The organism is Pararhizobium polonicum (assembly GCF_001687365.1).
In the GTDB taxonomy this organism is placed as follows: domain Bacteria; phylum Pseudomonadota; class Alphaproteobacteria; order Rhizobiales; family Rhizobiaceae; genus Pararhizobium; species Pararhizobium polonicum.
Genome location: NZ_LGLV01000004.1, coordinates 1 through 56,352, shown reverse-complemented (window position 1 = coordinate 56,352; position 56,352 = coordinate 1). Strand labels below are relative to the sequence as shown.

Genomic DNA, 56,352 nt, shown 5'->3' with positions numbered 1-56,352 from the left:
GCGAGCAGCCCCAGCACCGGCCAGGCATAGGCCCATTGTGGCCCGAAGAGAACGCGCATGGACGGTTCGGCGAGCGCCCACAGGCCGAACATCATCGGCGCCAGAAGCACCGTGGTCACCTGCGTGCTGAACATCAGCGCCTGCGAACGGCGCTCCTTGTCGTCCATCATACCGCTGAAAGCCGGAAACAGCACACCCATGACGGCGGACAGAACGACCTGGTTGGGAATGCTGGCAAACCGGTTGGCGGCCGAATAGGCGCCGGCATCGGCAAGGCCGAGATAGCGTGAGATGATCACCATCGGCGACTGGAAGGTGATGAAGTTGGCGACTTCCGAACCCATCATGCCCAGGCTGAAACGGCTCAGGCCCAGAACGCGCCTGGGGTGGAAGACGAAGCGGGGCATATAATGCGAAACGGCATAAAGGCCGCAGAGCCGCACCAGCGCGGAGACGAAGAGCTGTGCCATCAGGGCCCAGACGCCCCATCCGAAAATCGCCAGAACGACGGCGACGATGGCGCCGAGCGATTCGGAAATCATGCTCCAGACGGCGTCCTTGCTGAAGTTCATACGCCGGGCGAGCAGCGAATAGGCAACGTCGCCGCCGAGCTGGAGCGGAATGAGAAAGCTCATGATCTTCAAGAGGTAAGCCGCTTCCGGCGCGCCCAGAAGCGTGGCGAAAAAGTCCGCCCAGATGAAAAGTCCAAGGGCCATGAGGCAGGAAATCGCCAGATTTGCCCAGAAGACGGAATGAACCGTTTCCATCTCCTCCTCGCGCTGGATAACCAGGGCCGAGGTCAAGCCCGCCCCGCCGATCATGGCGAGAAACTGCACCACGGTGAGCGCCACGGCGACGGCGCCGAACTCCTCCGGCGTGAGGATGCGGGCCAGAATTGGCACCGTGACAAATTTAAGCCCGAATGTACTTGTCTTGGATAAAATGCTCCAACCGACATTGCTCGTGACGGATTTGACGTTAACTGTAGGGGGCATGGCGTAAATCCTGTGTGGCGATGGGGAGGATCAAGGACAGAGGAGAAGCGCTAGACACGCAGCCGCAACCTGATGGGAGGAACCAGGAAGCACCTTCTAGGAAAACCGCAGGGGCGAAAAGATGGCGAAGTTTACAGTTATTATTCCGTACTATCAGAAACAGGCTGGAATTCTGCAGCGGGCCTTGGAGTCCGTCTTCGCGCAGACCTATCAGAGTTTCGATATCATCATCGTCGATGATCAATCTCCTTTTCCGATCGAAGGCGATCTTGACCGTCTGCCGCAAGAGCAGCGGGCGCGCATCAATGTCATCAAGCAACCCAATGCCGGTCCCGGCGGCGCGCGCAACACCGGTCTCAACAATGTTCCGGCGACAACCGATTTTGTCGCCTTTCTCGATTCCGACGATCTGTGGACGAGCGATCACCTGCAGCACGCGCAGGAGACGATGACCCGCTTCGGGGCCGATTGCTATTGGGCATCGATCACCGGCGGCGATGCCTTCTACTATCATTTCGACATGGCCGAGCTGGAAAAAACCGAGAAGGTCACGCGGCTTTCCGAAAAGCCGCTGGTGCTGGAAGTGCCGGAATTCTCGCAGGTCATGCTGCGCAACTGGAGCTTCCTGCACCTGTCCTGCATGGTGATCGGACGCAAGCTGTTCGAGACCGTGCGTTTCGAGGCCGAGCTTCGGCTGGCGGCGGAGGACGTGCTTTTCTTCTGCGATTGCGCCATTGCGGCCGGCCGCATCATCCTGTGCAACGAGCCGGGCGCGGTGCGCGGCGAGGGCGTCAATATCTTCCACAGCATCGATAGCGATTCTCCGCAGTTTCTGTCGCAGCAGTTCAACACCTGGGTTGCCCTCGACACCCTGGAAGGGCGCTTTTCACGCAAGCCGGCGGAAATCGCCTCGATCCATTCCTACAAGCATACCGCCCGGCGGCAGGCTCTGTGGAGCCAGGCCCGGCTGATCAAACGGCGGAAAATGCCGCAGTTCAATCTGCTTGCCCGATGGATCTGGCGCGATCCCAAGCTGTTGCAGAGTGCGCTCCAGCTTGCGGTCGGCAAACTATCACGCTAGCCTTCGCAGGTGCAGCATTTTTTTGCTGCACCCATTGACGCCCGTGATTGCCATTGCATGTCACGGCCTTGCAGTTCCTTGCGCAACGCATACAGGAGACGGTCATGGACCCTTACTACTGGGAATCCGAGCACGGAAACTTCGGCGACGATCTCAATCTGTGGCTATGGGATTTTCTCATTCCGGGATTTAGAGACGTTCGCCCGGACACGCTTCTTGTCGGGGTCGGTACGGTGCTCAACCGTGCGCTTTTGCCGGAGGGACGGCACAAGCTGGTGCTCGGCAGCGGCTTCGGCTACGGTTCTCTGCCGGATATGCGCGACAGCCAGGAATGGGATGTCCGCTGCGTTCGCGGCCCGTTGACGGCGCAGAAGGTCGGTGTCGATCCCAAGCTCGGCATCATCGATCCGGCCGTGATGGTCGCCGAAATGCCCGAGTTCAAGGGCCTGCCGAAGAAGCACAAGAAGAGCTTCGTTCCCCATTGGGAATCGGCCATTGCCGGCATGTGGCCGGTGATCTGCCAAACGGTCGGCCTGCATTACATCGATCCGCGGGGCGACGCCAAGGATGTCATTCGCGAGATCGCCCAGTCGGAGATGATCGTCGCGGAATCGATGCATGGTGCGATCCTGGCGGACGCTTTCCGCGTGCCGTGGGTGGCGGTGACCACCTCCAGCAGCATCAACAGCTTCAAGTGGAACGATTGGGCCCAGACCGTCGGCGTCACCTATCGTCCGCGCCATGTTCCTGTCTCGAGCCGGGCGGAAGCCATCATCAAGGGCGCCCGTTTCTGGGGTGTCGATTTTGATGCGCACCAGCCGGCTCTGGAAGATCCGAACAAGCGGCAGATCGACGAAAGCGTGATGGTTGCCGCGCGTGCGCCCAAACAGACCTCATTGCGGGTCGCCGCCAAGCAGCTGCTGGCGGCACCCTCGACCCTGTCTCTCTGGCAGGCGGCGCGAGCTGCCCCGCAGCTGAGCGCCGATCACGTTCTGGCCGAACGGAAAGAGCGCTTTCTCGAGGTTATCGCCGGGGTGCGGCGCGACTATTTCTAGGTCTCTATCAATCCTTGCCGTCCGTCAACTGTCTCACACGGCAGGCGACGGCGGCTGCAGGAGATAACGCAAGCCTCCCGATCCACCCAGAGCCACCGGTGCCGCACCCGACTGACGGCGAAAGCGCTCTGTCTTGTCGGAGAAGATCCCGCAGGCGATCGCGGGGATCGCGGTGGGCCTGCCAAGCGCATGCAACAAGGCGGCCTTTGCGCCGGATTGATTCTTGACGTCGAGGAATTCCCGAAGCTCGTAGCGTCCGCGAATATGGCGCTCATGCCGGGCGATCAGCGCTCTTGCCTGGGGCGCAAGGTCCGTCTGCGTCAGAATGGCCCGGTCGGCTTCGTAAAGCCGCTTGAGATCGATCGTGCGGTGGCTGCTGCTCAGCGAATCGCCGCGAACGACGGCGCCATAACCGCAGCTGTGGATGATCTTGTAGCGCGCGCCCTTGGTCAGCGCGCGGGCATAGAGGTCGTAATCCTCTCCCAGACGCAGGCTTTCCTGATAGCGAAGCTGATGTGCATCCAGAAAAGCACGCCGCATCAGCGGTTTCAGAAATCCGATCTCCCCGCGCCGGACGCCGCGCTTGGAGATATTGCCCTCGATGAATTCGCTGAGGTCGAGAATGCGCGGCGCGGCCGGAAAGGCTTCAAGGGCAAGATGCGCAGCCGATGCCTTTTGCTCATCGACGAAGGCGATGTTGTCGGCGATGAAATCCCACTCCGTCTGCGACAGGAGATTGCCCAGCCGGCCCGGAAAAAAGAAATCGTCGGCATCGAGGATCGCCAGCACCGGTGCCTTCGATATGGAGATGGCGTGATTTCGGGCTGCGGCCGGCCCCTTGTTGATCTCGAAGCTGACGACGGTCAGCCGGCCGGTGCCGTCATCCACCTGGCGCGAAACCTCCGCGGTGCCGTCGCTCGATCCGTCGTCAACGACGACGACCTCGGCTGTTTCAGGCTCTTGCAGCGCTGATGTGATGGCACGGCCAATCGTCTCGGCCGCATTTTTCGCGGCGATGATGACGCAGACGTCAGCATTCGGTCTCATGATCGCATTCCTCTATCGCTGTCGTGCCGAACCTAGGTCGGCTTTGGACGGGCGGCAAGGCGCGATATTGCACATGCGAGGAATTGCCGCCGACCGGGTGCGATGATGAAGGCAAAACAGATCGGCGAAAATCAGGCGCGCGGGACCAGCATGGCCGCGTGTTCAGGAATTGAAGTGGCCGGGATTATTCGGGACATGGAGGGCTTTCGGCTCCTTGTCGTCACCGGCCGATGCGCTCACCACAGGCTGGCCCTGCGCCACGCTGCGGCGGCTCCTGCCTTCTCGCGCCACCAGCACCAGAACAGCAATGAAGTATCCTGCCTGCACGAGTACGGCGCAGACCAGTGTCTGCCAGGCTGTCGTCCAGGCCGAGCCAGTCAGGAAGAAGGTCGCGACGGCAAAGACGCCCAGCGCCCCGATCATGCTGATGAAAACACGCGGAGCAAACATCAGAACGCCCTCAAGGCTATGTCTTGATTTGCAGACAACATGGAAAAAGCCACCTTCTCCTCTTAGGCTATTATTAACATATCGAACATGCTTTGTGGTTTCAACCTGCGTTGCAGCGGGAATGTTCCATTATGATGAAGTCGTTTACCGCATGAATTCTTAGCCCACATTTAAATTCATCTATCGATTGCGCGACAATCGGCAACATTTTTGGTGCGGTCGTCACGACACCGTTGCCGCCGCGTTTCAGGAGTGTCACGCCATGTCGAATTGGGAGACGCGTGCAGCGCACAATGACGCCTCGGATTCGGCCACATTCCGCAGGTGCATCGCCTTATAGCGCGCAACTTGCGCGTATATTTTCGGTTGTTCTAATCCTCAGGTCGCAACAAACGCGTATTTAAGATCAACTTTTGTTACAAAATTAGCGGTTATTAATAAAAAAATGTGCAGTGCGAAAAAATGGTGCGGTGCAAAACTTTCACCGCTGTAAAAGCATCTTATGTATTAATCTGCGATTATAAGAGGTGTTAAATATACAATCCGACCTAATCCGATTTAAAAAACGATTATATCTACGGTTGGCCATCCTGAATCTAGGTGAAATCAGGATATCTCCGATTTGCATTTTGATAATATCCCGGCCTTCGACCGTATCCTTAATTAATAATTATGTTTCCGATTTTCAGCTTGGCCGCAAACCCCCTTATGCCGAGGGGAGGGGCTATAACTTGCCTTTAAAAATCAAAATCACCCTCTAAACTCTCACATGCAATTGATACCCATGTGCCCTCAGGGGACCCGACCAATCGCCAACCCAAATGGAGTTATCTCCCATGAAGTCTGCGACTCGATCGGCAAGCTCGCCGTATTTTACGACCATCGAATCCGGGGGACACCGGCCGATAGGGGGAATATCCAAAAGGGGTTTTGACATCCTGGCCGCGTCATTGGCACTCATCGTCTTCAGCCCGCTCTTTCTGCTTCTGATGGCGCTGGTGAAGTTTTCCGATGGCGGCAAGGTGTTTTATGGACATCGTCGCGTCGGCCATAATGGCCGCTTCTTCCATTGCCTCAAGTTCCGGACGATGGCGCCGGACGCCGACAGGATCCTGCAGGATCATCTGCAGAAGAACCCCAAGGCATACGAGGAATGGCAGGCGAACCGCAAGTTGCAGGACGATCCGCGCGTCACGGTCGTTGGAAGCGTTCTGCGCAAACTGAGCCTGGATGAACTGCCACAGCTCATCAACATCATCCGTGGTGAAATGAGTGTCGTCGGTCCGCGTCCCGTCGTGGAAGACGAACTCGAACTGTATGAACATTCGGCGATCTTTTACCTGCAGTCGCGCCCCGGCCTGACCGGGCTGTGGCAGGTCAGTGGCCGCAACGATGTTTCCTACGCCGCGCGTATCGCCTTCGATACGCATTACGTGACCAACTGGTCGCTCATCAACGATGTGGTCATCGTTGCCAAGACAATTCCTGCTGTCTGCCTGTCCCGGGGCAGTTACTGATCACAGTCTCCAGCTCGAATATGCCGCTTCCGTCATAACGCCGGGATCGGCTTTGTTGTTAAGTGAGGAATTTTCATGAAAAGAAGTCTTTACACGGGACTTCCCGCCCTTGGCAGCAAAGCCTGGGGTGCAGCGCGTCTTTCCGCACTGGCCATCGCCATCAGCGTCTCGGGCATTCACGCGGCTTTCGCTGCTGATTATACGCTCGGCGCCATGGACAAATTGAGAATCCGCGTCGCGGAATGGCAGACCGCCGAGGGGTCCGTCAGGGATTGGTCTGCCATCAGCGGTGATTATACGGTCGGCGCATCCGGCGGCATTTCCCTGCCGTTTCTCGGCACCGTACCGGCGTCCGGAAAAACGACATCCGAGATCGCCGATGAAGTTGGACTGCAGCTCCAAAAGCTGTTCGGTTTGCCCGATCGCCCGTCTGCGTCCGTCGAGCTTGCCCAGTACCGGCCGATCTATCTGGCCGGTGACGTTCAGACGCCCGGCGAATATCCTTTCGCGCCCGACATGACGGTTCTGAAAGCCGTCAGCCTGGGTGGCGGTCTGCGACGGGCCGAAAACGGTCAGCGCTTTGCCCGCGATTTCATCAATGCGCAGGGGGATTCCTCCGTGCAGATCGCCGAAAGAAACCGGCTGCTCGTCCGGCGCGCGCGGCTGCAGGCGGAAATTGCCGAGAAAACCGACATTGCCGTTCCTGCCGAATTGAAAGGCGTTGCGGATGCCGCCGGCCTCCTCGAAAGCGAGAAAGCGCTGATGGTCTCCCGTGACAAGCGGCTGAAGCTCCAGCTGACAGCGCTTGCGGAGCTGAAGGCACTCCTGCAGAGCGAAATCGATTCACTCGGCAAGAAATCTGTGACGCAGAACCGGCAGCTGGCGCTGGTGATGGAAGACAAGGAGCGCGTCGACGTGCTGGCGGAAAAGGGCCTGGCTCTCAGCGCCCGCAAGCTCTCCACCGAACAGCGGGTCGCCGATCTGCAGGCGGCACTGCTCGACATCGACACCGCCTCGCTCAAGGCCAAACAGGACGTCAGCAAGGCGAGCCAGGATGAGACCAACCTGCGCAACGATTGGGATGCCCAGCTTGCCCAGGAGCTGCAGAATACCGAAGCCGAGCTGGATACGCTTTCCCTGAAGCTGGTCACCAGCCGCGACCTGATGACGGAAGCGCTGTTTCAATCGGCAGACGCGTCACGCACGCCGAAGGCCGGCGTTGCGGCGGAGATCAGCTATTCGATCATTCGTCAGAAAGACGGGAAATCGACGACAATCGCCGCGGACGAGGGGACACCTGTGCAGCCGGGCGATGTCGTGAAGGTCGAACCCACGCTCAATACGCAGTAAGGCGGTCGGTATGAAGATCGCAAAGGCCAGTCTGGTAACGCCGGGCGAAAACCTCGTCTATGGGATTTTCGCCCTGGCGGTTTCCTACTTCGTCTTCGCCTATTCCGGACGTTTCGGTCAGGTCTCGATCCTGCTTTATTATGCGGTCTGGCTGCCGCTGGTCCTGATCGACTACCGGCGGGTGCTGGGCAATTACGTCAAATATATCTGGATCTTCGCCTTTGTGATCTTCGCCTGCCTTTCCGTGTTCTGGTCGGCTGCGCCGGGCACCACGGCGCGCGCCGGCGTCCAGTATCTCACCCATGTCATCTGCGCGCTGATCGCCATGCGGACGCTGGATACCCGAATCCTGGCGCTCGGCTCTGTCGCGGGGGCAGCCGTTGTGCTGGTCTATTCATTGCTGTTCGGGGTCTATCACTTCGATCCGCTGGATGGGACCGTCAGCTTCGTCGGCGCCTTTGCCTCCAAGAACCAGCTCGGCTTTTATGCTTCGCTGGCCATCTTCTTCAGTTTTTCGGCGGTTTTCCTGCTCGGGGAGCGCGGTATCTGGCTGGGCATCTGCGGCGTGGCCGGGCTGCTGGCGGCCTATTGCCTGTTTGCCTCCCAGTCCGCCACCTCTGTCTTGACCACCGCGGCCGTCGTCGGCCTGTGTATCGGCCTGCGGGTATTTTCCCTGCTTCCGCCACGAAACCGCAAATTGCTGTTCATTGCCGCTGCGGTCTTCGGCGTCCTGGCTGTGATCGGAGGCGTCTACGGTGGCGCGATCGATAGCGTTCTGGGCGTTTTCGGCAAGGATTCGACACTCACCGGGCGAACCTATCTCTGGCAGCAGGGGATCGAGGCTGCGATGGCGTCACCGGTGATCGGTGTCGGTTATCAGGCCTACTGGGTACAGGGTTTTTCCGAGCCGGAACGGCTGTGGACGGAGTTCTATATCGCCTCGCGCAGCGGCTTTCATTTCCACAACACGTTCATCGAAACGATGGTGGAAACCGGCGGGGTCGGCCTGTTTCTATTGACCGGCCTTCTGCTTGCCGGTCTGTTCGGTCATCTGAAGAGAGTGCTAACCCAGATAGAGGGTTCCGATCCTCTTGTTCTGTTTGGCATGTCCGCTTTGTTGTTCGTTCGCGCGTTTGCTGAAATCGACGTCATCTTCCCCTATCAGATCGGCTCGTTCCTGCTTTATATCGCAGCCGGGAAGCTGACCATGCCTGCGTCACAGGGAGCCCCGTTTCAGGCAATGAGTCCGAGCGGTGAAACGATGCGGTCCATGGTTCCTCCGCTTGGGGCAGGGCCCGCCTTCCCGAACAGGTAGGCGATACACGTCCTCAAAAGGCAAAGACGTCGATTGGCTCGCTGAGCCCCCTCAACAGGTGGGATCCGAGATTTTCCAGCTTTGTCTCGCATCCGGCCATTTCGACGAACGCGCGCGACAGCAGCACCGGGCGTCCGATCTCCTTGGTCAGGCTTTCAAGCCGCGAGGCAATGTTGACGGTCGGACCGATGACGGTGAAGTCGAGCCGGCTGCGGGAGCCGATATTGCCATACATGACATCGCCCACATGGACGCCGATGCCGTAGCCGAGGGCCTCATGCCCTTTTTTCAGGTTTTCCTCGTTGAGCGCTGCCATGGCGGTCTGTGCTTCGCGGATGGCAGCAAGAAGATCCCGGCAGGCATTGGTATTGCCCAGCGGAAAGATTGCCAGAAGCCCATCGCCCATGAATTTCAGGATCTCGCCGCCATGCCGCTCGATCGGTTCCGCCATGGCGTCAAAATAGCCGTTCAGCAGTTCAATGACGTCGTCGCGCGGCCACATGTCCGAGATGCCGGTAAAGTCGCGCAGATCGCAGATGAGAATGGCAGCACCCACCGTCACGCCGCTGCCGCGCGTCGTGGCGCCTGCCAGGATCTGTTCGCTGGCATGCGGCCCGACATAGGTTTCGAGGAGCGTTCGGGCCAGACGGTTTTTCAGGCGGATTTCGCTGACCAGCGCAAAGGCCGGTAGAAGATCGGCCAGGAACGCGATGTCGCCATCGCTGAAACCACCCGGCCTGTCGCTGGAAAAGGTGATGATGTGATGCTTGCCCAACGTATGTTTCAGCTGCCAGGCGATATAGTCGGTATGCCCTTCGGCGCGCAGATCGTCATAGAGCGGATAGGGTGGGGCATCCCCGGAGGCAGCCTCGAGGCGCTGCCGAATCATCCCGCTTGCGCCGCTGTTGAGTTCGTTGATCGGGCTGTTGCGGTACTGGGCCGTATCTTCGACGCCATAATCGAACGTCTGGATTTCCGCTTCTTTCATGCCTTTCAGCCACAAAATCCGTGCGCCGAGCCACTGCGGGTGCAGGATGCGGAAATGCAGCGTGCCGCGCGAAACCGGCAAACCGGCTTCATTGAGCCTGTCGCACATCTCCACGAAGATATGGTCGATGAAACGTTCGTCGCGCGTCTCGGTCATCAGCCATTCGATGATATCGCGGCTCTCGGATAGGTACGTTCCCGCATCGTCGCGATGCAGGCTTTCGGCCGGGCTGGATTGAGATTGCATGGTGGCATCCCGTCTGGTGTTCGGTGCTGTCGACTGTGAAGTTAGTCACGGCGGAACCGGAATACCAGTGCAGGAAATTGCCTAGCGGCTTGGGGAGTCGGCGATGCCGGTCTGGATGAGAGAGGCAATCCACCGGAGCCTTGGTTTGCCGATGCAGCGACCGTCAACCGGACAGAATCATGGCGCCGACCGGTGAGCCGACGCCATGAAAGACGCTTTAATGATTTACGCCGCTGCCGAAACGCTGCCTGCGGTCGGAACTTCGGCAATCGTCTTCAGGATCTGGGAAGCGATCTGGTAGGGGCAGCCCTGCGAATTCGGGCGGCGGTCTTCCAGGTAACCCTTGTAACCGTTGTTGACGAAGGAATGCGGAACGCGGATCGATGCGCCGCGATCGGCAACGCCGTAGCTGAACTTGTTCCACGGAGCCGTTTCGTGCTTGCCGGTCAGGCGCTTGTCATTGTCCGGTCCATAGACGGCGATGTGGTCCAGCAGGTTCTTTTCAAAGGCTGCCATCAGCGCTTCGAAATATTCCTTGCCGCCGACTTCGCGCATGTACTTGGTCGAGAAGTTGGCATGCATGCCCGAGCCGTTCCAGTCGGTGTCGCCGAGCGGCTTGCAATGGAACTCGATGTCGATGCCGTATTTTTCCGTTAGGCGCTGCAGCAGGTAGCGGGCCATCCAGATTTCGTCGGCGGCGCGCTTGGAGCCCTTGCCGAAAATCTGGAATTCCCACTGGCCCTTGGCCACTTCGGCATTGATGCCTTCATGGTTGATGCCGGCAGCAAGGCAAAGGTCGAGATGCTCTTCGACGATCTTGCGGGCGATATCGCCAACGCTCGAATAGCCGACGCCGGTGTAGTACGGACCCTGCGGAGCCGGGTAGCCGGTTTCCGGGAAGCCGAGCGGGCGGCCGTTCTTGTAGAAGAAATATTCCTGCTCGAAACCGAACCAGGTGCCTTCGTCGTCCAGGATGGTCGCGCGGCTGTTGGAGGCATGCGGCGTAACACCGTCCGGCATCATGACTTCGCACATGACGAGCGCGCCGTTGGTGCGGGCCGGATCCGGATAGATCGCCACGGGCTTGAGAACGCAATCGGAGCTGCGGCCTTCGGCCTGCAGGGTCGACGAACCATCAAAGCCCCACAGCGGCAGCTGCTCGAGCGACGGAAATGCGTCGAATTCCTTGATCTGCGTCTTGCCGCGAAGGTTCGGTACCGGGGTATATCCGTCGAGCCAGATATACTCGAGCTTAAATTTCGTCATTTCTAACCTCTCATGGGTTGATGATGCACAGCGTCGGGAACGCCCCGCTCGCGCTGTGCCGCCAACGGCTGCCGTCTTATATGCACAGGGCATGCCAGTTTGGGACGGCAGTGACCCTTTCCCCGATTTTTGCCAAAATGGCGGCAAAACAGGGTTCCGGTCGACTGGTGAACGCGGGTCCGGGCAGAAAATGTGAAATCACTGATGAAACTGGACTTTTTGCCATCGTTTTCCATCTTTTCCGTGTGTTTTCTCTGCCGTTTTCAAGAAAAATAGAGCCTCATGCGCAAATTTTACGCAAAACTTGCGACAATTTGACTTGCGTGCATCCGCACAAAATTTATCGCAAAAAACGCATCCGAAACACGATGCCTAAAAAATAGCCTATTTTTTAGGCTGAATGATTTTTTTTTAATCAATCCGCGCAATTCGCGCGCAAGTCTGCTATAGTGTTCCCAAGCTGACCCGCTGAGGTCCGTGAGAAAAGGAAAAGCGACACTATGGCAATGATGTCTCCGGCCGGTACGGCCAAGATCTACGAGTTCCCCGCTGGTGGGCGGAAGCTGGGCAGCCGCCGCTTCGATCAGGCCGCCACGGTTGCAGACTTCCGGCCGAAGCATGTCCTCACGGTCGATTACAGCAGCTGGTATCATGACGAAGCCGTCCGCGAGGAGCAGACGCCGAAGTCCTGAACGCGCCGCCAGGCAAAAATTCCGGTTGCCGCGCATGGTGCGGAAGGCCGCCGCGCTTGTGAGCGCCAGGTTTGCGTGTCGACTGTAGTTCCGCGCATAACCCAGTGAGCGATTGAAAAATCAACGCTCGGACATGATTTCAAAATCAGATCATTTTTCTGCGTACCGCCGCGTTCGGAATGGACGCCGTGTAGTTGCATCGCATCGCGTTGTCGCGACGCTATTCGATCTCCGCGGTGTCCCTTGCTTCACCCAGGGCGCTTACGCGCCGGGATGGAAGAAATCACGGTTAACAATTGCTCTCTATGGCTCGGGCGAATGTGACGCTATTTTAACCAATAAGGTGCAAATTGGAGCAGAGTCGCCTTCGTGTGGACCAGAGCATTTTTCTGATCCGGTGCGCGATAGGGGATTGGACGCAATCGGCAACGATGTTGTGCCGATTGCGGGCGAAGATCACCGCAGGCTGCGAGCTATTCCGTCTCACGGGTCCTGCGGAGCAAAAGGATGCTCGGCATGACGGACCATATCATGAAGACGCTCTTGAACATCCTGGCCGCGCTTTCTTTCGGCGCCGTCATGGTCCTGTTCATCGTTCTGTAACGGCAAGCCCAAGCGGTTTACGGATAAAGATAGTGCGCGTTCCACTCGTCATGCGGGATGAGGTCGCCGATCTTGTAGTTGAACGACAGCATCTCGATATGGTCGGGTCCGGTAGTGCAATTGTATTTCAGCCTGTACCATTCACCCTTGCTGCGAAAGACCGCGCCTGGCGCTTTCATCGTGCCGTTTTCGACGATCGGATCGGCAAACGTATAGGCGATCACCTTGTCGGGTTTGAACGTTGCCTGGTCCGCATTGATTTTCCACATCGCTTCGGTATCGCAACGCTGTTCCAGGCGGGTCTGCGGGTCGAGCTTCTCGAATTGCTTGACCAGTGACTGATCCATGGCTGCTGCGGGCGCGGCAATGGCAGCTCCCAGCAAGAGCGGGCAAACAAGCCTGTTCATTGCGTCGTCAACTCCTTACGTCATGTCAGAAAATGCAAACGGCAAAAGGCACCTCCGGACGAAGCACCGTTGCGTTGGGCGTTAACTTGAAGGAAACCTTTGTGGTCATTCAAAGGCAGACTGACCTAAACGTCCGAAACGTCGATCCATTCGGCAGACGCGAGTTCCGCCATGCGCTCGGGATTGATCCGCACTGCCGCGTGCGGCGCACCGGCTGCCGGCACGACCTCGTTAAAGGCTTTCAGCGAGATGTCACAATAAACCTTGTGCGGTCGCGCGAGCCCGAACGGGCAGACGCCGCCAACGGGATGCCCGGTTTCTTCCTCGACCTCGTCGAACCCCAACATGCGTGCCTTCGTCGAAAACAGGGCCTTGTACTTCTTGTTGTCGAGGCGGGCATCGCCACGCGTGACGATCAGAATGACCTTGTCAGCCACCCGCAGGGCAAGCGTCTTGGCGATCTGTGCCGGCGCGACACCATGCCCTTCCGCTGCCAGCGCCACGGTCGCGGTGCTTTGCTGGAGTTCGATGACGGCGATATCGGGAGCATTTTCGGCAAAGAAGGTCTTGACGGAGGAAAGGCTCATCGGCTGCACATGACTTTTCTGATCGGCATCACGCCCGCATGGGTCCGCGCAGGCAATCCAGCGATCTTTTCAGTCATCGTTCGACGCGTCAAGATTTTCCGGGCGCGTGCCTTCCTGGTCGTGCGGCAGGTAGCCGTGGCTGGTGAACCAGTTGATCAGGATGGCGGCGATTGCCTGATCGCGCGTGTGCATCCCGGGATGATCGGAAATGAACGATTGGAGCGCTTGTTCGATCCGGGGATCGTAGAGGTCGGACATGATATCTCCCGAAGACAGGACAGATGGGGCCCGGTTCACCTTCCGGCAAACCGGGATCCGTTGGAGGCGTCAGGCGCTTTTGACGATGCGGATCAGCACCAGAAGGATGACGGCGCCGATCGTTGAATGGATGATGGCGGCAAGGATGCCGCTGCCGATGCTGATGCCGAGATAGGGGAAGAGTGCGCCCGCAATGAAAGCGCCGACGATGCCGACCACGATATTGCCGATGAGGCCGAAGCCGAAACCCGAGACGATCAATCCTGCAAGCCAGCCGGCAATGGCGCCGACAATCAGAAATACGACGATGCTTTCGATACCCATGGATGGTTCCTTTCCGTTGTATCCGCACAAGACAAGATAGAGCGAGAAGGGGTTTCCGTTAGAGGGGGAACGCGATCTTTGACGCTTTTTTGTGGTCAATGAACTGAAAATTGCGCGGGGAAGCGATGGTTTCCGTGCGAAAGTCACGAAATTCGCATCCGAGAGGCAAAAAAAGGCCCGGAGGTGTCCCGCCGGGCCGATTCGAAAAAGGTGTCGTGGCTTAGACGATACCGCCGCTGCCGCCCTTCGTGGCTGGCCGTTCGCCCGATACTTTGGCGCGGTAGCCGCTGGCGCGATATGCCGCGACCGGTGCGATTGCGCCGCCAGCTTCGTAGCGCGCCATGGCGAGAATGGGTTCCACATGGGTGCGGAACGCGCTTTTCAGCGTTTCCGTCGCCATCAGTGCGTCATTACCGTCCTGATAGCCCGCGAGTGCCTTGCGGTCGACGAGCAGCGCCTGCGCATAGGCGCGGCTGACTTCGGTGGCGCTGTTCATCAGGCTCTCGATCGGGTCGGTGACGTTGTGGCTCTGGTCGAGCATATGCATCGGCGAGAAGCCTTCGGCCTTGCGGGTCTCGGCATCGACCAGTTCGTTGAAGACGAGGAACAGGCGGTAGGGATCGATCGAGCCCGTATCCAGGTCGTCGTCGCCATACTTCGAATCGTTGAAGTGGAAGCCGCCGAGTTTCTTGAACTGGATCAGCCGGGCGACGATCATTTCGATATTGACGTTGGGCGCATGATGGCCGAGATCGACCAGGCAATGGGCCTTGGGGCCGAGTTCCTGTGCGATCAGATAGTTGGTGCCCCAGTCCTGCACCACCGTGGAGTAGAAGGCCGGTTCGAACATCTTGTGTTCGGAAAAGATCTTCCAGTCGTCCGGCAGGCCCTTGTAGACAGCCTTCATCGCATCGAGATAGCGCTCGAAACTCTTGGTGAAATTCACCTGGCCCGGGAAATTCGAGCCGTCGCCGACCCAGACCGTCAGGGCGTTCGAGCCTAGCACCTTGCCGATCTCGATGCATTCCAGATTGTGATCGACGGCCTGCTGGCGCGTGGCAGGGTCCGCATGGGAGAGCGAGCCGAACTTGTAGGAATGGGTCTGGTCCGCGGCGTCGGAGAAGGTGTTGGAGTTCATCGCGTCGAAGCCAAGGCCCAGTGCGTTGCCTTTTTCTCGCAATCCCCTCAGGTCGTCGACCTTGTCCCAGGGGATATGCAGCGAGACTGTCGGCGTCGCCCTGGTCAGCTGCTGGATGACCGCGCAATCCTCGATCTTGTCGTAGATGTTGCGTGGTTCGCCGGTGCCGGGGAAGCGCGCAAAGCGTGTGCCGCCGGTACCGACGCCCCAGGACGGGACCGCCACTCCGTAAGCTGTGACTTGCGCTTTGATTGCCGCGATGTCGATGCCCCGGCGTGCAAGCTGCGCACCGAGATGGTCGTAATCGGTTTGCAGATCGGCAATACGCGCGGCATTGTCGGCGTCGATGACGTCTTTTCTGATCATCAGTGTCATGTCGTCCTCCGGATCAGCGTGTGAACGACTGGGCATTGCCCGCGTCGACATTGATGATGTTGCCGGTCGACTTGGCCGACATGTCGGAGGCGAGGAAATAGATCGCTTCGGCAATGTCTTCCGGGAAGACGCTGAGCTTCAGCATGGAACGTTCGCGGTACATCGCTTCCAGCCCGTCCATATCCGTCTTGTAGATGGCAGCGCGCTGTTCCTTCCACTCGCCGGACCAGATCTTCGAGCCGCGCAGCACGGCATCCGGATTGACGACGTTGACGCGGATCTGGGCGGATGCACCTTCCAGGGCCAGGCATCGGGCCAGATGGATTTCGGCAGCCTTGGCGGTGCAATAGGCGGATGCGCCGGGGGAGGCGGCAAGACCATTCTTGGAGGCGACGAAGACGACGTTGCCGCCGGCTTTCTGATTGCGGAAGATGCGGAATGCTTCGCGCGAAACGAGGAAATAGCCTGTCGCGAGGATATCCATGTTCTTGTTCCACAGCGCCAGCGTCGTGTCTTCGATCGGCGCGGAGGAGGCGAGGCCGGCATTGGACACGAGAATGTCGAGGCCGCCGAATTCGAGCAGCGCATCGGCAAAGCTCTTTTCGACAGCGGCTTCGACCGTGACGTTCATGTTGACGGCGCGGACGAAATCCTTGCCGTAACGCCCACCGAGTTCAGCCTGCGCTGAAGCCAGGGCCTCCTCGTCGATATCGGCGAGCACGACGCAAGCGCCTTCGGCCATCAACCGGTTGGCTGTTGCCTTGCCGATGCCGCCGGCGCCGCCGGTGACCAGTGCGATCTTGCCGGCCAGCATCTTCGGTTTCGGCATGCGCTGCAGCTTGGCTTCTTCCAGCAGCCAGTATTCGATGTCGAAGGCTTCCTGTTCCGGCAGGCCGACATAGGTCGAGACGCCGGATGCGCCGCGCATGACATTGATGGCGTTGACGTAGAATTCGCCGGAAATCCGGGCAGTCGCCTTGTCCTTGGCAAAGGTGATCATGCCGACGCCGGGGATGAGGTAGACGACGGCGTTCGGATCGCGCATCGCCGGGCTGTTGTCGCGCTTGCAACGCTCGTAATAGGCGGCGTAGCCGGCGCGATATTCGGCGATGGCCGCTTCAAGGCCGGCCAGCGTCTTGTCGATGTCGGGATTGGCCGGATCGAAATCGATCACCAGCGGGCAGATCTTGGTGCGCAGGAAATGGTCGGGGCAGGAGGTGCCAAGCGCTGCCAGCGGCGCGAGGTTCTTCGAGGTGACGAAGTCGAGTACGGCCTGGCTGTCGTCGAAATGGCCGAGCTTGCGCTCGTCGGCACTGATCATGCCACGGATGACCGGCATCAGTTTCTGCGCGACCGCGCGGCGTTGCTCGGCTGGAAGCACGGGCTTGACCGCGCCGCCGAAGGCAGGGGCCGTGTTGGTCGTCTCGAACCAGGCGATTGCCTTGTTGATGATCTCGATCGTGGTTTCGTAGGCTTCCTTGGCCGTGTCGCCCCAGGTGAAGAGGCCGTGGCTTTCAAGGATCAACCCGCGTGCATTCGGATTTTCCGCGCAGAATTTTCCAAGCCACAGGCCAAGTTCGAAGCCCGGCCGCTTCCAGGGCAGCCAGCCGATATCATCGCCAAAGATCTGTTGCGTCAACTCGCGGCTGTTCTTCGAGGCGGCAATCGCGATAATCGCGTCCGGGTGCATGTGGTCGACATGCTTCCTCGGCACATAGGCATGCAGCGGCGTGTCGATGGAAGCCGCGCGCGGGTTGAGATTGAAGGTGCAATGCGGCAGGTAGCCGACCATTTCGTCTTCATGCTCGAGGCCGCGGTAAAGCCCCTTCAGCGCTTCCAGCTTTTCCATGTAGAGTGTCGAAAAGCCGTCCATCTTGATGGTGCCGACATCGCCGCCGGAGCCCTTGACCCACAGAACCTCGACGGTTCCGCCACCAAGCGGATCCTTTTCCAGGACCTTGGCAGAGGTGTTGCCGCCGCCATAATTGGTGATGCGCTTGTCGGAGCCGAGCAGGTTCGAGCGATAGAGCAGCCGCTCTGCTTCACTCATCCCGGCTGCCTTGCCGTCATCCCAAAGATTGGCAAGGCGCGAGCCTTGTTGCTTGTCGAGCATCGATCATTCCTCCCGGTCAATTCTGCGCCGGCCGACGGGCGGGGAAGCGCATTCGTTGCGATCAGATCACACAAACTCCGCGCCGATGTCAATCATAAACGATCAAAATCAGTCATATTGCACTGCACAATGAAAAAATATGACTGAATGTGATTGACAATGCGCGGTCGTGATGGAAGCATAGGTGGTATTGGAGGAGTGGAATGCACGAGAAAGAGCGACATAGGATCATTCTGTCAGCGATCCAGGACAAGCCGGTCATTACCGTGCCTGAGCTGGTCGATCTGACCGATAGTTCCGAAGCGACGATCCGCAGGGATATCGCGGCGCTGCACGTGCAGAAGCGGCTGCGCCGGGTGCGTGGCGGCGCCGAAGCGATCAATCCACCGCAATTTGTCGGTCTTGCCGGCCGCCCTTTCAGTGTCAACGAAGGTCTGCACGCCCGTCAGAAGCAGGCAATCGCCAAGGAGGCCGTTGCGCTCTGTCAGGACGGCGAGCCGATCATCATCAATGGCGGTACGACGACCTTCCAGATGGTGCATTTTCTGGCCAACCGCCGGATGCAGGTGTTCACCAATTCCTTTCCGATTGCCGAGCATTTGCTCAAGCATTCGAAGAACACGGTGATGCTGTCGGGCGGCACGATCTACCGCGAACAGAACATCATTCTCAGCCCTTTCGATAATGACGTGACGCGCAATTTCTATGCGCGCCGCATGTTCATGGGCGCGCAGGGACTTGGCCCCCTGGGGCTGATGGAGGGCGATCCGCTGCTTATCCAGGCCGAACAGAAGCTGATCGATCAGGCCGACGAACTCGTCGTGCTGATCGACTCGTCGAAATTTCACAAGCGTTCCAGCCTCATTCTGTGCGGGCTGAAGCGCATCACCACGGTGATCACGGATTCGGGCATCGAGGACAGGCATGTCCAGATGCTCGAAGATGCAGGCGTTGGTTTGGTCATTGCCAATACGAGGCCGGGCATTGTCGAGGAGAATGCTTCATCGTCGGCGTAAAGCCGGTGGGAAGTGGGGAGTGCGTCAACCGCCACATGGTCAGGGCATTCGAGCCTGAAAGCATGTGGCATGCATCGACAGAAAAAGCCGGATGAAAGCGGTCATCGTGACCGTATGCGGCTGAAACGGGAGGAGAACGTCATGAAGATTTTGAAGGCATTGATGGTCACGACGGCGGTATCGCTGGCGCTGATGGCCAACGCCGCGCATGCGGAAAACAAGAAGATCGCGCTTGTCGTCAAGGCGCTCGGCATCGGCTTCTTCGAAGCGGCCAACAAGGGCGCGCAGGAAGCCGCCAAGGAACTCGGCGACGTCGAAGTGATTTATACCGGCCCGACGACGACGACGGCCGAAGGCCAGATCGAAGTCATCAACTCGCTGATCGCCCAGAAGGTCGACGCGATTGCCGTTTCGGCCAACGACACGGACGCGCTCGTTCCGGCGCTGAAGAAGGCCCAGGAACGCGGCATCAAGGTGATTTCCTGGGATTCGGGCGTCGCCAAGGAAGGTCGCGCTATGCATCTGAACCCGTCGTCCAGCCCGCTGATCGGCAACATGATCATCAAGCTTGCTGCAGACCAGCTGCCTGAAGGCGGCGACGTAGCCGTTCTCTCGGCAACGGCCACCTCGACCAACCAGAACACCTGGATCGAGGAAATGAAGAAGGTTCAGGGTAACTATAAGGGCATCAACGTCGTCACCACCGTTTACGGCGACGACCTTGCCGACAAGTCCTACCGCGAGACGCAGGGCTTGATCCAGTCCTATCCGAACCTCAAGGCGATCATCGCTCCGACCTCCGTCGGCATCGTTGCCGCAGCCCAGGCTGTCGAAGACGCCGGCAAGGTCGGCCAGATCAACGTCACGGGTCTCGGCCTTCCCTCGGAAATGGCTGGCCACGTCAAGGCCGGTTCGTCCAAGTCCTTCGCCATCTGGAACCCGATCGACCTCGGCTATTCCGCTACCATGATCGCCTATGACTTGATTGGCGGCGCGGAAGCCAAGCCGGGGGCCGAACTGAAGATGGGCCGCATGGGCACCGTCAAGCTCGACGACAACAACGAAGGTGCGATGGCCGATCCGTTCGTCTATGACGCATCGAACGTCGAGGAATTCGCCAAGATCTTCTGATCTAGCGCTCTGCCCTCATCCGCCCTGTCGGGCACCTTCTCCCCGTCATGACGGGGAGAAGGACCAGGCGGCAAACTCTATGATCCCCCTCTCCTCGTATGCGGGGAGAGGGCTAGGGTGAGGGGCAATCGCGCAAGCGATAGCCTGTCGACAGTTTTTCAAATTCAACCACACCGATGGATTGCCTCTTGCTGCAGGAAACGACCAAATCGCGGATGAAACCCGCCGTCGCTCTCGAGGGCATCTCCAAGTCCTTTCCGGGCGTGCGGGCGCTGTCCGACGTCTCGCTCGCTTTATATCCGGGCTCCGTCACCGCGCTGATCGGCGAGAACGGCGCCGGCAAGTCGACGCTCGTGAAGATCTTGACCGGCATCTATCAGCCGGATGGCGGCACGATCCGGGTCGGTGGCGAAGAAACGCATTTTCCGACCGCGCTCTCCGCCGCTCATGCCGGCGTCACGGCGATCCACCAGGAAACCGTGCTGTTCGATGAATTGTCCGTCGCCGAAAATATCTTTCTCGGCCACGCGCCGCGGGGTCGCTTCGGTCTGATCGACTGGAAGACGCTGAACGGCAATGCCCGCGACCTGCTGGCCCGCGTCGGTGCCGAAATTGATCCAACCATCCGGCTGCGCGATCTCGGCATTGCCAACAAGCATATGGTGGCGATTGCCCGTGCTTTGTCGATCGACGCCAGTGTCGTCATCATGGATGAGCCGACGGCCGCTTTGTCGCACAAGGAAATCCACGAACTCTATGAGCTGATCGACCGGCTGAAGGCCGATGGCAAGGCGATCCTGTTTATCAGCCACAAGTTCGATGAAATCTTCCGCATTGCCGACCGCTACACCGTGTTTCGCGATGGCGGCATGGTTGGCGAGGGGCTGATTGCCGACGTCACGCAGGATCAGCTGGTCAAGATGATGGTCGGCCGCGATGTCGGCCAGGTCTTCCCGAAGGTGGATGTTGATATCGGCGAGCCGGTACTCACCGTCTCCGGCTATCGCCACCCGACCGAATTCGAGGACATCAATTTCGAGCTGCGCCGTGGTGAAATTCTCGGCTTCTACGGCCTGATCGGTGCCGGACGTTCGGAATTCATGCAGTCGTTGATCGGCATTACCCGTCCGTCTGCCGGTGCCGTCAAGCTGAATGGCGATGTGCTGGTCATCCGTTCGCCTGCCGAGGCGATCGAGGCCGGCATTGTCTATGTGCCGGAAGAGCGCGGCCGTCAGGGGGCTATCATCGGCCTGCCGATCTTCCAGAACGTGACGCTGCCCTCCTTGCAGAAAACGTCGCGGGCGGGCTTCCTCAAGCTTGCCAATGAATTTGCTCTGGCGCGCGAATATACGCAGCGGCTGGACCTGCGCGCGGCGTCGCTCGATCAGGATGTCGGCACGCTGTCCGGCGGCAACCAGCAAAAGGTCGTCATCGCCAAGTGGCTGGCGACACAGCCAAAGGTGATCATTCTCGATGAGCCGACCAAGGGTATCGATATCGGCTCCAAGGCTGCCGTGCACGCCTTCATGAGCGAACTGGCAGGGCAGGGGTTGAGCGTTATCATGGTCTCCTCGGAAATCCCCGAAATCATGGGCATGGCCGACCGGGTCATCGTCATGCGCGAAGGCCGTATCGCCGGGCGTTTCGAGCGGTCCGACCTGACAGCCGAAAAACTGGTGCGTTCCGCCGCCGGCATCCCAGCGCAAGCGCATGGGGAGGCGGCGTGATGGCAAAGCTTCTCAAGAACCGCGAAATCCTGCTGGTCGTCGCCATTGTTGCACTCGTCGCCCTGATCGCGCTGCGCTTCCCCGGCTTCGTCGCGCCGGCCAATCTGGCGCGCGTCTATAATGACACGTCGATCCTGATCATTCTGGCGCTCGGCCAGATGGCGGTCATCCTGACACGCTGCATCGACCTGTCGATGGCCGCCAATCTGGCGCTCTGCGGCATGGTGGCGGCGATGATCAATGCCGCCTTTCCGGGCGTGCCGATCCCGCTGGTCATCATCGCTGTCGTCGCCCTCGGCGCCGCTCTCGGCTCGATCAACGGCCTGCTCGTCTGGAAACTCGATATTCCGCCGATCGTCGTGACGCTCGGCACGCTGACCATCTTTCGCGGCATGATCTTCCTGCTGACGAAAGGCGCCTGGATCAATGCCCACCAGATGAGCGACGCTTTCAAGGCGCTGCCGCGCGCACCGCTTGCCGGCTTTCCGGTCCTGTCGTGGCTGTCCGTTGTGGCCATCGCCGCCGTCTATATCCTGATGACGCGCACGCCCATCGGCCGGGCCTTCTTCGCGGTCGGTGGCAATCCGCATGCGGCTGTCTATACCGGCATCGATGTCGGCCGCACGCGCTTCCTTGCCTATTGCCTCTCCGGTGGTCTTGCCGGTTTGGCCGGTTATCTCTGGGTGTCCCGTTATGCGGTGGCCTATGTCGATATCGCTGCCGGTTTCGAACTCGATATCATCGCGGCCTGCGTCATTGGCGGTATCTCGATTGCCGGTGGCATCGGTTCTGTCGGTGGTGCTGTGCTTGGCAGCCTGTTCCTCGGTGTCATCAAGAATGCCTTGCCGGTCATCAATATTTCGCCCTTCGCGCAGCTGGCGATTTCCGGAACGGTGATCATCATCGCCGTCGCCGTCAACGCTCGCACCGAAAAGCGCAAGGGCCGTGTCATTCTCAAGAAAGCGGAGGCGGTCTGATGGCGGAGGCGCAACTTTCACCCCGGGTCATTCCCGATCGGCTGCAGAGCCGCGGCAGCCGTGCACTGAAAAGCTGGGAGAGCCTGCTTCTCGTCGTGGCCGTTCTGATCTTTGCAATCAACTCCTTCGCCTCGCCCTATTTCCTCGATCCGTGGAACCTGTCGGACGCAACGTTCAATTTCACGGAAAAGGCCCTGATTGCCTTTGCGATGGCGCTGGTGATCATTTCCGGCGAGATCGACCTTTCTGTCGCGTCGATCATTGCCCTGTCCTCGACGGCCATGGGGCTGGCGGTTACCATGGGCGCGGATACGCCGATGCTGGTCGTCGTCGGCCTCGGTACCGGGCTTCTCTGCGGCGCGGTCAACGGGCTCCTGATCACCGGCCTTGGCCTGCCGTCGATCGTCGTCACCATCGGCACCATGAGCCTGTTTCGCGGCCTCTCCTTCATTATACTCGGTGACAAGGCCTATACCGGCTATCCCGCGAGCTTTGCCTATTTTGGCCAGGGCTATGTCTGGTGGGTCTTCTCGTTCGAATTCGCTCTCTTCGTCGTCTGCGCGATCATCTATAGTGTGCTGTTGCACAAAACGAATTTCGGCCGCGCGGTTTATGCCATCGGCAACAACCAGACGGCGGCGCTGTTTTCCGGCGTGCGCGTCGGCCGCGTCAAGTTCATCCTGTTCCTGCTGACGGGCCTGATGGCCGGGATCGCCTCGATCTGCCTGACCTCGCGGCTCGGTTCCACCCGCCCGTCGATTGCGCTCGGCGTCGAACTGGAAGTGGTGACCATGGTGGTTCTTGGTGGCGTCAGCATCCTCGGCGGCTCCGGCACCATTCCCGGCGTCGTGCTTGCTGCCTTCATCATGGGCATGGTCACCTTCGGCTTTGGACTTCTTAACGTGCCGGGCATTGTCATGTCGATCTTCATCGGTGTGCTGTTGATTTCGGTGATCGCCCTTCCGATCCTGTGGGCCCGCGCCCGCCGCCGCATGGCTCACTGAGGGGGCGGTCATGGAGAAATATGCGTTTCGCATGCGGCTCAATCCCGGAATGGCGGGGGAGTACAAGGCCCGTCATGATACGATCTGGCCGGAATTGTCACAGCTTCTGGCGTCTGCCGGCGTGTCCGATTATTCCATTCACCTGGATGAAGAGACAAACCTGCTGTTCGGCGTTCTCTGGCGGCGCGACGGTCACACCATGGCCGATCTGCCGGAACATCCGGTGATGCAGAAATGGTGGGCCTATATGGCTGATATCATGGAGACGAAGGCGAACAACGAGCCGGTCGCCGTGCCGCTGACCACCGTCTTTCATATGAAGTGATCCCATGAAAACCATCGCCGTCATCGATATCGGCAAGACGAATGCCAAGGTTGCCCTTGTCGATCTCGACCGTTTCGAGGAAACGGCGGTGCGCAAGACCGCCAACGGCGTGACCACCGAGGGGCTCTATCCGCATTTCGACGTGGAGCGGCTCTGGGGCTTCATCGCCGGGAGCCTTGCCGCGCTGAATGCGGAAACGCCTGTCGATGCGATCTCCGTGACCACCCATGGCGCAACCGCCGTGCTGCTCGACAGGAACGGCGATCTCGCCTTGCCGCTGCTCGACTACGAATTTGCCGGGCCAGATACGCTGGCGGCCGAGTATGACACGGTTCGCCCGCCCTTTGCCGAGACCGGTGCCGCGCGGTTGCCGGGGGGGCTGAACATCGGCGCGCAGATCTACTGGCAGGAACAGACCTTCCCCAAGCAGTTCGCAGATGTCGCGACCATCCTGACCTATGCGCAATACTGGTCCTACCGGCTGAGCGGCGTGTTTTCCACCGAGTTGACCTCGCTCGGTTGCCACACCGATCTCTGGAACCCTGACAAGGCTGACTTCTCGACGATGGTCGACGAGCGCGGCTGGCGGCCGCTGTTTGCGCCGGTGCGCCGGGCAAGCGATCTTCTCGGCGGGCTGACGCCCCAGGCTGCAAGGGACTGCGGCCTGCCGGAAGGCTTGCCGGTCTTCTGCGGCATCCACGATTCCAATTCCTCGCTGCTGCCGCATGTCCTGACACGGTCGGCACCGTTCTCCGTCGTTTCCACCGGAACCTGGGTGGTGATCATGGCGATGGGGGCAAAGAAGGCCGTGCTGGACGAGGCGCGCGATACATTGATCAACGTCAATGCGCTGGGCGATCCGGTGCCATCGGCGCGCTTCATGGGCGGACGTGCATTCTCCACCCTGATGAAGGATCAGGCCGTCGCTGTGTCTCCCGAAATCGAGGCGGAGGTCGCGGCCGCGCAATGGATGCTCCTGCCATCGGTGCCGGAAGGTTCGGGGCCTTTCCCGCATGCAAAGGCACGCTGGACCTGTGACGAAGCGTCATTATCCGGTCCCGAACGTCTCGCGGTCGTATCTTTCCACTTGGCGATGATGACCGCCACCTGTCTCGACCTGATTGGCGCACAGGGAGAGATCGTCGTCGAGGGGCCGTTCGCGGCGAACGCGACCTATCTGCGGATGCTGGGCGCTGCAACGGGGCGGCCCGTGCTGACCGGCAGCCAGAGCGCCACCGGCACCAGCCTTGGCGCCGCATGCCTTGCGGATGGCAGCCGGGCGCAGATCCATACCGTCGATTTCAGTGGTGAGACGCCGGCAAGCTATAAGGCCTATGCCGAAAGCTGGCGCGCTGTGGCAGGCCGGGTGGAAGAATTTTGAGGAAGAGACGGCGCGGATAGCAGCAACGCCGGGTCTGAAAGTTGAAATTCTCAGGAAGAAATGGTTCTGATCTTTAAAAGATGCGCGAGCGCAAAGACTTGCGATCTTCCTCGATATTCAGGAGGATGGAGATCGCTGCCAGTGTCAGGGTGGCGATAAGCGTGGCGCTCAGTCCCAGAACAATCATTGCTCGTCCCTTCTACGTCATCATCATGATGCCGCTTCACCTTGACCGGCTATGCTTGCGCATGGCTTGCTTCGGTCAGAATAGGCTGTAGTTAATAAGCCGCCCCCTATAGATCAATTCCCAAGTTTTACCAGTGATAACCTGTTGTTTCTCTGTCGCGTGCAAACCCTTGGCCCGCATGCGGTTGCGCCCGGTTGCAGCCATACAGGTCCAATTTTAGCGAAAGAAGATACGGACCATCAACCGTTAACCTTCAAGCAAGGAATTAACCATAAACATGGTCGTACACGTCGGAGTGGGAAAATCTACTTCCCTGCAAGGCATGATGCCGTACCGACGAACCGGTTCTGACCCGGTATGCATTTCACCGGGTGACTCATGGGAACGAAGCGGCCGAATGCCGTGGTCGGACGGCGTTGCTGCCGCCCGCACGCGCATCTGCAGGACGGCGCGCTTGGGCATCGCCCCTTTTGAACATCCGTTGAATTGAGAAGCCGCGTGTCCTTTCAGGCACGTGGAGATGCAGCAATTGTTTGAATTTTTTACAGAATACCTCTGAAAGCCGCACGGCTTTCGAGAATTGCGCACCGGACCGGGGAACAGCGTTGAGGCAGGAATCGTCGCCAGATCAGACCAGAAAGGCTCAGGCAGGCAGCTTGCTGGAGCGCTTGCGTTTTGCCGGGCTCGATGAAGACCAGACCGACGTTCTGCGCAAGAACCGCCAATCCCTGGGCGCTCAGGTGGAGCTCGCGCTGCGGGATCTCTTCCAGCGCCTCCAGACCTTTCCGGATGCTGCGCGCCACTTTTCCAGCGATCGCCAGATCGACCGGTTGCACGATCTCCAGTCGTCGCATTGGAGTGTTCTGACAGACGCCCGCTTCGACAGCCTCTATGCCGAACGCGTCAAGGTTCTGTCGGATACCGAGAGCAAGATGGGGCTCGACCCACGCTGGCAAATTGCCGGGCATTCGGTGGTGCTGGAGCGTCTGATCTGTTCGATGATCGAGGAGTTCTGGCCAAAATCGGTGCTGGCACTCGGCAAGTCGCGCAAGCAGGAATTGAACGCGCTTGTCGCCGCCCTGGTCCGCACCGTCTTCGTCGATACCGAAATCTCCGTTTCCCTGCGCTTCAACGAACAGCGCCACAGCCACCAGCGCCAGCTCGCCGAGCAACGCAAGGCGGGCGAAGCCGAAGCGCTGGCACTGTTCGGCGACGTGACGCAAGCGCTTGGACGCGGCGACCTCTCCGTTCGCACACCCGCTGACGTGCCCGCCGTCTACCAGCCCCTGGCACAGGAGCTGAACGGTGCACTCGACGTCATGCAGCGCCAGGTCATTGGCCTTGCCGACCGGGCTGCCACGATGGAGACTTCGTCGCGCGAACTCGTCGGTCAAACCGGACAATTTGCCGCCAGGGCACAGCAACAGTCGGAAGCACTCGGCGAGGCCGTGACGGCGTTCAATGCCATCGTCGATCGCGTCAAGCACAATGCCGGTCAGACGCAAGCCGCGGAAAAGAGCGTCGCCGTTACCCGTCAGTCCGCCGAACACAGCGGCGAGATCGCCGGCCAGGCGATTTCCGCCATGGCCGACATCGAGGCCTCAGCGGAAAAGATCGGCCAGATCATCGGCGTCATCGATGAGATCGCCTTCCAGACCAATTTGCTGGCGCTCAACGCCGGCATCGAGGCGGCTCGCGCTGGCGAAAGCGGCCGAGGCTTCGCAGTCGTCGCCCAGGAAGTCCGGGCGCTGGCGCAGCGCTCCGGCGATGCCGCCCGTGAAATCAAGCAGCTGGTCTCGAATACGAAATCCCAGGTCGTGGCGGGCGTCGAGCGGGTCGGCCGTACCCAGGACGCCATCAGCAGCATCGTCGAGCAGGTTCGCGGCATCAACGACGCCATCGCCGGCATCGCTGAGGAAGCCGCCGGGCAGGTCACCAGCCTGCAGTCGGCCACATCCGATCTCGGCCGCATCGGCACCGACATTGGCGCAGGCGCCGCTCAGGCTGCCGGAGCCCGGGAGACCTGCACCGATCTTCACACAGTCATCCTCGAACTCGGCCAGACGCTCCGCCAGTTCCACGTCCAGCGAAATGCGCCAAGGGCGGGTGGGGTACAGTTTGCTTCTCCGGCAGCTATCGCGATTGCAGCCGGGCGGCAAGGCGATATGGCTGACGAGACGAATGACGGTTTCGACGATGGCTACGGCCTTCAGGGCCGGCTTGCCGGCTGGGGGCGCTGATGCATACGCGCCACAAGCATCACCAGCCGCTCCCGGCGATCTATGAACTTCATCGCACTGGCTCAAAGGCTCGTGCGGAAAACCCGTTGAACCATCCGTGTAAATTACTCCCAGTCAGACAAGGAAAGTAGAGATGGCAACCAAGAAAGCCGCTCAGAAAAGTTTGAGCCTCGCGCCGGTCCTCGATCTGAACGAGGCCAACGTGCTGCATGGCAAGCTGATGGCTTTGCGCGGCAACAATCTCGTCATCGACGCCTCGGCAGTGGAGCGCGTCGGGGCGTTGTGCGTTCAGGTCCTGATGGCCGGAGCGAAAAGCTGGGAAGAGGATAAACAGTCTTTCACCTTCGCCAAGGTGTCGGACGCATTTACGAAAACGACACAGCTCATCGGGGTCAATATCGATCACCTGATGGCACAGGAGATCTGAGAAATGAAAAAGAAAGTTCTCACAGTCGATGATTCCAGAACCATCCGGAACATGCTGCTCGTCACGCTGAACAATGCCGGATTCGAAACGATCCAGGCGGAAGACGGCATCGAGGGGCTCGAAATTCTCGAGGATGCCAATCCGGACGTCATCGTCACCGACATCAACATGCCCCGTCTCGATGGCTTCGGCTTCATCGAGGGTGTGCGCAAGAACGAGAAATTCCGGGCCATCCCGATCCTCGTGCTGACGACGGAAAGCGACGCGGAAAAGAAGAACCGCGCCCGCCAGGCAGGCGCGACCGGCTGGATCGTCAAGCCGTTCGATCCGACAAAACTGATCGATGCCATCGAGCGCGTAACCGCCTAAGCCAGGATTACCCCCATGGATATGAACGAAATCAAAGAGATTTTCTTTCAGGAATGCGAGGAGCAGCTCGCTGAACTGGAATCCGGTCTCCTGCGGCTGAATGACGGCGACCGTGATCCGGAAACGGTGAACGCGGTGTTCCGTGCGGTCCACTCCATCAAGGGTGGCGCCGGGGCTTTCGGGCTGGATGATCTTGTCTCTTTCGCACATGTGTTTGAGACCACTCTTGATTGCGTTCGTTCCAACAAGCTGGAGCCGACACAGGATGTCCTGAAGGTCATGCTGAAATCGGCGGACGTTCTGGCCGACCTCACCAATGTCGCCCGCGACGGCGGCAGTGTCGATCAGGCCCGCTCGAACCAGCTGATCCGGGAACTGGAGGCGCTCGCCAAGGGCGAAGCGCCGCCTGCCGCGCCGGCTTCCGAGCCGGCAGCACCCAAGGCTGCCGTGGCAAAGCCTGCTCCCGTTGCCAAGGCCGCGCCCGCCGAACCGGCTGTCAACGAGCACGATTTTGTGCCCGTCGCCTTCTCCTTCGATGATTTCGGTGGTGACGAAGACGAAGCCTCAAGCGGTCTTCCGGCCTATGACGTCGTCTTCAAGCCGAAGTCCGAACTCTACACCAAGGGCAATGAGGCAACGCTGCTCCTGCGCGACCTCTCGCGGCTGGGTGAAATGAGCATCCATTGCAATATGGACAGCCTGCCGCCGCTCGACCAGATGGATCCGGAAGCGGCCTATTTTTCCTGGAGGGCGTCGATCCGGACCGACAAGGGCGAAGACGCCATCCGGGCGGTGTTCGAATTTGCCGAATGGGACTGCGATCTTGACGTGACGGCCGTGGAAACGGGCGAAATTGCAGACGCCTCCGACGACGATCTGCCGATGCAGCCGGTTCCGTTCGATCTCTCGGCGCTCGATGACGAGCTGGATGCGCCGCTCGGCGTCGTCGAAGAGGAAGAGCAGATTGCCGCTGCCCAGCAAGCAGCCGTCGCTGCCGCGGAAGCCGCGAGCAATGTCTTGCAGGTGACCGGTAACGCCGCGCGTGCCGCGGTCAGCGAAAAAACTGTGTCAGCAGCTCCCCAGAACAATGCCCAGCAGGCGTCTTCGGCGGCCGCGCCGACGATCCGCGTCGATCTCGATCGCGTCGATCGCCTGATCAACCTCGTCGGCGAACTCGTCATCAATCAGGCGATGCTGTCGCAGAGCGTCATCGAGAATGACTCGAACGGCGTTTCCTCGATCAATATGGGTCTGGAAGAGCTTCAGCAGTTGACCCGGGAAATCCAGGATTCGGTCATGGCCATCCGCGCCCAGCCGGTCAAGCCGGTCTTCCAGCGCATGGCCCGCACGGTCCGTGAAATTGCCGACATTACCGGCAAGTCGGTTCGCCTCGTGACCGAGGGGGAAAACACCGAAGTTGACAAGACGGTCATCGACAAGCTTGCCGAGCCGCTGACACATATGATCCGCAATGCCGTCGATCACGGTCTGGAAATGCCGGAAAAGCGTCTTGCCGCCGGCAAGAGCGCCGAAGGCACGGTCAAGCTGACCGCCAAGCATCGATCGGGCCGTATCGTCATCGAGTTGTCCGACGACGGTGCCGGTATCAACCGCGAGAAGGTACGCCAGAAGGCCATCGACAACGACCTGATCGCGGCCGACGCCAATCTGTCGGACGAGGAAATCGACAACCTGATCTTCCACGCCGGTTTCTCGACCGCCGACAAGGTCTCCGACCTGTCCGGCCGGGGCGTCGGCATGGACGTGGTCAAACGTTCCATCCAGGCGCTCGGCGGCCGCATCAACATCTCGTCCAAGCCGGGGCACGGTTCGACCTTCACCATGAGCTTGCCGCTGACGCTGGCCGTGCTTGACGGCATGGTCGTCACGGTCGCCGGCCAGACGTTGGTCGTACCACTGACGGCGATCGTCGAAACCCTGCAGCCGGATGCCGCCGCGATCCATTCCTTCGGTGCAACGCAGCGGCTGATCTCGATCCGCAATTCGTTCTGCCCGCTGGTCGATGTCGGCCGTATCCTGAACTTTCGCGCCACCCAGGCCAATCCGGTGGAAGGTGTCGCCCTTCTGGTCGAATCCGAAGGCGGCGGCCAGCGCGCCCTGATGGTCGATGCCATCCAGGGCCAGCGCCAGGTCGTCATCAAGAGCCTGGAAGCCAACTATACGCACGTGCCCGGCATTGCCGCCGCCACCATTCTCGGTGATGGCCGTGTCGCTCTCATCCTGGACGTGGATGCCGTCGTTTCGGCATCGCGCGGCCAGCCCCTGCAACTCGAATCATCGCTGGCCGCCGCAGGGTAAGACTATGACGGATCTGGCAAAACATCTGACGAATGGAGGGCGCGAACTGATCGCGTTCCGAATTGGAGATCAGGAATTCTGCGTCAACGTCATGTCCGTGCGGGAAATCCGCGGCTGGACACCGGCGACGCCGATGCCACATGCGCCGCAATATGTGCTGGGCGTGATCAACCTGCGCGGCGCTGTCCTGCCGATCATCGATCTGTCGGCGCGTCTGGGAATGAAGCCTGCCGAACCGACCGTGCGCCACGTCATCATCGTGACGCAGGTGAGGAACAAGGTCGTCGGCCTCCTCGTCGAGGCGGTCTCCGATATTCTGACGATCAAGGACGAGGATATCCAGCCGACACCGGATATGACGTCCGAGTTCGAGCGGACATTTGCCCGCGGCATCCTGGCGATCGAAGGGCGGATGATCTGCCTGATCGAACTGGAAGCCGTCTTTCCTCATTCCGAAAGTGAAGCTGCATGAACATGCCAGCCGCCTTTGACAGCAAGCTATCCCCGGACGAGTGCCTGGCGAGCGGAGAATATCCGTTGACACGCCGTGACCTCGCCGAGATTGCTGCGATGATCTATGCCGATGCCGGCATCTATCTCAATGAAACGAAGGCTTCGCTCGTCTATTCCAGGCTTTCCAAGCATATCCGCAATATTGGTGTGAAGGGCTTTCGCGAATATTGCCAGCTGGTTTCCTCGCCGGCCGGCGCTGCCGTGCGTCGCGACATGCTCTCGCACCTGACCACGAATTTCACCCGTTTCTTCCGTGAGAACCACCATTTCGAGCATCTGAAATCCGATGTGCTGCCGGAGCTCCTGGCGCGTGCCAGAAATGGCGGCCGGGTGCGCATCTGGTCAGCTGCCTGTTCGGACGGGCAGGAGCCCTATTCCATTGCCCTGACGGTGCTGTCGATGCTGCCGAATGCGGCGGACTACGATTTCCGCATTCTTGCCACCGATATCGATCCCAAGATCCTGGCACTTGCCCGGGCCGGCGCCTACGATGCGACGGCCCTTGAAACGGTCAGCCCGGCGATGCGCAAGCAGTGGTTCTCGGAGATCAGCGTCAACGGCCGCCAGAAGTGGCAGGTCGACGATCGGGTCAAAAAGCTGATCACCTTCAACGAGCTGAACCTCATGGCCCAGTGGCCATTCAAGGGACAGTTCGACGTCATCTTCTGCCGCAACGTCGTCATCTATTTCGACGAGCCGACGCAGATGAAAATCTGGTCCCGGTTTTCCGGGATGCTCAATCCCAGAGGGCATCTTTACATCGGCCATTCCGAGCGCGTTTCCGGTGATGCGAAGACGGTTTTCGACAATATCGGCATCACCACCTATCGCTACACAGGCAAGGCGCATGGAGGCCACGCATGAGTGCCGCACGCGTTCTTGTCGTCGACGATAGCGCCACGATGCGCGGATTGATCACGGCCATCCTCAGCAGCGATCCGGACGTCCAGGTGATCGGCCAGGCCGCCGACGCCATGCAGGCACGGCAGGCAATCAAGGATCTCGATCCGGACGTCATCACGCTCGATATCGAGATGCCCAACATGAACGGGCTGGAATTCCTCGAAAAGATCATGCGCCTGCGCCCGATGCCGGTGATCATGGTGTCGACGCTGACGCACAAGGGGGCGGAAGCGTCCCTCGCGGCGCTGGAAATCGGCGCGTTCGATTGCGTCGGCAAGCCGCTGCCCGGCGATCCGCATCCGTTTGGCGATCTCGCCGAAAAGGTGAAGGCCGCCGCACGGTCGCAACGCAAGTACATCATCTCCGGCAACAAGGTTGCCGCACCGAGCGCTGCCAACGCCAATGCATCTTCCGACTACAGGGCGGGCCGCAAGATCATCGCGATCGGCTCGTCCACTGGCGGCGTCGAGGCCCTGATCGCGGTGCTGCAGAAGTTTCCGGCCAATTGCCCGCCGACGCTGATCACGCAGCACATGCCGCATACGTTCACCAAGAGCTTTGCCGAGCGCCTGAACCGCCTCTGCGCTCCAACGGTGCAGGAAGCAACCGATGGCGCCCGGCTGGAAATCGGCAAGGTCTACCTGGCACCCGGTGGCGAGCGCCACCTGCAGGTCGTCAACGCATCATCGCCCAGCTGCCGCCTGCTGGACCGCGAACCGGTAAACGGCCATCGTCCTTCCGTCGATGTGCTGTTCGATTCCGTCGCGGAACTTGCAGGCCGCAACGCAGTCGGTGTGATTTTGACCGGAATGGGCCGCGACGGCGCGTCCGGTCTCTTGAAAATGCGCCACGCAGGTGCCCGCACATTCGGTCAGAATGAAAAAACCTGTGTCGTGTATGGAATGCCGAGGGTTGCCTATGAACTGGGCGCCGTCGAAACCCAACTCCCCCTCGGCTCAATCGGGGAAGAAGTCTTGAAAAGCACCGCCGCCCGAAGAGAAGGAAGCGAATAAATGTCCCTAGCGGAAAAAATCAAAGTTCTGATCGTCGATGATCAGGTCACCAGTCGCCTGCTGTTGGGCGATGCTTTGCAGCAGCTTGGTTTCAAGCAGATCACGGTCGCCGGCGATGGCGAACAGGGCGCCAAGATCATGGCGGCGCAGCCGCACCATCTGGTGATTTCCGATTTCAACATGCCGAAGATGGATGGTCTTGGCCTGCTTGCAGCCGTGCGCAACAATCCGGCCACGAAGAAGGCGGCCTTCATCATGCTGACAGCGCAGGGCGACCGAGCGCTGGTCACCAAGGCGGCAGCGCTCGGCGCCAACAATGTTCTCGCCAAACCCTTCACCATCGAAAAGATGAAGGCGGCGATCGAGGCTGTGTTCGGGGCGCTCAAATGATCACCGAAGCCGCCGTCAAGCGTGTGCATGTCATCCAGGGTGAGTGGAAGGTGGTCAATGATCCAGACGTCGTACTTGCGACCATCCTCGGCTCCTGCGTGGCTGCCTGCATGCGCGACCCGGTTGCGGGTGTCGGTGGCATGAATCACTTCCTTCTGCCGGGATCGGCGGATGCAATTTCTTCAGGCGGCGATGCAACGCGTTACGGCGTGCATCTGATGGAACTGCTGATCAACGGGCTCTTGAAGAAGGGCGCCCGTCGCGAGCGGCTGGAGGCGAAGATTTTTGGTGGTGCAAAGACGATCGCGCGTTTCTCCAATGTCGGCGAACAGAATGCGCTGTTTGCCCGGCAGTTCCTGATGGACGAAGGCATACAGATCGTTGGGGAGAGCACCGGCGGCGATCACGGCCGCAAGCTCGAATACTGGCCGCTCAGCGGCCGTGCCCGGCAATATGCCCTGACGGGCGTGGAAACGCAGAAGACGGTCGCCCAGGAGCAGCGCCCCAGGCCTGTGCCGAAGCCGGCCGATAACGCGATCGAATTTTTCTAGTGCCTGGGCGGTATCCGGGATGCGCCCGGGATGTGGCTTGGCCGCGGGCTGGGAAGTCTTGGACGGCAATTGTGCAGCGTGAGGATGAGTAATGCTGACTGAACTGAAGAGCCATATGCCTCACGTCGACGAGGCGCTCCCCGACGTGATGATGCGCATCGTCTCGGAACTCTATGATGTGGCTTATCTCATCGAGCGGATCGAGCCGATGCTCAGCGATGTTCACGGCGAGGTGGTTCTGGAATCGGCCGATCGCATCAAGGTTTTGCAGGGGATCGACCTTGCCGTCCAGAAGACGCGCGGCCTTGCCGAGTTCATCGATACGGTCACCGCGGCCATTCCCCAGTCCTGGCTGGTGGATGTGACGACAGCGCTCAATCTCGTCAAGCTTGCCGATATGCAGAAATCGCTCGGCAACGGTATGCTGCGGCACGGCCATTCCCAGCCACTGACGGAAGCGGCCGGCGACTTCGAAGCCTTCTAGCAGCAGCCGATATTCGCCTCGGCGGTTTCATTCCAGGAACCGCCCGGGCCGGACGGCTATTTTGCACTGCAGCCAAAAGCGGCCTTCCAAGACAAGTTCGCGCAAGTTTCGTTTCCTAGTGTGCCAATCGGGACTGGTAGATTTGTGCGTGATTTGCCGAAGCCGGACAGGCACCGGATCGATCCAGTAAACCCGAATGTTTGGATCTGCGCATGTTTACTCCTCCGGGCGATGTTGCCTGAACGGACTATGCGCCACTGGGTGCGGAAACAGAATGAATCTGTTGGATCAACTTTCGACGGTCACGAAAAACCTGGCCGGGCTCGGGCAGGGTAAAATCATTGCGTTGATTGCCGCTGGGGTCGTTGCGGTCGGGATGGTTCTCGCCGCTGGCCTTTACGTCAACAAGCCCTCCTATGAGACGCTCTATGTCGGCTTGGAGAGTAGCGATCTCAACCAGATCAGCATCGCGCTTGCCGAAGCGAATATCAATTTCGCTGTTGGCACCGACGGAAAGAGCCTGCAGGTACCGGTCGGCATGACGGGCAAGGCGCGGCTCTACCTCGCAGAGCGCGGCCTGCCGAACAGCGCCAATGCCGGTTACGAACTGTTCGACAATGTCGGTTCTCTCGGCCTCACCTCCTTCATGCAGGAAGTCACCCGCGTCCGCGCGCTCGAGGGCGAGATCGCCCGTACCATCCAGCAGATCTCCGGTATTTCGGCCGCCAGGGTCCACATCGTCATGGCTGACCGCGGCAGCTTCCGCAGAGCCGAGCAGAAGCCGACAGCCTCGGTGATGATCCGCGCCAGCGCCAATATCGGCCGCAGTGCGGCAGGATCGATCCGCCATCTGGTGGCGTCATCCGTTCCGGGCCTCGGCATCGACGATGTCACGGTCCTCGATTCCGCCGGCCAGCTTCTTGCCTCCGGCGACGATCCGTCCAACAGCGCGATGAACCAGTCGCTGGGGATCGTTCAGAACGTCCAGAGGGAAATCGAAAACAATATCGACAAGGCACTGACGCCCTTCCTCGGCATGGACAATTTCCGCTCCAGCGTCACCGCCAAGCTGAACACCGACACCCAACAGATTCAGGAAACGGTCTTCGATCCGGAATCGCGTGTCGAGCGTTCGACCCGGGTCACCAAGGAACAGCAGAAGTCCAGCCAGCAGCAGCCGGACAATGCCGCGACCGTGCAGCAGAACGTTCCCCAGGCGGCTCCGGCCGGCGGCACCACCGGGCCGCAGTCGAACGACCAGACCGAGAAGAAGGAAGAGCAGACCAACTACGAGATCAACTCGAAGACCGTCGCGACCGTCAAGAGCAGCTACACGCTGGAAAAGCTCTCCGTCGCCGTCGTGGTCAATCGTGGCCGGGTCGCCGCCATGATCGGCGAAGGGGCCGACCAGGCCAAGATCGATGCCTATATCCAGGAAATGCAGAAGATCGTAGCCTCGGCCGTCGGCCTGGATCCGGCACGCGGCGATATGATCACGCTGACGGCCATGGATTTCGTCAATACCCAGCTGCTCGACGAGGCGGTCGCGGGCCCAGGTATCATGGAGACGCTGACCCGCAATCTCGGCGGCATCATCAACGCCATTGCCTTTATCGTGGTGGCCTTTCTGGTGGTCTGGATGGGAATGCGTCCACTGGCCCGTGCGATGGGGCTCGGGACCGGTGGCACGGCGCTTGCCGAGAACGAGGCGGTCGGCCTGGAACTGCCGGACTTCTCCCCGGCGGCGACAGGTGCGGCCGGCGGTGCGCTCATGGAAGGCTTCGGCTCCGACTTCGGGTTCGACAGCACCGACGATCTGCTCAGCCTTGGCGGCGACAGCGACGGCGGCTTCAACCGCCGGGTCAAGGAAGGTCCGGAACGCAGATTGGCCCGCATGGTGGAAATCAGCGAGGAACGCGCCGCCAAGATCCTTCGCAAATGGGTCGCCGAGAAAGCGGCCTGAGAGGCGGTATCTCCTTTCTCCAGTCACGCAGCGCTACGGAAGATCCGCCACAACGGCGGGTCTTTCTGTTTGTACAGCAAAAGATGATTCAATCAATAATTGTAAATTTTATCTGAATACCATCTTTGCGGTCCGGCTTTATTGTACAGGTCCTCCTGGGGAGGCCGCACGAAAATCGTGGCGCCCATGCCTCTGCCGAAAATAGACTCGCTGTATTTTTCTGTATTGCCCTGGCGCGGAGGCAGGGTGGCAAGAATCGTGCGGCTTTCAAACGAGGTAACGGGCTGCTCCGGGATTCATTATATTTAACAAAATGTTAATTTTTTCCTGGGGAAAAGGGAATTTGTCTGGCGCGTCGCCAGCGAGCGGCCATGTATTGATTCCAGGAATCCGCCAAGATTCAGAGTGAGCAAACTATTACAGAAATAATATTTTAAATTTAACTTTGGATTTTCCGTCGCGCATCGATTTTAACGGTACGTGGCGATGATGTAATTCGGCAACATTGCGAAAAACAAATAAATAAATCAAAACTTGACAAATGCGACTGATCAAAAAAATGGTGATTTGCTCAGCCGTTTTGGCGCGCCAAGGGAAGCATCGCGCCGTCCTGTCAAAGGGAAGCGGAGCGTCACAGGCAATAATATCTACAATAACTCTACGATTACAATTAGTTAAAATTTACGAGCACTGTTTTCGGATATTCGCACTGTCTTGCAAATCACCTTGTCACGAATCGTTTCATGGAATCCTATAAAAGTAAATCCCGATAAGCGGGCAGTAGTTTTTCGCAGAGGGCGATGTACATTTTATGTAGTGATTCGCGTACTGATTTGCGTGTGTCGAGAAAGGCGGAACGTCTCGATACAGTTGCCGGCGGCGGCGGCCAAAAACGCTTGAATGAGCACGGACGAATCCATCACGGGGGTAATGTCATGGATGCTCTACAAACAGAGATTGCGGTCTGGCCCGCGCCGGTCGCTGGGGCGCGTGGTGTTGGACGGGCTTTCTCCAAGGAGCAGCTCATTCGCAGGCTTGGCGAATTCGCCGAGCGCGGCAATCTGAACAAGGGGCTTGCTGCCCTGACGGAATATGTGGGCGCCACCCACTATCTTCTCGCGCGCTATGATCTGTCGCAGGATGAGGGGCTGGACTTCGTCGTATGTTCGGACTGGCCGTTCGATGTGGTCAAACGTCTCGGCAAGGTCATGTCGCAACTCCATTCCAAGACCAATGAAATGGAGAAATGCCTTTCGGTGATGCAACCGGTCTTCATGAGCCTGCCGGATGACATCGACGTCAGCCGCGGTATCAGCCGGGAATATTGCGCCATAACCTTCAACGTCGGGCGCGCCCGTCTGTCGCTGATGCTGCTCTTCCCGCAGGATGTGATCTTGTCCCAGGAAAGTCTGAGGGATGTCGGCCTGTTGACGGGTTATTTCGCCAGCTTCACCAGCGAGCGCGGCGTGCGCACCGATCGCGAATTCGAATTGACGGAACGCGAACTCGAATGCCTCTTCTGGATCGCCGAGGGCAAGACCAGCGACGAGATCGCCGTCATTCTCGGCATCTCGCGCAATACCATCAACAACTACATCACCAGCGTGATGCGCAAGACGGCAACGAAGACCCGCTCCGAGGCCATCGCTTATGCCGTTCGCAACAATCTCGTTTAGGACGCCGGCCATGACCTATTTCCTCCCGAACCCGCGTATAGGAGACGATTGCAAGACTGGTCGGCAGCAGGCGAGGGCCTCACGGGCGGCAACGCTCGTGGCCCGTCTTCAGGCCATGCAGAAGCAGATCGGCGCCAGGAACTTTGCCGTCCTGCGGCTGAACGGAAACGGACTGCCGGCGTCGCGCAAGCTGAGCTGCGTCCTCGACAACTGGGGCGGCGAAGCGGAAGCAACGGCGCATGAACTGGTGTCGGCCTATGGCGACGAGATGCTGGCGCATCTGGATGCGTCGCTGCTGCCGCTCATGTGGAACGGCATGGGCGAGCATCAGGCCGCGGAGACGTCGGATTTCGCCCGCTTTACCCAGCGCCTGCCTGCACGGATATTGCCCTATTCCGGCATCGCGCTGCCGGTCAGGCTCGGCGCCCAGGGCAATGGTTACATCGTCTTCACGGGCAGCTACATCGACCTGACGAGCGAAGTGATCATCGATCTGCACGGCCGAAGCTGCCAGATCATGATGGACCTGCTGGCGGCGGACGAACGGCGCATGCTCCCGGCCGAATCGCTCAGCGATCGCGAGATCAGTTGCCTGCAGATGGCCGGCGACGGCTATATCAGCGAAGAGATCGCCGAGAAGATGGGATTGTCGGTTCATACGGTCAATGCTTATCTTGGCGCGGCGACGACCAAGCTGGATTCGGTCAACAGAATCCAGGCGATCGCCAAGGCCATTCGTCTCGGTTATATCAGCTGATTGGATTTTTCGGCCGTCATGGCCGGGATCCGGACCTCAACTCGCAAGAGCGGTCGGATAGGATTTGACAAACTTCGCAGCGTTCAGGCTCCTGGCGAGGAACGCGGTATTTTCGTCCGGATTGTTGGACGGGCTCTGAAACGCGATATGGTTGATCTCAAGGCCGGCTGAATCCTTGCCCAGGGCAAGCTGGGCATAGATCGTCACGCCGTCCGGCTTCAGTTCGAGATCGAGCGTAATTTCCGGCTCCGTGTCCCAGTCCAGCGAGTAGTTGCCGCCGATCCCGAAATTCACCGTTCCGGGAAGAAAATAGAGTTCCGCCGCGGATGAGACCAGGTCGGCCAGGCTCCCATGCGATTCAAAGCGGAGCAGGGCGATGAAGTCGGCCGCATCGATCAAGCGCAATTCCGTAGCGACGGGACGAATCGCTTCGGCTACTATTTTCTCGCGTTGTTCCGAATATTCGCATTTTTTCATTGGGATTACGTCATCCGTTTCGGCTGCGTTGCATAGATCCGGTGGATGAGTTCGGCAACTGCCTTATAAAACACCGGTGGAATCACACTATCTACCGAGACTTGCGCAAACATTGAGCGTGCGAGGGGCGGGTCCTCAAAAACAGGGATGCCATTTTTCTCCGCGATCTCGCGGATCTTCAGGGCGACGAGGTCCTGGCCCTTGGCGACCACCACCGGCGCATCGCCTTCCTCGCGGACATAGCGCAGCGCAACGGCATAGTGAGTCGGGTTGGCGATGACCAGCGTGGCGCGGGGAACCGAGGTAATCATGCGCCGGCGGGCACGGTCGCGGGCAATGGAACGAAGCCGCGCCCGGATGATCGGGTCGCCCTGCGACTGCTTCAGCTCTTCCTTGACCTCCTGCTTGGTCATCCGCAACTCGGTGTACCAGTGATGCCGCGTCCAGAAGAAATCGGCGATGGCGATGACCGCCGTCGAAATCAGGACGACAATCATGATCTGGTTGAAGTCTTTCGATATGGTCGCAAAGATCGTCAGCGGATCCGAAAACATCGAATCGAGCGTGGCGTAATAGTCGTTCCAGAGGGTCAGCACGATGATGAGAGAAACGACCGCGACCTTGGCGAAGGACTTGGCGAATTCAACGACGCCCTGAATGCCGTAAATGCGCTTGAAGCCCGATGCCGGCGAAATCCGGTTCATCTTCGGCGCGATGCGGTCGAGCACCGGCGACGGCAGGTTCTGCAGGATCGACGAACCGATCCCGAAGACGATCAGCAGCGTGAAAAACGGAATGAGCAACGCGCTCGCCTTCCAGAGCAGATGCGAGACCAGCGCAACCACGTCCGTCGACGATTCGATGCGCCAGGCTTCCGGTTGCTCGAAAACATCCTTCAGCGCTTCCGCGACGGTGGCAAACCCCTGCGGCAGAAAGAAAACGACAAAGATGTAGATGGCGACGACCGAGGCGAACATGGTGACTTCGCGCGAGAAAGGCGTATTGCCCTTCTCGATGGCGTCGGTCATTTTTTTCTCGGACGGGGATTCTGTTTTACTGTCTTTGTCCTGATCGTCCGACATCGGATGAAGACCTCTCGCCTCTGATGGCAGCCATTGCCGCCGAACGGTTGTGAGCCGGGGCCGCAGGCCATGCAAGAAAGATATGCGCGGAAATCAGACGCTTCACAGAAAGTAGAAGAGAGCAGATGTCCCTTCAACGGAAAAGCCCATCAACCGGAACCTATTGATGGGCTTTTCATGTCGGCGGGTGTGTGGAGGCGGTACGGTACCCGGTCAGGCCGCCGCTGCTTCCTTTTCCTTGAGTTCGATCTGGCCGCTGGCGGCGAGGCGAATGGCTTCCTGCGTAATCGAACGGCGGGCGATGGCGATGTCGCGTGGATTGATGCCGACGTCGCCGGCGGCGAGATCCGATTCGATCATGCGGCGCTGGCGGGCGCCGATCGAGGCGAGGACCGATTCGCGCAGTTCCATGCCCGAGCCGCGCAGCGCCATGGTGATGATGTCGCCGGAGACGTCGTTGAACAGCTGAACGCGGCTGCGTTGCGGCATATGGAGGACATCGTCGAAAAGGAAGATCTTCGGGCGAACCTTCTTGACCGATTCGGTGCTGATCGATTCCAGCGAGGCAAGCAGCGTATCGACCTGGGTCTTCTCGAGTTCGTTCATGACCTCGGCGATTTTGATCGAGCCTACGGAGTTGCGATCCGCGTCCAGCTCGCGCATCAGCTCGACCACGCGGGTCTCGATGATCTGCGCGGCCTTCGGGCTGACATTCTTCATGTTGACCGCACGGTTGATGATATCGGCGCGGCCGCTTTCCGGCAGCTGCAGCAGAACCTTCGCGCCGAAGGTCGACGGCATCATCGACAGGACATAGGCGATCGTCTGCGGATGTTCCTTGCCCAGGCTCTGGGCGACGTAAACCGGATCGGAATCCTGCAGGCGATCCCAGATATTGGCTTCATAGGAGGCAAAGGCGGTGCGGCGGCCAAGCAGCCCGTCGACCTCGTCCGGTGTCAGGCCTTCTTCCAGAATGCCTTCGATGGCTTTGGCATTATCCATCAGGCCGGCACCTTCGGTGAACAGGTCCTCGAACTCGTTCACCAGGATTTCCAGTTCGTGAGGCGGGATCGAGCGGAGCGACTGGGCCGAGGCGATGATCCCCTGCAACTCGCTCTGCGTAAAGAATTTCAACAACTTGCCGGCAATTGGCTTGCCCATTGCCAGGAGAACGGCAGCAGCCTTATCCATCTGGGTGAGTGGCCGGGAGAGCGCCGAAGCTTCAAAATTGTCGAAATCCATCATGGATTAATCCTTATGACCCTGACCGGGTTCAAATTTTACTGGTACCCTTGATCTCGATGAGTTTTACACCGAAACGCGTTTCGTCTTCGTCAAGGACGGTGATTTCGCCACGGCCGATGACCCGGCCGTTGACGACGATTTCGACCGGTTCGCCGATCTTGCGATCAAGCGCGATGGTCGCACCTTCCGTCAGGTTCATCAGGCCGGAGACCTGCATGCGGCTGGTGCCGAGAACGATCTGGACGTCGATCGGAATGTCCATGATCAGATCGAGATTGGCCGTCATGCTGCTGCCGGGCTCGCTCGAGGCGTGATCCTCGAAGGTGCTGTCCGCGAACGAGCCTGTGTCGAAGGCCGATGAGGCCGGTTCCGGGTTCACATCGCCGAAACTGCTGCTGCTGAAATCGCCGCCGAAGCTGCTGAGATCGCTGTCGGATGTTGCGAACGTGCTGCCGAAATCGGTGGTTTCACCGGCTGCGGGCGTTGCCGCGAAATCCATGCCGAAATCGGTTTCCGGCACGGCGCCTGTTGCGTCGCTTTGCAGGACGCCGCGCAGATCGTCGATGGCCTGATCGAGCTCGGCATCGCCGGCGTTCAGGATCGTCTTGTCTTCTATTGGTGCTTTCTTCGGTGCCATGTGCAAACTATTCCAGTTGAAACTTGCCCCAACCATGTTGCCGGGTAAGGCAGGGGGTTTTTAACGCATCAGATGGTGGAGAATGTCGCTCTCCGAGCCGTGGGTGTCCTTGATCCGAACCGTGTACTTCGCGCCGGACCGTCCGAACTCGCAGACATAGAGGTCGCGGCCGTTGGCGTTGATCTCGACGCGGACATCCTTGGTATCCTGGAACGGAATGACGTCGCCGGGCTGCAGGCGGCTGATGGTGTCAAGGGTCAGGTTCTGCAGCTTGATGCGCGCTTCGAGATTGACGGTGGAGCGGCGGACTTGCTGTTCCAGCTGTTCGCCCCATTCCCCCTTGGCCTTGCGGCCCTGGCCGACGCCCTTTGGAAAAATGACGGTCGTCTTCAGCAAGGTCTGCTGCGGGACGATGATCGAAAAGGTCGAAAGGACAGGCCCGAGGCCCATCGTCACATTGATGCAGGCTGCATAGACATCGGCGACCTCCGGATCCGCTGCCGGCCGTTCACTGGCATTATAGGGCCGTCCGACGACCGGCTCGAAGCTGCCCGCAACGCTGACTGCCGACTTGAGTACATCCGCGACCTTCTCGAAGATCATCGTCGCCACATCGAGCTCGATGTTGGAGAGCGTGCGCGGCTTCGGCTCTTCGATGGATGAAGGCGGAGCACCGAGCAGAACTTCCATGAGCGTGATGATGACCGGGCTGTCGCAGCTGATAGTGAAATCAGGGCACCAGTTGCGCAGCGACGTATCGCACAAGGCCACGCCATTGCCGAGATTGGCGATCAACTCCGACTTCAGGCCCGTATCGAAGCCGGCATAACCGATCTCGATGTCGAGACCGGTCTCGTTCTGAAAGATGTCGGGCAGGAATTCGGTAAAGACCTGTCCGATCTCGCCGCACAGCTTGCCGATCGTCTTGGTATCGCCGAGCCCGCCGGTCATCCGGGCGAGCAGCTTGCGGTCGAAGGTGTATACGTTGTTCTTGCTTGCTACAGTCATCGGATCAAGCCGCCTTGCTTTCGCTGCCGCCACCGGGGTTCATCATTTCCTGTTCGACGGCATCGATCGAGGGGCGCTCGTAGGCCGAAATGGTCTTGCGGCCATATTCGAGCGCGACCTGCGGGACGGAACCGTTCATGTAGGCAAGCAGGGTTTGCTTGACGATGATGTAGAGGCGGTTCTGCTTGTCGCGGACGGCCTTGATGTTGGCGATCACCGGGCTGGCGATGCAGTAGGACAGGAAGATGCCGAGCATGGTCCCGACGAGGGCGGCGGCAATCTTGCCGCCGAGAATCTCGGGCGCCTCGCTGATCGAACCCATCGCCTTGATGACACCGAGAACCGCAGCGACGATACCGATGGCCGGGAAGGCATCGCTCATCGTCGTCAGTGCGTGGTAGGGCTTCATCTTGTCGTGGGTGATCGTGTTGATTTCCTCGTCCATCAGCGCCTCGATCTCGTGTGAGCGGGCATTGCCGATGATGATGAGGCGGACGTAGTCACAGATGAAGGCCGTCAGCTCCCTGTTTTTCAACACCGTCGGAGCGGCCTGGAATATCGCGGATTCGTCCGGATTGTCGATGTGGCTTTCGATCTCGTTGCGCGACTTCGTGCGCAGGTCGCGCATCAGGCTGTAGAGAACGCCCAGCGTGTCGAGATAATTGCGCTCCTTCGGTACCCTGTGGGTGAAGGCTTCACCCAGCGCCTTGCCGGTATCCTTCAGCACCTTCATCGAATTGGCCATGATGTAGCCGCCGACGCCGGCGCCGCCGATGATGATGAGCTCGAAGGGCTGGTTCAGGACCTCCATATGGCCGCCCATGGCGATGAAGCCACCGAGAATACAGCCCAATGTCAAGAGGAACCCGATGATGATGTTCATTTCGATACCTGTCGCAATGGTGGATTTTCGACCGTATCGTTAGGCTGTCAGCCTTGCGTGAGGCTGGCTGTCGGCCCCGTTTTCAGCCCTTGCACGGAAACAGGTTCGCGCAAGCAACAGCCGTCAGGTTTCCGTTCGATCGGCGCTTCTTGCGCCATTTCCAATGGATGAACGGGGAAACGTCGTGACGACGACATATACCAGCTACCAGATGATCGCAGGCAATCTGTCCAAGTCGCTGGAACGGGTGTCCGAGCAACCGGATGTGGCGCGGGAAACCGAATATTATCTCGCCCATATCGGCAACGTCAAAACGATCGACGACTTCTTCGCCGATACGCGCCTTTATAACTACGCCATCAAGGCGCATGGCCTCGAAGACATGGGCTATGCCAAGGCCTTCATGCGCAAGGTGTTGACGGAAGGTATCGACACCGATGACGCCTTTGCCAAGAAGCTGAGCGACAGCCGTTATTCCGACCTGGTGGAATCTCTGAATTTTGCCCGCAACGGCGCTGCGGCGACATCCTTTGACAAGGCCCAGAAGGGCGTCGCCGACAAATATGCGCGCCAGACGCTGGAGCAGAACGCCGGCCAGGAAAATGCCGGCGTCCGCCTGGCGCTCTATTTCCAGCGCATGGCGCCGTCGATCACCAGCGCCTTCGGATTGCTGGCTGACGACGCCCTGGCGCAGGTCACCCGCACGCTCTTGCAGATGCCGGACGAATTTGCCGCTTCCGATATCGACAAGCAGGCGGCCGTGATCGAAAAATCAATCGATATCAAGGATTTCAAGGACCCGGCCAAGCTGTCGAAACTGCTCGAACGCTTCACCGCCCTTTGGGAAATCAACAACTCTTCGGACCCTTATGATCCGCTCGCCGTCTTTGGCTCTTCCAGCGGCTATGGAATTTCCTCCGATCTCCTTCTCTCCATCAATACGCTGAAACTCGGGGGACGCTGATATGCAAACCGGTCTCTATGTTGCTGTCTCATCCCAGATGGCACTTGAAAAACGCATGAACACACTGGCCGACAACGTCGCCAATTCGAGCACGGTCGGCTTCCGTTCGACGGAAGTGAAGTTCAACCAGTTGCTTGGCGATACGAAGCCCGCAAAAGTATCGTTTGTGTCCGAAGGGCAGGAATTCCTCAACACCAACAATGGCGGCCTGAGCCGTACCGGCAGCGAACTGGATTTTGCCATCAAGGGCGACGCCTGGTTCCAGATCGATACGCCCGGCGGCACGGCTCTGACCCGCGACGGCCGCTTTACCATGACGGGAACAGGCGAGCTGGTGACCCTTCGGGGATACCCGGTTCTCGATGCCGGCGGCGCGCCGATCCAGCTCAATCCGCAGGCCAGCGACATCAAGGTGGGAGCGGACGGCTCCATTCAGCAGAATGGCGCGCAGGTGGCAGCACTCGGCCTCTACGAGGCCAATTTCAGCAACGGTTTTTCCCGCTACGACAACAGCGCCGTCATCCCCAATTCGCAGCCCGAGCCGGTCGTCGATCGCTTCGATGTTGGCGTGATGCAGGGCTATGTCGAAGAATCCAACGTCAATCCGGTTCAGGAAATGTCGCAGCTGATCATGGTGTCGCGCGCCTTCGAGAACATCACGGCGCTGATGCGCGACAGCGAATCGTCGCTGGACGAAGCGATCAAGACGCTCGGCGGCAGCAAGTAGCAGCACTGATTTTCAAAAAGATTGAAGCCACGCCCGGGCAGGCTCTTTAGGGGCGGGGGCCGGCAGACGGCAGGAACCGGAATGCACAACGAGAAAATCCAGATCCGCAATTCGTCGACGTCGCTTGCAGCGCTTGCGGGCCTTGTCGGACGCTATTCCAATCCGGAGTTTTCGATCGCACCGGGCGGCCATGTCCAGACGATCTCGGCCGGCCACTACACGGTGACCGGGCTTTCGCGCCATGTGCGTCTGGGCGATTTCGTCGCGCACAAGAGTTCGACCGGCGTCCATCTGGGCGAGGTCGTCAAGGTCGAGCAGGAAACGGTGGTGGTCTGCCCGATCGAGCCGGGCGATCCGATCGGCATTCACGACACGGTGATCCGCAAGGGCGCTTTCCGTATTGCACCGACCGAAGGCTGGTGTGGCCGCACGATCAATTCGCTCGGCGAGCCCATCGACGGCCTCGGGCCGCTGCTGCAGGGCGATATCCGCCGGCCGATTTCCAACACCGCGCCGCCGTCGATGACCCGCAAGCGCGTCGAACATGGCTTCCGCACTGGCGTGCGGGCGATCGACATCTTTTCCCCGCTCTGCCTCGGCCAGCGTCTTGGCGTTTTCGCAGGCTCCGGCGTCGGCAAATCGACATTGCTGTCGATGCTCGCCCGTGCCGATGCCTTCGACAAGGTCGTCATCGCGCTGGTCGGCGAACGTGGCCGCGAAGTGCGCGAATTCATCGAGGACACGCTCGGCGAAAACCTCTCCAAGTCGGTTGCGGTGGTTGCCACCAGCGATGAAAGCCCGATGCTGCGCAAGATGGCACCGCTGACGGCCGTGACGATTGCCGAACATTACCGCGACCAGGGCGACAATGTCCTTTTGATCGTCGACAGCGTCACCCGTTTCGCCCATGCCATTCGCGAGGTCGCGACCGCCTCGGGTGAACCGCCGATCGCGCGCGGTTATCCGGCCTCCGTCTTCACCGAGCTGCCACGCCTGCTCGAGCGGGCCGGTCCGGGTGCCGAAGGGGCAGGGACGATCACCGCGATCATCTCCATTCTCGTCGACGGCGACAACCACAATGACCCGATCGCCGACTCGACGCGCGGCATTCTCGACGGCCATATCGTCATGGACCGCAGCCTCGCCGAAGAGGGCCGCTATCCGCCGATCAATCCGCTGGCATCCGTATCCCGCCTGGCGCGCAAGGCATGGTCCCCGGATCAGGAAAAGCTGGTCGGGCGGTTGAAATCGCTGATCCATCGCTTCGAGGAAACCCGCGATCTCAGGCTGATCGGCGGCTATCGTCCCGGCAGCGATCCGGACCTGGACATGGCGATCAAGCAGGTTCCCGTCATCTACGACATTTTGAAACAGACGCCGGGCGAGCGGCCGGCCTTCGATGCGTTTACCGACCTCGCAAATGCGCTGAAGGCGGCGGCGAATATCGGCGGTCAGGCCCCGAACATGCGAAGGGGGTAAGCGATGATGGATTACGACGCCGATGAAATCGTACCGCAGCGCAAGCGCAGCGAACGCACGCCGCTGATCGACAAGGCGCTGGGCGCGACAGGTGTGGTGCTGGCAGCACTCGCCACGTTTTTCCCCTGGTATGCCTTCCTGCATCAGGACAAATTCTCGATGCCGACGCTTTGGGAGGATAACTCACACAGCCTGCCGGGCCGAGCCGGGCATGGCGGCGTTTCGTCACCGCTGACGGTGACGGACCGCAATGCGGCGACACAAGCGGCCATCGACGAACTGACGACAGCCACGGTTCCGGATGCGGGCGAAGCCAAGCAGGCCAGCATCGAGGGGGATCTGGAGCAACCGTTTCCTTCCGTCACCGGCTTCAAGCTGATGCATGTCGCCAATGGCCGCGCGCTGATCGAAGACAGCAGCGGCATGTATATTGTCCGCGTCGGTTCGACCTTGCCGGACAACAGCCGCCTCGCGACACTGGAACAACGCGACGGCCACTGGGTCATGATCACCTCCAAGGGTGACGTCTACCAGGCTGATTGATAGGCCGCTCTGGTCATCAACAAGGATTGCACCCGGCGCGGCCTGACGGCCATGCGGGGCAATCTGTCATTGGCTGCGACCTCCCGTCTTGAGCGTTTCAGCCGATTCGGGCTGGTCTACACGCCAAAGTATATTGCCTTCGCAATGCCGGCCCCCGCTGCCTTTTCATGCACATCCAATTCAGTCCCACGCAAGATTGCTTCCCTAGGTTCGGCAGCAACAAGCATGGAGTCGCATGATGCAACCTATACAGCTTTTCGATCTCGCGTCCCGGCAGGCGCAATGGCTGGCAGTCCGCCAGAACGTCGTCGCCGGCAACATCGCCAACGCCAATACGCCGCACTACGCCGCCAAGGACGTCAAACCGTTCCAGAGCGTTCTGCAGGAAACCGGCTTTCAGATGGCGGCGACCAACCCGGCGCATTTCACCGACGGAAGCAGCGCGGCGCAGGTCACGGAAACCAGCATGCTGGGCGATACCGAGGTCCAGCAGTCGGGCAATAGCGTCCAGCTGGAAAAGGAATTGATGAAAACCGGTGAAGTCAAGCGTGACTACGAGCTCAATACCGGGCTCGTGAAGGCGTTTCACCGGATGATGCTCATGACGGTACGGAAATAGCAGCCATGGATCCTCTTGTTTCAGCTCTCAAGGTTTCGGCCTCCGGTCTCGAAGCGGAATCGACGCGCCTGCGCATCGTTTCGGAAAATATCGCCAACGCCCGTTCCACCGGCGATGCGCCGGGCACCGACCCGTATCGTCGCAAGACGGTGAGTTTCGCTGCGGAAGTCGACCGCGCCAGCGGCGCATCGACCGTCGAGGTGAAGCGTCTTGGAACCGACGATTCCGAATTCACCATCGAGTTCGATCCGGGCAATCCTGCCGCCGACGACAAAGGCATGGTCAAGCTGCCGAACGTCAACGTGCTGATCGAAATGGCCGACATGCGGGAAGCAAACCGCTCCTATGAGGCCAATCTCCAGACCACGAAGCAGGCACGCGACCTGATTTCCGCAACAATCGACCTTCTGAGGGCCTCGCAATAATGATCGATGCAATCAAAACCATCAGCGCCGCCCTTTCGACCGTCAAGGATGTCGCATCCACGTCGAGCGCATCCTCTGCGCAGAGCATTCTCGGCGGTGCCGCCACGGCCGGCAAATCGCAAAGCTTTGCCGAGGTCATGGGCAATATGGCCACCGAGATGACCAACAGCCTCAGACAATCGGAAGTCTCCTCCATCCAGGGTATCCGCGGCGAAGCCAATACCCGTGAAGTCATCGATTCCGTGATGAATGCCGAGCAGTCGCTGCAAACCGCCATCGCCATCCGCGACAAGGTGGTCAGCGCCTATCTCGAAATTGCACGCATGCCGATTTAAAGGATAAAAAGAATGAAGGCTCTCTCGATCGCCGCGACAGGCATGAACGCCCAGCAGCTGAACCTGGAAGTGATCGCGAACAACATCGCGAACATCAACACCACGGGCTACAAGCGCGCCCGCGCAGAGTTCTCCGACCTTCTCTATCAGACAGAGCGCGCCCAGGGCGTGCCGAACCGGGCCAACCAGGCGATCGTGCCGGAAGGCGCCATCATCGGTCTCGGGGTTCAGACTTCCGCCGTCCGCAACCTGCATATGCAGGGCAGCCTCGTCAGCACCGGCAATGACCTCGATCTGGCGCTGGTCGGTCGCGGCTGGTTCCAGGTGGAAACGCCCGACGGCGAAACATCGTACACCCGCGCCGGCGCTTTCAACACCAATGCCCAAGGCCAGCTCGTCACGATCGACGGCTACACGGTCATTCCGGAAATCACCGTCCCGGCGAATTCCAGCGAGATTACCGTGAGCACGTCGGGCGAGGTGTCGGTTCGCGTCGGCAATGCCACGATCCCGACCCAGATCGGCCAGCTGACCATCGCCAACTTCGTCAACGAGGCGGGTCTCGAGCCGCAGGGCGACAACCTGTTCAAGCAGACGCCGGCTTCCGGCGACCCGGTGATCGGCACGCCGGCGGATCCGGGCTATGCGCAGATCAAGCAGAAATACCTCGAGGCGTCGAACGTCGATCCAGTCAAGGAAATCACCGACCTGATCTCCGCCCAGCGCGCCTATGAAATGAACTCGAAGATCATCCAGGCGGCCGACGAAATGGCTGCGACGGTCAGCAAGAACCTGAGATAACAGAGGGAATGGCAAACATGACGTTTCGCCGGACTGCCAGCGCATCGATCTTGACAACGGCTGCCACCCGCGGAGGGTTCCTCCTGCGGGCGCTGGCGGTCACCGGGTGCCTTGGCCCCGGCCTGATGTCTCCTCAAGCGGCCTTCGCCGAAAGGCGGATGGCTGTTATCCCGACCCAGACGATCTATCCGGGCGAAATCGTCGATGCCAAGCGTCTGGAAGAGGTCGAGGTTACCAATCCGGCTCTCACCGGTGACTATGCTACGGCAACCGGGCAGGTGGTCGGCAAAGTGACCAGTCGCACGCTGCTCCAGGGACGCGTCATTCTCGTTTCATCCCTGCGCGAACCCTATGCGGTGGAGCGCGGCAAGGCGGTGCGCATCGTCTTCACCAACGGAGCGTTGACGATCACCGCAGGCGGTGCGCCGCTGGAGAACGCCGCGGTCGGCGACCTGATCCGGGTGCGCAACACCGATTCGGGCATCATCGTTTCCGGTACGGTGATGGAAGACGGCACAATTCATGTGGTGGCAAAATGATCTTTCGTTTCGGCAAATGGTGCCTGGCGTTCGCCGCCATCTTCGCTATGGCGATCGCGCCGGCTGAGGCTGCGTCGCGCATCAAGGATATCGCCTCGCTGCAGTCGGGCCGGGAAAACCAGCTGATCGGCTATGGTCTCGTGGTCGGTCTGCAGGGAACCGGAGACAGCCTACGCTCGTCGCCGTTTACCGAGCAGTCCCTGCGCGCCATGCTTCAGAACCTTGGTATTTCGACGCAAGGCGGCGATTCCCGCTCCAAGAATATCGCTGCCGTTCTGGTAACTGCCAATCTGCCGCCCTTTGCCAGCCCCGGCAGCCGGATCGACGTGACCGTCGGATCGTTGGGCGATTCCACATCGCTGCGCGGCGGTACGCTGGTCATGACCTCGCTTTCGGGCGCGGATGGCCAGATCTATGCGGTGGCGCAGGGTTCGGTAGTGGTCACCGGGTTCAGCGCGCAGGGTGCCGCCGCCTCCGTGACGCAAGGCGTGACGACGTCCGGCCGCGTCCCGAACGGTGCCATCATCGAACGTGAACTGCCGGCCAAGTTCAAGGATGCCTTCAATCTGGTGCTGCAGCTGCGCAACCCGGACTTCTCGACGGCGGTCGGCATGGCCGCGGCCATCAATCGTTATGGCAAGACCCAGTTCGGTGGAAGCATCGCCGAAGCGCGGGATTCGCAGTCGGTCGTGATCGACAAGCCAAAGATGGCGGATCTCTCCCGTCTGATGGCCGATATCGAAAATCTCGTCATCGAGACGGACGTTCCGGCGCGCGTCGTGATCAATGAGCGAACGGGAACGATCGTCATCGGACAGGATGTCCGCATTGCGCAGGTCGCTGTCAGCTACGGCACATTGACGGTGCAGGTGACGGAAACGCCGACGGTCGTGCAGCCCGCGCCGTTCTCCGACGGGGTGACGGCCGTGGAGCCCAATACGACGATCGATGCGTCGCAGGACGGCGGCACGGTTGCAATCCTCAACGGCTCCAACCTGCGCTCGCTAGTTGCCGGTCTCAACAGCATCGGCGTGAAACCGGACGGCATCATTTCCATTCTCCAGGGCATAAAAACAGCCGGGGCCCTCCAGGCGGAGCTCGTATTGCAATGACCGTACACACCCCCTCCTGCGCACCGGACAGTCTGCGCCGTCGCCTGATGATGATCGCCGCCGGCTGCACCATGCTGGCCATGCCCGGCGCCTTTGCGCAGGAAGTGGCCGCACCGGCAGCAGGCATTCCGGCGAATGGCGACGAAATCCAGCAGTTCTGCACCAATATTGCCGATGCCGCCCGCGACCAGCGCTACCTTCTGCAGAAGCGGGACCTGGAAAAGCTGCAAGGCGACATCGATACGCGCATTGCAACGCTTGAGAAGCGGCGTGCCGAATACGAGGATTGGCTGAAGCGCCGCAATGATTTCCTGCAGCAGGCGGAGATCGGCCTGGTGGGTATCTACAAGACGATGAAGCCGGATGCCGCCGCCAGCAAGCTTGAGCTGGTCAATCCCGGTATCGCGGCGGCGATCATCATGAAGCTGCCGCCGCGCCAGTCCAGCCTCATCCTCAGCGAGATGAGCAGCGAGAAGGCGGCTGTTCTCACCAACGTCATCTCCAGCGCCACAGACCCGAACACATCGAAGGAACCGTCATGAGATATCCGCTTCCGGTTCTTCTCGCCGCCAGCCTGCTGACGGGCTGCCAGAGCCAGGCTTTCAACGAGATCGGCAAGGCGCCCGCCATGAGCCCGATCGGTAGCGGCCTGCAATATGCCCAGACACCGCAGATGGCGATGTATCCGAAGGAGCCGCGCCAGGTTGTCGCCGGCTATTCGCTCTGGAGCGACAATCAGGCAGCCCTGTTCAAGGACGCGCGTGCGCTCAAGGTCGGGGATATCCTGACCGTCGATATCCGCATCGACGACAAGGCATCGTTCGACAACAAGACCGATCGCAGCCGGACCAACGACAGCGGCTTCAACATCGGCGCGAACGGCAATTCGCAAACCAGCGATTTCGGCTGGAAGGGCGGTCTCGACTATGGTTCGAACACCAAGTCCAAGGGCGAGGGCACGACGGAGCGTTCCGAAAAGCTCGTCTTGCTGGTCGCCGCCGTGGTGACCGGCGTGCTCGAAAACGGCAATCTGCTGATCAGCGGCTCGCAGGAGGTTCGGGTCAATCACGAAATCCGCATCCTCAACGTCGCCGGTATTGTCCGGCCCTATGACGTCGATGCGCGCAACATGATTTCCTACGACAAGATCGCCGAGGCGCGTATTTCGTATGGTGGCCGCGGCCGCCTGAGCGAAGTGCAGCAGCCGCCATGGGGCCAGCAGGTCATGGACATCGTTTCGCCGATCTGACGACGCGACAGCGCCGTGCATGCCGCGGCCAACACTTGATGGATTTTGAAGATGGAAGATGCCGATTCCGCCAATGGCGGTCCGAAGAAATCATCGCCGCTCATCATGATCGCGGCGCTCGCCGTCCTGACGTTGATGGCGGGCGGCGGCGGCTGGCTGATCGGCGGCGTGCTGGCACCTGCACCGGTCAGTGCCGAGGAAGCAAAGATCATCGAGGAGGCGAAGGCAGCGGTCGCTTCGAAAAATGCCGGGCAGCCGCAGGCGGCTGGTGAAGCTGGCAAGAAAGACGACGAACTGCCGAAAATATCGACCGCCGCCAATGGCGTCGTTCAGCTGGATGCGATCACCACCAATCTTGCCTATCCCACCGAAAACTGGATCCGGCTTGAAGTTGCGCTGCTTTTCAAGGGCGCACCCGACGTCGCAATGGCCGAACAGATCCATCAGGATATTGCGGCCTATCTCAAGACGGTGTCGCTGCAGCAGATCCAGGGGCCGCGCGGATTTCAATATCTGAAGGATGACATCGAGGAACGGGTTGACCTGCGCTCCGAAGGGCGCGTAACCAATGTGATCTTCAGGACATTTGTCATTCAATGATTCGCCCATGATCCGGACTATCACATTCATAGCCGCCATGCTGGCGATGTCGGGTATCGCGGGAGCGCAAGGCTTTCCCGCCGACATCCTGAATACGCCCATCGACGGCTCCGTCGCGTCCTGGATTATCCGCACCTTCGGCGTTCTGACCATCCTGTCAGTCGCCCCGGGCATTCTCATCATGGTGACGAGCTTTCCGCGCTTCGTCATTGCCTTTGCAATCCTTCGCACCGGCATGGGGCTGGCAACGACCCCCTCCAACATGATCATGGTCAGCCTTGCGCTGTTCATGACCTTCTACGTCATGGCGCCGACCTTCGACCGGGCCTGGCAGAACGGGGTCAATCCGCTCCTGCAGAACCAGATCAACGAAACCGAGGCGATGACGCGCATCGCGGAGCCGTTCCGGGAGTTCATGCTCGCCAATACGCGCGACAAGGACCTGCAGCTGTTCATCGATATAGCCCAGGAAAAGGGCCAGACCGTCGTCGTCGGTGATCGGGTCGATCTGCGTGCCGTGGTGCCGGCCTTCATGATCTCGGAAATCAGGCGCGGTTTCGAGATCGGCTTTCTGATCATGCTGCCGTTCCTGGTGATCGATCTGATTGTCGCGACCATCACCATGGCGATGGGCATGATGATGCTGCCGCCCACCTCGATCTCGCTGCCTTTCAAGATCCTCTTCTTCGTTCTCATCGACGGATGGAACCTGCTTGTCGGAAGCCTTGTGCGGTCCTTCCACTGATCTCGCCGACGTGGTTAACGGTCGGTCAATTTTCCGGCCGGCGCGGCGGTGATCGAAAAGCGACAAATCATTGATATTGCTTCTTAAAGAAGATCGTTGCAGCGGGTTCTCCGTTTGCTTTGCATGTTTCGAACGTTCTAATGTTCGAGCGGCATTTAAACATATCGCAACGTTTGCCTGCGACATTACCCTCACATGACGGATTTGGATTTCCTGACGAACAGGAGCCGAGTGGCATGATGCCGAACCGCCATCACCGGTAAGTATTGAGTCCGGTATGTCCCTAGCTCTGTTTTTTGTAATCTAGAGGGACAACCCTAATGACAAGCATCCTGACGAACTCTTCTGCAATGGCAGCACTCTCGACGCTGCGCTCTATCAGCTCCGACATGGAAACGACCCAGGGTCGTATTTCGTCCGGCCTGAAGGTCGGTAACGCTTCCGACAACGCCGCTTACTGGTCGATCGCCACGACCATGCGTTCGGACAACAAGGCTCTCTCCACCGTTCAGGACGCTCTCGGTCTTGGCGCTGCCAAGACGGACGTCGCCTACACTGGCCTGAATTCCTCTATCTCTGTTGTCGATGAAATCAAGGCCAAGCTGGTTGCCGCCAGCGAACCGGGCGTCGACAAGGAAAAGGTCCAGAAGGAAATCACGCAGCTGCAGGAACAGCTGAAGGGCGTGGTCAAGTCCGCGTCTTTCTCGGGTGAAAACTGGTTGTACACGGCAACTGGTGCGACCGCTCCGGGCACGAAGTCGATCGTCGGCTCCTTCAATCGCGATGCCTCCGGCGCCGTGAGCCTGACCACGCTGGACGTCGATACGACCAAGACGATGCTGATCGACGAAGACACGGCAGCCAATGGCCTGCTGACGGCTGATCTCATCGGCAAGGACGGTACGACTGCAATTACCGGCACGAACGTCCTGAATATCGACATCACCTCCGCGACAACGACTCAGCTGGCCGACTACCTCAGCGGTGTTGACACGGTTCTGAAGAACATGACCAGCGCATCGGCCGACCTCGGTTCGATCAACAAGCGCATCAGCCTTCAGACGGATTTCGTTGCCGATCTGAAAGACTCCATCACGTCCGGCATCGGCAAGCTGGTTGACGCCGACATGAACGAAGAGTCGACCCGCCTCAAGGCTCTGCAGACGCAGCAGCAGCTCGGCATCCAGGCTCTCTCGATCGCCAACTCGGACTCGCAGAACATCCTCTCGCTGTTCCGTTAATCGAAAAACGGCGCGGGCCAGCCATCCCCCCCAAACGGTGGGTTCGCGACCTTCAGAAAACCGCATCTTGCAAGAGGTGCGGTTTTTTCTTTGTCCGCAAAAATTGTTTGTACCCCTTTATGTTTCTTTAACCATGTTGGTGTTTTCTATGGCCATCGAAGCAGCGGGTTAACCAAGAAATTTAACACGTTAGCAGGCATGAAGCTGGCCGCTGTTTCCCGGTAATGACCGGAATGTCCCTTCCATTTCACCTGTTCAAAAGGGGCAGTTTTACCATGACAAGCATTCTCACCAATTCGGCTGCAATGGCAGCACTCTCGACGCTGCGCTCCATCGGTTCCGGCATGGAAACGACCCAGGGCCGCGTTTCTTCCGGCCTGCGCGTCGAAACGGCTGCTGACAACGCCGCTTACTGGTCGATCGCTACGACCATGCGTTCGGACAACAAGGCTCTCTCCACCGTTCAGGACGCTCTCGGTCT

Annotated in this window: 60 protein-coding genes (1 of these 60 only partly in view); 43 read left to right on the top strand and 17 right to left on the bottom strand. The window is 59.6% G+C overall.

What is annotated here, in order from left to right:
• Positions 1-995, bottom strand: the 5' portion of a protein-coding gene (locus ADU59_RS02015) for a lipopolysaccharide biosynthesis protein (RefSeq protein WP_068951187.1). 490 nt of this gene lie to the left of the window's left edge; only the first 995 of its 1,485 coding nucleotides appear in the window; its start codon is at positions 993-995; its stop codon lies beyond the left edge, outside the window.
• 121 nt (positions 996-1,116) lie between these two features.
• Here ADU59_RS02015 and ADU59_RS02010 point away from each other — a divergent pair, with 121 nt between their 5' ends.
• The gene (locus ADU59_RS02010; RefSeq protein ID WP_068951184.1) at positions 1,117-2,076 is read left to right on the top strand and encodes a glycosyltransferase family 2 protein; all 960 of its coding nucleotides are present in this window, start codon (positions 1,117-1,119) and stop codon (positions 2,074-2,076) included.
• Between the two features lie 104 nt (positions 2,077-2,180).
• Positions 2,181-3,131, top strand: a complete 951-nt coding sequence (locus tag ADU59_RS02005) for a polysaccharide pyruvyl transferase family protein (RefSeq protein ID WP_068951182.1) — start codon at positions 2,181-2,183, stop codon at positions 3,129-3,131.
• Positions 3,132-3,164: 33 nt separating this feature from the next.
• On the opposite strand, the gene ADU59_RS02000 is transcribed toward ADU59_RS02005, so the two are convergent.
• Positions 3,165-4,178, bottom strand: a complete 1,014-nt coding sequence (locus ADU59_RS02000) for a glycosyltransferase family 2 protein (protein WP_068951180.1) — start codon at positions 4,176-4,178, stop codon at positions 3,165-3,167.
• 162 nt (positions 4,179-4,340) lie between these two features.
• Positions 4,341-4,628: an exopolysaccharide production repressor ExoX gene (gene exoX, locus ADU59_RS01995; RefSeq protein WP_068951178.1), complete on the bottom strand. Its 288-nt coding sequence runs from the start codon at positions 4,626-4,628 to the stop codon at positions 4,341-4,343.
• An 836-nt stretch (positions 4,629-5,464) separates the two neighbouring features.
• Here exoX and ADU59_RS01990 point away from each other — a divergent pair.
• The 3 genes from ADU59_RS01990 (at position 5,465) to ADU59_RS01980 (ending at position 8,810) form a co-directional block, all read left to right on the top strand.
• Complete coding sequence (locus ADU59_RS01990) at positions 5,465-6,145, top strand: sugar transferase (protein ID WP_068951176.1); 681 nt, start codon at positions 5,465-5,467, stop codon at positions 6,143-6,145.
• Positions 6,146-6,220: 75 nt separating this feature from the next.
• Entirely contained in the window at positions 6,221-7,495 is a 1,275-nt protein-coding gene (locus ADU59_RS01985) for a polysaccharide biosynthesis/export family protein (RefSeq protein ID WP_068951174.1), read from the top strand.
• A 10-nt stretch (positions 7,496-7,505) separates the two neighbouring features.
• The gene (locus tag ADU59_RS01980) at positions 7,506-8,810 is read left to right on the top strand and encodes an O-antigen ligase family protein (RefSeq protein ID WP_083198091.1); all 1,305 of its coding nucleotides are present in this window, start codon (positions 7,506-7,508) and stop codon (positions 8,808-8,810) included.
• A 13-nt stretch (positions 8,811-8,823) separates the two neighbouring features.
• On the opposite strand, the gene ADU59_RS01975 is transcribed toward ADU59_RS01980, so the two are convergent.
• Entirely contained in the window at positions 8,824-9,954 is a 1,131-nt protein-coding gene (locus ADU59_RS01975) for an adenylate/guanylate cyclase domain-containing protein (protein WP_425331997.1), read from the bottom strand.
• A gap of 315 nt (positions 9,955-10,269) precedes the next feature.
• Complete coding sequence (locus ADU59_RS01970; RefSeq protein ID WP_068951170.1) at positions 10,270-11,310, bottom strand: glutamine synthetase beta-grasp domain-containing protein; 1,041 nt, start codon at positions 11,308-11,310, stop codon at positions 10,270-10,272.
• Between the two features lie 110 nt (positions 11,311-11,420).
• On the opposite strand from ADU59_RS01970, the gene ADU59_RS30180 reads away from it, so the two are divergent.
• Both ADU59_RS30180 and ADU59_RS01965 read left to right on the top strand, forming a co-directional pair.
• Complete coding sequence (locus ADU59_RS30180) at positions 11,421-11,693, top strand: hypothetical protein (RefSeq protein WP_139093131.1); 273 nt, start codon at positions 11,421-11,423, stop codon at positions 11,691-11,693.
• A gap of 117 nt (positions 11,694-11,810) precedes the next feature.
• Positions 11,811-12,002, top strand: a complete 192-nt coding sequence (locus ADU59_RS01965; protein WP_068951169.1) for a DUF2735 domain-containing protein — start codon at positions 11,811-11,813, stop codon at positions 12,000-12,002.
• A 620-nt stretch (positions 12,003-12,622) separates the two neighbouring features.
• Here ADU59_RS01965 and ADU59_RS01960 read toward each other — a convergent pair.
• The 6 genes from ADU59_RS01960 to ADU59_RS01935 form a co-directional block, all read right to left on the bottom strand.
• Complete coding sequence (locus tag ADU59_RS01960; protein WP_068951167.1) at positions 12,623-13,012, bottom strand: DUF930 domain-containing protein; 390 nt, start codon at positions 13,010-13,012, stop codon at positions 12,623-12,625.
• Positions 13,013-13,137: 125 nt separating this feature from the next.
• A complete protein-coding gene (locus tag ADU59_RS01955) occupies positions 13,138-13,599 on the bottom strand; it encodes a YbaK/EbsC family protein (RefSeq protein WP_068951165.1) in 462 nt (153 codons plus the stop codon).
• Between the two features lie 69 nt (positions 13,600-13,668).
• Positions 13,669-13,857 carry a hypothetical protein gene (locus ADU59_RS01950; protein ID WP_068951163.1) on the bottom strand — a complete coding sequence of 63 codons (189 nt, stop codon included), beginning with the start codon at positions 13,855-13,857 and terminating at the stop codon, positions 13,669-13,671.
• Positions 13,858-13,926: 69 nt separating this feature from the next.
• Positions 13,927-14,181 carry a GlsB/YeaQ/YmgE family stress response membrane protein gene (locus ADU59_RS01945; RefSeq protein WP_068951161.1) on the bottom strand — a complete coding sequence of 85 codons (255 nt, stop codon included), beginning with the start codon at positions 14,179-14,181 and terminating at the stop codon, positions 13,927-13,929.
• Positions 14,182-14,401: 220 nt separating this feature from the next.
• Positions 14,402-15,694 (bottom strand): L-rhamnose catabolism isomerase, encoded by a 1,293-nt coding sequence (gene rhaI / locus ADU59_RS01940; protein ID WP_068951159.1) that lies wholly within the window; start codon positions 15,692-15,694, stop codon positions 14,402-14,404.
• A 13-nt stretch (positions 15,695-15,707) separates the two neighbouring features.
• Positions 15,708-17,807: a bifunctional rhamnulose-1-phosphate aldolase/short-chain dehydrogenase gene (locus ADU59_RS01935; RefSeq protein ID WP_068951157.1), complete on the bottom strand. Its 2,100-nt coding sequence runs from the start codon at positions 17,805-17,807 to the stop codon at positions 15,708-15,710.
• A 203-nt stretch (positions 17,808-18,010) separates the two neighbouring features.
• On the opposite strand from ADU59_RS01935, the gene ADU59_RS01930 reads away from it, so the two are divergent.
• From ADU59_RS01930 to visR, 20 genes are all read left to right on the top strand, one after another.
• Positions 18,011-18,823, top strand: a complete 813-nt coding sequence (locus tag ADU59_RS01930; RefSeq protein WP_068951155.1) for a DeoR/GlpR family DNA-binding transcription regulator — start codon at positions 18,011-18,013, stop codon at positions 18,821-18,823.
• Positions 18,824-18,964: 141 nt separating this feature from the next.
• Positions 18,965-19,954 carry a rhamnose ABC transporter substrate-binding protein gene (gene rhaS / locus ADU59_RS01925; protein ID WP_068952498.1) on the top strand — a complete coding sequence of 330 codons (990 nt, stop codon included), beginning with the start codon at positions 18,965-18,967 and terminating at the stop codon, positions 19,952-19,954.
• Positions 19,955-20,169: 215 nt separating this feature from the next.
• A complete protein-coding gene (locus ADU59_RS01920) occupies positions 20,170-21,681 on the top strand; it encodes a sugar ABC transporter ATP-binding protein (RefSeq protein WP_068952496.1) in 1,512 nt (503 codons plus the stop codon).
• Positions 21,678-22,658 (top strand): ABC transporter permease, encoded by a 981-nt coding sequence (locus ADU59_RS01915; RefSeq protein ID WP_068951153.1) that lies wholly within the window; start codon positions 21,678-21,680, stop codon positions 22,656-22,658. Before ADU59_RS01920 ends, ADU59_RS01915 begins: the two co-directional genes overlap by 4 nt.
• Positions 22,658-23,662: an ABC transporter permease gene (locus ADU59_RS01910; protein ID WP_068951151.1), complete on the top strand. Its 1,005-nt coding sequence runs from the start codon at positions 22,658-22,660 to the stop codon at positions 23,660-23,662. The genes ADU59_RS01915 and ADU59_RS01910 overlap by 1 nt, the downstream gene beginning before the upstream one ends.
• Before the next feature lie 10 nt (positions 23,663-23,672).
• Positions 23,673-23,987, top strand: coding sequence for an L-rhamnose mutarotase (gene rhaM, locus ADU59_RS01905; RefSeq protein WP_068951149.1), 315 nt, complete (start codon positions 23,673-23,675; stop codon positions 23,985-23,987).
• A gap of 4 nt (positions 23,988-23,991) precedes the next feature.
• A complete protein-coding gene (locus ADU59_RS01900) occupies positions 23,992-25,368 on the top strand; it encodes an FGGY-family carbohydrate kinase (protein ID WP_068951147.1) in 1,377 nt (458 codons plus the stop codon).
• 792 nt (positions 25,369-26,160) lie between these two features.
• On the top strand, positions 26,161-27,795 hold the full coding sequence (locus ADU59_RS01895; RefSeq protein ID WP_083198090.1) for a globin-coupled sensor protein: 1,635 nt from the start codon (positions 26,161-26,163) through the stop codon (positions 27,793-27,795).
• Positions 27,796-27,928: 133 nt separating this feature from the next.
• Positions 27,929-28,222: an STAS domain-containing protein gene (locus tag ADU59_RS01890; RefSeq protein ID WP_068951145.1), complete on the top strand. Its 294-nt coding sequence runs from the start codon at positions 27,929-27,931 to the stop codon at positions 28,220-28,222.
• 3 nt (positions 28,223-28,225) lie between these two features.
• Positions 28,226-28,591: a chemotaxis response regulator CheY1 gene (cheY1, locus tag ADU59_RS01885; protein WP_068951143.1), complete on the top strand. Its 366-nt coding sequence runs from the start codon at positions 28,226-28,228 to the stop codon at positions 28,589-28,591.
• 15 nt (positions 28,592-28,606) lie between these two features.
• On the top strand, positions 28,607-30,910 hold the full coding sequence (locus tag ADU59_RS01880) for a chemotaxis protein CheA (protein WP_068951141.1): 2,304 nt from the start codon (positions 28,607-28,609) through the stop codon (positions 30,908-30,910).
• A 4-nt stretch (positions 30,911-30,914) separates the two neighbouring features.
• Positions 30,915-31,382: a chemotaxis protein CheW gene (locus tag ADU59_RS01875; RefSeq protein ID WP_068951139.1), complete on the top strand. Its 468-nt coding sequence runs from the start codon at positions 30,915-30,917 to the stop codon at positions 31,380-31,382.
• On the top strand, positions 31,379-32,287 hold the full coding sequence (gene cheR, locus ADU59_RS01870; protein ID WP_068951137.1) for a protein-glutamate O-methyltransferase CheR: 909 nt from the start codon (positions 31,379-31,381) through the stop codon (positions 32,285-32,287). Before ADU59_RS01875 ends, cheR begins: the two co-directional genes overlap by 4 nt.
• The gene (locus ADU59_RS01865) at positions 32,284-33,339 is read left to right on the top strand and encodes a protein-glutamate methylesterase/protein-glutamine glutaminase (RefSeq protein ID WP_068951134.1); all 1,056 of its coding nucleotides are present in this window, start codon (positions 32,284-32,286) and stop codon (positions 33,337-33,339) included. Before cheR ends, ADU59_RS01865 begins: the two co-directional genes overlap by 4 nt.
• Positions 33,340-33,729: a response regulator gene (locus ADU59_RS01860; protein ID WP_037105534.1), complete on the top strand. Its 390-nt coding sequence runs from the start codon at positions 33,340-33,342 to the stop codon at positions 33,727-33,729.
• The gene (gene cheD / locus ADU59_RS01855; protein ID WP_068951132.1) at positions 33,726-34,280 is read left to right on the top strand and encodes a chemoreceptor glutamine deamidase CheD; all 555 of its coding nucleotides are present in this window, start codon (positions 33,726-33,728) and stop codon (positions 34,278-34,280) included. The genes ADU59_RS01860 and cheD overlap by 4 nt, the downstream gene beginning before the upstream one ends.
• Before the next feature lie 91 nt (positions 34,281-34,371).
• The gene (gene cheT / locus ADU59_RS01850; protein ID WP_068951130.1) at positions 34,372-34,764 is read left to right on the top strand and encodes a chemotaxis protein CheT; all 393 of its coding nucleotides are present in this window, start codon (positions 34,372-34,374) and stop codon (positions 34,762-34,764) included.
• Positions 34,765-35,038: 274 nt separating this feature from the next.
• The gene (fliF, locus tag ADU59_RS01845) at positions 35,039-36,727 is read left to right on the top strand and encodes a flagellar basal-body MS-ring/collar protein FliF (RefSeq protein ID WP_068951128.1); all 1,689 of its coding nucleotides are present in this window, start codon (positions 35,039-35,041) and stop codon (positions 36,725-36,727) included.
• A 935-nt stretch (positions 36,728-37,662) separates the two neighbouring features.
• Complete coding sequence (gene visN, locus ADU59_RS01840) at positions 37,663-38,403, top strand: transcriptional regulator VisN (protein WP_068951126.1); 741 nt, start codon at positions 37,663-37,665, stop codon at positions 38,401-38,403.
• A 10-nt stretch (positions 38,404-38,413) separates the two neighbouring features.
• A complete protein-coding gene (gene visR / locus ADU59_RS01835; protein ID WP_068951124.1) occupies positions 38,414-39,160 on the top strand; it encodes a transcriptional regulator VisR in 747 nt (248 codons plus the stop codon).
• A 36-nt stretch (positions 39,161-39,196) separates the two neighbouring features.
• On the opposite strand, the gene ADU59_RS01830 is transcribed toward visR, so the two are convergent.
• From ADU59_RS01830 to motA, 6 genes are all read right to left on the bottom strand, one after another.
• The gene (locus tag ADU59_RS01830; RefSeq protein WP_193427067.1) at positions 39,197-39,643 is read right to left on the bottom strand and encodes a hypothetical protein; all 447 of its coding nucleotides are present in this window, start codon (positions 39,641-39,643) and stop codon (positions 39,197-39,199) included.
• Positions 39,643-40,719: a flagellar biosynthesis protein FlhB gene (gene flhB / locus ADU59_RS01825; protein ID WP_068951120.1), complete on the bottom strand. Its 1,077-nt coding sequence runs from the start codon at positions 40,717-40,719 to the stop codon at positions 39,643-39,645. The genes ADU59_RS01830 and flhB overlap by 1 nt, the downstream gene beginning before the upstream one ends.
• Before the next feature lie 213 nt (positions 40,720-40,932).
• On the bottom strand, positions 40,933-41,964 hold the full coding sequence (gene fliG / locus ADU59_RS01820) for a flagellar motor switch protein FliG (protein ID WP_068951118.1): 1,032 nt from the start codon (positions 41,962-41,964) through the stop codon (positions 40,933-40,935).
• 28 nt (positions 41,965-41,992) lie between these two features.
• Entirely contained in the window at positions 41,993-42,601 is a 609-nt protein-coding gene (gene fliN, locus ADU59_RS01815; RefSeq protein WP_068951116.1) for a flagellar motor switch protein FliN, read from the bottom strand.
• A 60-nt stretch (positions 42,602-42,661) separates the two neighbouring features.
• Positions 42,662-43,609 carry a FliM/FliN family flagellar motor switch protein gene (locus ADU59_RS01810; protein ID WP_068952492.1) on the bottom strand — a complete coding sequence of 316 codons (948 nt, stop codon included), beginning with the start codon at positions 43,607-43,609 and terminating at the stop codon, positions 42,662-42,664.
• A 4-nt stretch (positions 43,610-43,613) separates the two neighbouring features.
• The gene (gene motA, locus ADU59_RS01805) at positions 43,614-44,492 is read right to left on the bottom strand and encodes a flagellar motor stator protein MotA (protein ID WP_068951114.1); all 879 of its coding nucleotides are present in this window, start codon (positions 44,490-44,492) and stop codon (positions 43,614-43,616) included.
• 184 nt (positions 44,493-44,676) lie between these two features.
• Here motA and ADU59_RS01800 point away from each other — a divergent pair, with 184 nt between their 5' ends.
• The 16 genes from ADU59_RS01800 to ADU59_RS01725 all read left to right on the top strand — a co-directional run.
• Positions 44,677-45,456, top strand: a complete 780-nt coding sequence (locus tag ADU59_RS01800) for a DUF1217 domain-containing protein (RefSeq protein WP_068951112.1) — start codon at positions 44,677-44,679, stop codon at positions 45,454-45,456.
• 1 nt (position 45,457) lies between these two features.
• Positions 45,458-46,183 (top strand): flagellar basal-body rod protein FlgF, encoded by a 726-nt coding sequence (gene flgF / locus ADU59_RS01795; protein WP_068951110.1) that lies wholly within the window; start codon positions 45,458-45,460, stop codon positions 46,181-46,183.
• 81 nt (positions 46,184-46,264) lie between these two features.
• Complete coding sequence (gene fliI / locus ADU59_RS01790) at positions 46,265-47,662, top strand: flagellar protein export ATPase FliI (protein WP_068951108.1); 1,398 nt, start codon at positions 46,265-46,267, stop codon at positions 47,660-47,662.
• A 3-nt stretch (positions 47,663-47,665) separates the two neighbouring features.
• Positions 47,666-48,205 carry a flagellar protein gene (locus ADU59_RS01785; RefSeq protein WP_068951106.1) on the top strand — a complete coding sequence of 180 codons (540 nt, stop codon included), beginning with the start codon at positions 47,666-47,668 and terminating at the stop codon, positions 48,203-48,205.
• A gap of 238 nt (positions 48,206-48,443) precedes the next feature.
• A complete protein-coding gene (gene flgB / locus ADU59_RS01780) occupies positions 48,444-48,824 on the top strand; it encodes a flagellar basal body rod protein FlgB (protein WP_068952490.1) in 381 nt (126 codons plus the stop codon).
• A 5-nt stretch (positions 48,825-48,829) separates the two neighbouring features.
• Positions 48,830-49,249 carry a flagellar basal body rod protein FlgC gene (gene flgC, locus ADU59_RS01775; protein ID WP_068951103.1) on the top strand — a complete coding sequence of 140 codons (420 nt, stop codon included), beginning with the start codon at positions 48,830-48,832 and terminating at the stop codon, positions 49,247-49,249.
• Positions 49,249-49,584: a flagellar hook-basal body complex protein FliE gene (gene fliE / locus ADU59_RS01770; RefSeq protein WP_068951101.1), complete on the top strand. Its 336-nt coding sequence runs from the start codon at positions 49,249-49,251 to the stop codon at positions 49,582-49,584. Before flgC ends, fliE begins: the two co-directional genes overlap by 1 nt.
• A gap of 12 nt (positions 49,585-49,596) precedes the next feature.
• Positions 49,597-50,385 (top strand): flagellar basal-body rod protein FlgG, encoded by a 789-nt coding sequence (gene flgG / locus ADU59_RS01765; protein WP_068951099.1) that lies wholly within the window; start codon positions 49,597-49,599, stop codon positions 50,383-50,385.
• 17 nt (positions 50,386-50,402) lie between these two features.
• Entirely contained in the window at positions 50,403-50,924 is a 522-nt protein-coding gene (gene flgA, locus ADU59_RS01760) for a flagellar basal body P-ring formation chaperone FlgA (protein ID WP_068952488.1), read from the top strand.
• Positions 50,921-52,036, top strand: coding sequence for a flagellar basal body P-ring protein FlgI (locus tag ADU59_RS01755; protein WP_068951097.1), 1,116 nt, complete (start codon positions 50,921-50,923; stop codon positions 52,034-52,036). Before flgA ends, ADU59_RS01755 begins: the two co-directional genes overlap by 4 nt.
• 47 nt (positions 52,037-52,083) lie before the next feature.
• Positions 52,084-52,578, top strand: a complete 495-nt coding sequence (locus ADU59_RS01750) for a MotE family protein (protein WP_244506345.1) — start codon at positions 52,084-52,086, stop codon at positions 52,576-52,578.
• A complete protein-coding gene (flgH, locus tag ADU59_RS01745) occupies positions 52,575-53,285 on the top strand; it encodes a flagellar basal body L-ring protein FlgH (RefSeq protein ID WP_068951093.1) in 711 nt (236 codons plus the stop codon). Before ADU59_RS01750 ends, flgH begins: the two co-directional genes overlap by 4 nt.
• Positions 53,286-53,336: 51 nt before the next feature.
• Positions 53,337-53,885, top strand: coding sequence for a flagellar basal body-associated FliL family protein (locus ADU59_RS01740; protein WP_068951091.1), 549 nt, complete (start codon positions 53,337-53,339; stop codon positions 53,883-53,885).
• A gap of 7 nt (positions 53,886-53,892) precedes the next feature.
• Entirely contained in the window at positions 53,893-54,630 is a 738-nt protein-coding gene (fliP, locus tag ADU59_RS01735) for a flagellar type III secretion system pore protein FliP (protein WP_068951088.1), read from the top strand.
• A gap of 320 nt (positions 54,631-54,950) precedes the next feature.
• The gene (locus ADU59_RS01730; protein WP_068951087.1) at positions 54,951-55,871 is read left to right on the top strand and encodes a flagellin N-terminal helical domain-containing protein; all 921 of its coding nucleotides are present in this window, start codon (positions 54,951-54,953) and stop codon (positions 55,869-55,871) included.
• Positions 55,872-56,146: 275 nt separating this feature from the next.
• Positions 56,147-56,352, top strand: a 206-nt coding sequence (locus ADU59_RS01725; RefSeq protein ID WP_483414156.1) for a flagellin N-terminal helical domain-containing protein, incomplete at its 3' end; no start/stop codon positions are given.

Bases quoted from the DNA above. Each gene is read 5' to 3' on its own strand.
- fliP (WP_068951088.1), top strand. From the start codon at position 53,893: ATGATCCGGACTATCACATTCATAGCCGCCATGCTGGCGATGTCGGGT.
- cheR (WP_068951137.1), top strand. From the start codon at position 31,379: ATGAACATGCCAGCCGCCTTTGACAGCAAGCTATCCCCGGACGAGTGC.
- fliN (WP_068951116.1), bottom strand. From the start codon at position 42,601: ATGGCACCGAAGAAAGCACCAATAGAAGACAAGACGATCCTGAACGCC.
- visR (WP_068951124.1), top strand. From the start codon at position 38,414: ATGACCTATTTCCTCCCGAACCCGCGTATAGGAGACGATTGCAAGACT.
- ADU59_RS01750 (WP_244506345.1), top strand. From the start codon at position 52,084: ATGATGATCGCCGCCGGCTGCACCATGCTGGCCATGCCCGGCGCCTTT.
- ADU59_RS01990 (WP_068951176.1), top strand. From the start codon at position 5,465: ATGAAGTCTGCGACTCGATCGGCAAGCTCGCCGTATTTTACGACCATC.
- flhB (WP_068951120.1), bottom strand. From the start codon at position 40,719: ATGTCGGACGATCAGGACAAAGACAGTAAAACAGAATCCCCGTCCGAG.
- ADU59_RS02000 (WP_068951180.1), bottom strand. From the start codon at position 4,178: ATGAGACCGAATGCTGACGTCTGCGTCATCATCGCCGCGAAAAATGCG.
- fliG (WP_068951118.1), bottom strand. From the start codon at position 41,964: ATGATGGATTTCGACAATTTTGAAGCTTCGGCGCTCTCCCGGCCACTC.
- ADU59_RS01740 (WP_068951091.1), top strand. From the start codon at position 53,337: ATGGAAGATGCCGATTCCGCCAATGGCGGTCCGAAGAAATCATCGCCG.
- ADU59_RS01935 (WP_068951157.1), bottom strand. From the start codon at position 17,807: ATGCTCGACAAGCAACAAGGCTCGCGCCTTGCCAATCTTTGGGATGAC.
- cheT (WP_068951130.1), top strand. From the start codon at position 34,372: ATGCTGACTGAACTGAAGAGCCATATGCCTCACGTCGACGAGGCGCTC.
- motA (WP_068951114.1), bottom strand. From the start codon at position 44,492: ATGAACATCATCATCGGGTTCCTCTTGACATTGGGCTGTATTCTCGGT.
- ADU59_RS01955 (WP_068951165.1), bottom strand. From the start codon at position 13,599: ATGAGCCTTTCCTCCGTCAAGACCTTCTTTGCCGAAAATGCTCCCGAT.
- ADU59_RS01860 (WP_037105534.1), top strand. From the start codon at position 33,340: ATGTCCCTAGCGGAAAAAATCAAAGTTCTGATCGTCGATGATCAGGTC.
- flgG (WP_068951099.1), top strand. From the start codon at position 49,597: ATGAAGGCTCTCTCGATCGCCGCGACAGGCATGAACGCCCAGCAGCTG.
- ADU59_RS01965 (WP_068951169.1), top strand. From the start codon at position 11,811: ATGGCAATGATGTCTCCGGCCGGTACGGCCAAGATCTACGAGTTCCCC.
- rhaM (WP_068951149.1), top strand. From the start codon at position 23,673: ATGGAGAAATATGCGTTTCGCATGCGGCTCAATCCCGGAATGGCGGGG.
- ADU59_RS01875 (WP_068951139.1), top strand. From the start codon at position 30,915: ATGACGGATCTGGCAAAACATCTGACGAATGGAGGGCGCGAACTGATC.
- cheD (WP_068951132.1), top strand. From the start codon at position 33,726: ATGATCACCGAAGCCGCCGTCAAGCGTGTGCATGTCATCCAGGGTGAG.
- ADU59_RS01785 (WP_068951106.1), top strand. From the start codon at position 47,666: ATGATGGATTACGACGCCGATGAAATCGTACCGCAGCGCAAGCGCAGC.
- ADU59_RS01880 (WP_068951141.1), top strand. From the start codon at position 28,607: ATGGATATGAACGAAATCAAAGAGATTTTCTTTCAGGAATGCGAGGAG.
- ADU59_RS01950 (WP_068951163.1), bottom strand. From the start codon at position 13,857: ATGTCCGACCTCTACGATCCCCGGATCGAACAAGCGCTCCAATCGTTC.
- ADU59_RS01980 (WP_083198091.1), top strand. From the start codon at position 7,506: ATGAAGATCGCAAAGGCCAGTCTGGTAACGCCGGGCGAAAACCTCGTC.
- ADU59_RS01900 (WP_068951147.1), top strand. From the start codon at position 23,992: ATGAAAACCATCGCCGTCATCGATATCGGCAAGACGAATGCCAAGGTT.
- flgB (WP_068952490.1), top strand. From the start codon at position 48,444: ATGCAACCTATACAGCTTTTCGATCTCGCGTCCCGGCAGGCGCAATGG.
- ADU59_RS01975 (WP_425331997.1), bottom strand. From the start codon at position 9,954: ATGACCGAGACGCGCGACGAACGTTTCATCGACCATATCTTCGTGGAG.
- fliF (WP_068951128.1), top strand. From the start codon at position 35,039: ATGAATCTGTTGGATCAACTTTCGACGGTCACGAAAAACCTGGCCGGG.
- fliE (WP_068951101.1), top strand. From the start codon at position 49,249: ATGATCGATGCAATCAAAACCATCAGCGCCGCCCTTTCGACCGTCAAG.
- fliI (WP_068951108.1), top strand. From the start codon at position 46,265: ATGCACAACGAGAAAATCCAGATCCGCAATTCGTCGACGTCGCTTGCA.
- ADU59_RS01985 (WP_068951174.1), top strand. From the start codon at position 6,221: ATGAAAAGAAGTCTTTACACGGGACTTCCCGCCCTTGGCAGCAAAGCC.
- cheY1 (WP_068951143.1), top strand. From the start codon at position 28,226: ATGAAAAAGAAAGTTCTCACAGTCGATGATTCCAGAACCATCCGGAAC.
- flgF (WP_068951110.1), top strand. From the start codon at position 45,458: ATGCAAACCGGTCTCTATGTTGCTGTCTCATCCCAGATGGCACTTGAA.
- flgH (WP_068951093.1), top strand. From the start codon at position 52,575: ATGAGATATCCGCTTCCGGTTCTTCTCGCCGCCAGCCTGCTGACGGGC.
- ADU59_RS01910 (WP_068951151.1), top strand. From the start codon at position 22,658: ATGGCGGAGGCGCAACTTTCACCCCGGGTCATTCCCGATCGGCTGCAG.
- ADU59_RS01945 (WP_068951161.1), bottom strand. From the start codon at position 14,181: ATGGGTATCGAAAGCATCGTCGTATTTCTGATTGTCGGCGCCATTGCC.
- rhaS (WP_068952498.1), top strand. From the start codon at position 18,965: ATGAAGATTTTGAAGGCATTGATGGTCACGACGGCGGTATCGCTGGCG.
- rhaI (WP_068951159.1), bottom strand. From the start codon at position 15,694: ATGACACTGATGATCAGAAAAGACGTCATCGACGCCGACAATGCCGCG.
- ADU59_RS01920 (WP_068952496.1), top strand. From the start codon at position 20,170: ATGAAACCCGCCGTCGCTCTCGAGGGCATCTCCAAGTCCTTTCCGGGC.
- ADU59_RS01730 (WP_068951087.1), top strand. From the start codon at position 54,951: ATGACAAGCATCCTGACGAACTCTTCTGCAATGGCAGCACTCTCGACG.
- flgA (WP_068952488.1), top strand. From the start codon at position 50,403: ATGACGTTTCGCCGGACTGCCAGCGCATCGATCTTGACAACGGCTGCC.
- ADU59_RS01810 (WP_068952492.1), bottom strand. From the start codon at position 43,609: ATGACTGTAGCAAGCAAGAACAACGTATACACCTTCGACCGCAAGCTG.
- flgC (WP_068951103.1), top strand. From the start codon at position 48,830: ATGGATCCTCTTGTTTCAGCTCTCAAGGTTTCGGCCTCCGGTCTCGAA.
- ADU59_RS01865 (WP_068951134.1), top strand. From the start codon at position 32,284: ATGAGTGCCGCACGCGTTCTTGTCGTCGACGATAGCGCCACGATGCGC.
- ADU59_RS02010 (WP_068951184.1), top strand. From the start codon at position 1,117: ATGGCGAAGTTTACAGTTATTATTCCGTACTATCAGAAACAGGCTGGA.
- ADU59_RS02005 (WP_068951182.1), top strand. From the start codon at position 2,181: ATGGACCCTTACTACTGGGAATCCGAGCACGGAAACTTCGGCGACGAT.
- ADU59_RS01970 (WP_068951170.1), bottom strand. From the start codon at position 11,310: ATGACGAAATTTAAGCTCGAGTATATCTGGCTCGACGGATATACCCCG.
- ADU59_RS01930 (WP_068951155.1), top strand. From the start codon at position 18,011: ATGCACGAGAAAGAGCGACATAGGATCATTCTGTCAGCGATCCAGGAC.
- ADU59_RS01755 (WP_068951097.1), top strand. From the start codon at position 50,921: ATGATCTTTCGTTTCGGCAAATGGTGCCTGGCGTTCGCCGCCATCTTC.
- ADU59_RS01960 (WP_068951167.1), bottom strand. From the start codon at position 13,012: ATGAACAGGCTTGTTTGCCCGCTCTTGCTGGGAGCTGCCATTGCCGCG.
- visN (WP_068951126.1), top strand. From the start codon at position 37,663: ATGGATGCTCTACAAACAGAGATTGCGGTCTGGCCCGCGCCGGTCGCT.
- ADU59_RS01890 (WP_068951145.1), top strand. From the start codon at position 27,929: ATGGCAACCAAGAAAGCCGCTCAGAAAAGTTTGAGCCTCGCGCCGGTC.
- exoX (WP_068951178.1), bottom strand. From the start codon at position 4,628: ATGTTTGCTCCGCGTGTTTTCATCAGCATGATCGGGGCGCTGGGCGTC.